Origin of the sequence: Algoriphagus mannitolivorans DSM 15301 (assembly GCF_000429425.1) — a bacterium.
GTDB classification, from domain to species: domain Bacteria; phylum Bacteroidota; class Bacteroidia; order Cytophagales; family Cyclobacteriaceae; genus Algoriphagus; species Algoriphagus mannitolivorans.
In genome coordinates this window covers 288,358-334,314 of the sequence record NZ_AUBV01000007.1, presented here as the reverse complement: position 1 = coordinate 334,314, position 45,957 = coordinate 288,358, and the positions used below count along the sequence as shown (strand labels likewise).

The window sequence follows — 45,957 nt, the reverse complement described above, 5'->3', positions numbered from 1 at the left end:
GATCTGGCTTTCGGTAAATCTTGACTTCTTCATACAGTTTAAAGTTAGTGACTTTGTCGTCTTTTAAACTGTCCAGTTTTTGGGGAAGCTTACAGTTCGGGCGGGTTTCGGAGCACAAAACGGTCAACCAGCACTGAACTTGAATAGAAGCACAAAGCTCCATGTTTGCACGTCACCCCGCCTGACGCAAAACCCGTGTTAGGTGCTGCCCTTCTTTTCTGTCGTGTTGTTGTCTATCCATTTTACTGCTGTCTTGGTGCGTTGGCTTGGTGGCTCTTTTGCAAAACTTGGCTTTAGCGTGGGCTTGTGTGGTTTTGCAAATGTGCCACCAAATGTCTTGGCTATTTTACAACAAAAATTATATCTGTCAATGCAGTAAATGTTTGGGGTTTACCTTTGAAATTGAAACTTACCTTTAAGTCGTCAATTTTCTTAGTTCCAAAATTATCTAAGTATGAAATAATCGTTGGTTTTAAAAGGTCGAGATTTCTTTTTAGTTTCCAAGAACTATTGAAGTCGTCCGTGTCCACAAGCACAAGAAACAAGCGGTTTTCAGAACCAAATCGCATCTCACCTTGATTTTCGTATAGCCAAGTCGCAAGAACTTTTGGATTAGCTTGAACTTCGTTAAGAATTTCAAGTTTCTCTTTTTTTAGAGTATTCAAAACATCATTACAGAAAGCGTCATTTCTGTCTTTCATCTTTTCAACTATTTCATAAAAGATGTCAGCAGGTTTCGCTTTTTTATCAAAAACAATTTTAGCTTCTTCTGCTTTCTTTTTCAGAAAAGTTAATTCAACAGGGTAACCTTTTTCTTTGCGTTTATCTTTTATGTATTCAGCGGGTAAATAAGTTACTTTCAAGTCGAAAGGAACATTGTTGATGAAAAAATCAACGCTCTTTATTTGTCCTACTGTTGGTAAAACTGTTGGGTGTGATTTAAAAATATGTTCGATTAAAATGCTACTCCAGTGATTATACCAACTGTTCAAAACATAACCTTGAACGGCAATATTAATTTCGGTTTCAAACTTTGAAATAAGCGTGTCATAAGATTTGTGAACTTTGACGTAATGACTCACTAAATATTTGTCCAAAGAGTTTTGATAATCGCCACCCCAATCAAAGTTTTTCAGCTTATAGAGTTCAGAAACTAATTGAACTGTATCAAGTTTACCAACTTGTTTTCCGTTTTCTTCTCTGATGAAGTTATCTAAAATTTTATGGGAATTAACTGGGTCTTTTGAAAGTAGCTCAAATAACTCAACAAATTGCTTGGCTAAAGCTGTTTCCTTTAAAGTGATTGAATTACTTTTCAAAAACTCAGCAATAAGTTCTTTACGAACTATTGATTTTGTTTTGAGCCAAAGCAATCCGATTGTATCGTTACTAAACTCTTCAAGTTTTTCACTTTCGTGTTGTTTCTTCCAGTAATTAAAGTCCTTCATTTACTAATTCCTGTTAATGATTGGTTTTTACAAAATGTTTCTTTTTTGGTTTGCAGACAAACAAAACTTCTTGACTACCTGCAACGCTTCCTTTTCCACCCCTGCCATTGTGATAGGTTTTTGTTTCAACCCTAACATCTCTATATTTTGAAATTAGTTTTTCAAATTCTTCAATTCCCGGATAACTACGATTGTTGTAACTGATTAACCAATTTGGGATTTCTTCTGAAAGTTCAAATAGTTTTACAAACGAATTTATAACATCACGTTTTTTGTCAAACCCACTTATACGCTGTGGCTCATATCGTTTGATGCCATTAATAAATTTTTTGTCTTTCCAATATTCGGTATACGTTTCAAGCAGATGGTAAAATCCTTGATAATCTGCGTGACTATCGCAATATGGCGGGTCAAAATATGCTAAATCAACATTCTCAACTGTCGGCAATAACTCTAAAATGTTTTTGTGGAAACTTTGATTATCTTGTTTATTGTCAAACACTGCATTGTTGTATTTAGGCAACAGTTCTTCAAAAATTTCTTTTATTGGTCTTACTAAACTGCGATTTCGTTTAATTCTTTCAGGATCATTTGCATAAACCAATGCTTGCGTATGACCAAAATGCCCCATTGTGATTTTCCTTGTCATACTGCGATTTATTACTGCAAATGCAATTGCTTGCTTTATTGGATTGTCAAGCAAGGAGATGTTTGCCCTGAAATTATCTAAAAAAGCGGCTTCTTCTTTTTCAAAGAACACATTAGTAAAAGTGCTTTCAATCAATTCAAAATCCTTCTTGTTATTTGCTGAAGCAAATAAAATTTTCAAATCATCTTCATTGAGTTTTGTGTCTTTGTTTTGAATTAAAGCTAATCCTATTTGGTTGTTGAAGTTCAAAAAATCGTTTGTAATTGTCTTGTATCCAAGTTGTTTAAACAGAAACGCAACCGACTGTGAACCTGCAAATGCGTCAATTGCTGTTTTTACATTGTCAGGTATAAACTTTTTTATCCAAGCCAAATGAGTGTGTTTAGCACCCAAATATTGTGGCTCTGGAAACTGGTAAGTGAAATATGTGTATTCTTCAAAAAGCATTTTTATCTATTTGTTTTTCAAGTCGGCAAGTTACGATTTTTGGCTCTTTAATTGACGATTACCGTGTCCAAATTATCAACCGTCCCACTTGTCGGGTGGTTGGTGGGCTTGGGTGCGATTGGGCAAAATAAAATGTGCTGCAAGTGTTGGCTTGTGTATCGGGTTGCAGCTCTTTTTATTTTGCGAAGCGTTGGCATTTTGTCTGTCTTTTACTGTCTGTTTCAATGTTGTTGTGCTGTCAAATAGGGTTGCACCTAACTTGTTTATTTGTGCACCTTTGGTATACATATTGCCCATATTTGGATGTGTATGTGCACCATTTGGGCTTTTTATCTTTGAAAAAAATTCAAAAAATCTTTTCCTTAAATCCTTCTGAAGATAGGATTTAGTTCAAATATTCAAAAGAGAAATTATTTAGAAAAGAAAAAATAGTTTGTTTTCTGGTTTTTTTGGGGATTGGGCTTAGATCCTGTCCAAGGTTCTACGATTGGCCTGCCCGTTTTTTTTGAATTCACTGGGGGTCATGCCGGTTTCTTTTTTGAACTGGGCGCTGAGATAGGCCACAGAGCTGTAGTTCATCCTGTAGGCGATTTCGGAAAGGCTCAGTTCATCGTAAAAAAGGTATTCCTTGACTTTCTCAATCTTTTGCAGGGTATAGAAGCGTTCGATAGTCATGCCCTCCACGGAAGAAAACAACTTGCTCAGCCCGGTATATTCTTGGTGGAGTTGTTCGGATAAGTAGGAGGAGAGGTTTTCGTGAAGGGTTTCACTTTTGTGATGCACCAGTTCGATGATCAGGGTTTTGATCCGGGAGATCAGCGCGGATTTTCCGGGTTCCAGGAGTTCAAAACCCCGCTTTCTTAGGGATTCGGAAATCTTTTCCTTTTGAGGCGTAGTGATTTCCTGAGCCAAACTGACTTTTCCCAGTTCCACCTGGGCATCCAGATTTTCTTCGGCAAAAATTTCCGCCACTGCTTCGATGCAGCGGGGACAGACCATGTTTTTGATAAGTAGGGTGTTGTTCATTTTATTTGTCAACGGTCCACAGTTTGCAGTCAACAGTCCACAGACCACAGTCGACCGATTCTAGACCTTTAGTATGAATGTAATAAAAAGCGACATTTTTTAGACGAATTTCCTACCTGAGAAACTCAGAAAACCGACAACATACAACCCACAACCGACAACCCACAACCGACATCAGAAATCCTAAAACTCCTTTTCTCCAAACTCAGACTTCACAAATTTCGCCCGGTTTTTAGAACGGTTCAAAGTATAGGATAAGTTCAGGACAATCACATCCACTTCATAGATATAATTCGTCGTGGTGTAAAATTCACCATCTCTCCAAGTAGTAATTCGTTGTTCATTGGATTTCAACAAGCCTAAATCCATATTTTGCCAGAGCAGGTTGAGCGCCAATTGCCCTTCCATAAAAGTCTTTCGAATATTCAAAGAAGGTTGATAGAATCGGCTGTCTTCTCCCTGTGCCGTCACTCGCTTGGAAAGGTAATTCAAGGTAAACTGTGAACTCAGGGTCTTGGTGAAATTGTAGGTGGTGTTGAAGTTATAGGAATAGACCCATGAGGCTTGGTCAACGGGGCGATTGTCAAATTTCCCGAGAATAGAGTAGTGGTACACATTTCCGCCCAAATATCCTTTCCACTTTTTAGAGAAAAAGATCTCAGTTCCCAGCTCAATTCCGGCCGATTCAGCCCTACCCACGTTGGAGTAGATTCGGTTGAGAATCGTGTCATTATAGACAGTATTCACCCGGTTGACCAGGTTGTTGATTTGGGTGAAATAGGCCGTGGCAAAAAAGCTATTGTCCTTCCAAGTCTTAATAATTCCGGTTTCCAGGGTATTGATGAATTCTGGGAGGACATTGGGATCGCCCTGTTCCAAGGTTTCGGAATGCTCTCTCTCCGGAAATGGGTTCATTTTGAAGGTTGTCTCCCGTTCCACGCGCTGGGTAAAGTTGAGTTTCCAGCTTAGATTCTCTTTTGCCTGATAGCTGATATTGCCACTGAAAAAAGGCCGGATATAATCATAGCGATAGGTGGTATCTACCAAACCGGTCTTATCCTGAAGGAGGAATTTCCGATCCATGATTTCGGTTCGGACACCTGCTCCGAAGGACCATTTTTCTTGTTTTTTATCCCACTGGAGATATCCTGCATGAATCACCCGTTTTAAATCTACAGAACTGGAAAATTCAGGGACCATCTCGAAAATCCCAGTTTCATTGTTTTTCCGCTCGTAGAGAAAGTCTCCAAAATGATCCAAAAACCGATATTGATAGCCTATTTGGAATTTTCCCCAAGGACTTGGCTTGAAGGAATAATCCAGATTGTACCGGAATCCTTTGAGCGGGTTATCATTGGTATTGTACTCATCTTGGTAAATAAAATCTAGGTCTGGGAAACCCAAGTTCCGGTTGATGGTCGGCCCGCCAAGCATGCTGTATTCGTAGAGGATAGAGGTGCTGAGCTTGGATGAGTTGGGGAAAATATGAGAAAAGTCCAAGCTCCCCAGGGCAAAGTCACCCCGGCGATTTTGATCGTTGGCATTAAAGTATTGGAAAGAGGTGCTTTTCCCACCAGAAAATTCCCGGCGATTGTCAAAGTACAAAATGTCCGCTGTTCTCACCCGATCCCGAACTCCCGCATATACCCCAAAACTGAAGGAATTGGCGGCATTTGGATTGTATCCCAATGTAAATCTCCCGGAATAATTGAGTTCATCGATGCTTCTTTCTCCTTCCGATGGGAAAAAGGTCGTCGTGTCCCCGTCAATTGTGTACACATTCCCGACACGGCGACCGGATTGATCATTTCTTTGGTAGCTCGCTCCAAAGGAAAAGTCCCATTTTCCTTTGAGGTAATTCAGGTTGATATCGCCCCCAAAGCGTTTTTGTGTGTCTTTGTTGTCATAATTCTCAATAGAGGGAAAACCAAAGCGGCTGTTGATTTGCAAGTAAAGGCCATCTGTTGCCCCTTTTTTGGTCACGATATTGATTATTCCAGCTTTTCCTTCCGAATCGTACTGAGCCCCCGGTGTGGAAAGCCATTCCACCTTTTCAATGCTGTTGGCGGGCAATTGACCCAAAAGAGCCATAGGATCTCCTTGGGTTGGCCGCCCGTTAATCATGACCACAAATCCAGTATTTCCCCGGATTGCCAAGGCTCCCTCGCCATTAATGCTCACTCCGGGAAGGTTTTTTAAAACATCGGCAGCGGTTCCACCTCTGGAAGCTTCAAAGTTTTCGGCAGAGAAGCTCTGCTTTTCAGGACGGAAATCCGTGGAAATCCGCTGTCCTTGTACGTCTATTCCCTGAAGATTTTGGGCATTGATTTCCAGGAAAATTACCCCTAGGTCCAATTTTTGATTTTTTTCCAGTTTGATCCCTGAGATAGTTTCGGTGCCATATCCCAAAAAACTAGCGGTCAGGTAGTAGGTTCCCGGCGGGAGTTTTTCTATTGAAAAGTTACCTTCCAAATCCGTAATGCCACCATCAGCCAAAGTGCTATCTTGGGCCTTAAATACTGCCACAGAGGCAAATTCCAAAGGTAATCCTTGGGTTTTATCCTGGATTTTCCCCCTGATCTGAGTTTGGGAAAAAGCCATAGCCGAACTAAAGCAGAGAATGAAAAAAATGACGACAGTTTTCATGGACTAAAAATATTGCCTTTGAAAGGCTATCAGGAGTTTATTTGATCAGTGGTTATTTTTTTGAAAATCCTGAAGCTTTTTGCCGCCTAGGTAACCCGCTAAGGGCATGAGTAAGGGGTAGAGTAAGTAAATAAATCCGGAGTACATGAAGGTGTAAGATCCCGCCAACTCGAAATAGGCAAATAAACCTGAAAGCATGGGAATCCCCCCGGCTATACTATTCATGAGGATGCTGTTTTTGGTAAGGGCGACTTCCAAAGGGCTAAGACTTAAGTCCTGACTTTTTTTCAGTGCTCGGTAATTGAGCCATACGAATACGAAAAAGATGGCCGATGCTCCCAATCCATAAATAACCATCAATTCGGGAGCGTCTTGTAGTGGTAATTTTTCCTGAAACAATTGACTCATCAGCTCCCGATCGTTCATAATAAGTGATCTATAGATTTGAATCAAAACCTGAAAAAGAAATTTGAGCGGGTAGGTATAAAAAAGGACCAAAAACAACAAAATGGTATTGATTGCGGTAGTGCTGGCATCCCGAAGCCCAAAACGGATAAAGAACAAATAATGCTGGTACCAAATCGTCATCAGGATGGAAATCGTCCCGGCAAAAGGAATAAAGTCCTGAATAAAAATTTTCAGTTCGGCAAAAGTTTCGGGAGGGGAACTTGATAACAACAGGAGACCGATGGCTATCGCAAAAACCCCGTCGCTAAGGGATTCTATCCGGGTATTTTCCAATCCCCGAAGGCTAAAGCCGAGATTAGATTGAGTATTTGAAATTTTTGATTTCATGTTAAGAAAGTCGGCGTAATTAGAAAATATAAAATAAAGAAGCCTAGATTTCAAAAATTTGTAGAGAAGAAATACATCGATTATTTTAAGCAGTAAGCATCCAAAAAATTACCTTTCACTTGAGCGGAAACCTTCATATAGATTTTACCTAATGCTTCAGGCAGATCAACTTAAACCCTTATTTGATGTTTTCAATCTGATTCAACCGCTTTCCTTCCAGGTTACAGAGGCACTTAAACCTCTTTGTCAGCTCAGGTATTTTAAGAAGCATGAGGAAATTCAAGCAATCGGAGCCACCTGTAAGACTGTATATTTTGTCTTTTCGGGAGCGGCAAGGATTTTCTATTTGAAAGATGGACATGAAGTAACCGAGTATTTCGCATTTGAAAATGATCTGATTATAAGGGCAGAAAGTTTATTCACCGGCAATCCCAGTAAAAAGGCAATTCAAGCTTTGGAGAACTCCAATGTAGTCGCAATTTCCTCCGAAGCTTTATTTAGGCTCTTTGATCAATATCCTGATTTAGAAAAGCTTTTCAATAAATTGGTACAAAGGTCTTATGTTGAGACGCTTAAACGCTTGGAAAACCTTCAGTTTTTGACTGCAGAGGAACGGTACCGAAAGTTGCTCACGGATCATCCGGAAATCATTCAAAAAATCCCCCTTAAATACATTGCATCCTATTTGGGAATTACTCAGGTCAGTTTGAGCCGTATCCGTTCCAGTCTTCGGTGATTTTTTTAACATATGTAAAAGGAATCTATTCCAGTTTACAGGAGCTTTGAAATCAAATCAAAATGGATGATGCAGATTTCAGGACTTAGGGCCAACTGGAAGCAGTTTACTTTGTTGGTGGTGATTAATGCCTTTGTAGGAGGGATCATCGGGATGGAGCGAACAGTGTTTCCCAAGTTTGCTGTAGAGGTTTTTGGGATTGAGTCTCATTTAGCGATGCTTTCTTTCATTGCTGCCTTTGGTTTGAGCAAGGCCATGATGAATTACTTTTCGGGACGATTTGCGGCTGATTTTGGAAGGAAAAATCTACTCTTGTTGGGATGGCTGGTCGTTTTGCCGGTACCTCTGATTTTAAACTTCACAGAATCCTGGATTTGGGTCATATTTTCCAATATTCTTTTGGGTTTTAGTCAGGGATTGACCTGGACCAGTACGGTGGTGATGAAGATTGATTTGGTCGGAGAAAAAGACCGGGGGCTGGCCATGGGACTTAATGAATTTTCGGGGTATTTGGCTTTGGGACTAACAGCGATCCTTAGTGCAAGTTTGGCTGCAAAATTCGGAATTAGGCCGATTCCCTTCTGGGTCATGGAAGGGATAGGAGTTTTAGGTTTGATTTTTTCATTTTTTGCAAGAGATACCCAAAAGTTTGTGGACCAAGAATCCGCTCAGGCCCCAAGTCCTGAAAAAACTCATGTGTTTTGGGATACAACCTGGAGAGACCGAAGCCTGAGTGCTGTGACTCAGGCAGGATTGGTCAATAATCTGAATGATGGAATGATCTGGGGTTTGTTTCCGGTATTTCTAATCGCAAAGGGCATTGGACTACAAGGAGTCGGGGAGATAGCAGGGATTTACCCAGTAGTTTGGGGAGTGGGACAATTATTTACAGGGAAAATGGCCGATCATTTTTCCCATAAAAAATTACTTTTTTGGGGGATGTTGATTCAGGGCTTGGGAATTATGAGTTTGGTATGGTTTGATTCTGCTTGGTCTTTTAAGATAATATTAGGCTTTCTAGGACTAGGGACTGCTTTAGTTTATCCCACATTTATGACAGCAATAGCCGCCAGAACGCATCCTCAGCAAAGGGCAGAAAGCTTGGGTGTATTCCGACTTTGGAGGGATTTGGGATATGCTTTTGGGGCTTTGCTTTCCGGCATAATTGCGGATAAATTGGGAGTTGAAACGGCTATTATGTCGGTTGGGGGAATAACTTTGTTGTCCTCTATAATTTTAAAAGTTAGGATGCCAAATAGGGTTTATTAAAATTTAATTTTCCTTGCTTTATCACAGTTTTTTGTAAATTCAATCAGAAAACCACCTTAAAACATTCAAATTATGAAGAAAATCAGAACATCCTTGTCTCTTATGGCAGCAGCCGCTTTCTTATCTGTAACCCTTTTCACTTCCTGCGGAGGAAAGAAAGATGAAAACACAGAAGAGGCTACAGAACAAATGGAAGGTGAGCATCCTACAGAAGGTGAACATCCGGAAGGAGAGCATCCGATGGAGGATTCCACCGCTACTGACAGCACTGCATCTGCTTAAGGAGATCAGCTTAAAAGAATAAGGGTTGCCATTTCGGCAACCCTTTTTTTGTTTTAGGATTTTCGCTGGAAGGTAAATCGGGTAGGGGCTTTCACTTCCTTCCCTGCAATCTCCAGATAAGGATAGGCCAGAAAATTGATCGGACCAGATGCCGGAGAAGGGCTGACTTGTAAATCCCGACCCCGGGTTAATTCGATCCGGTTGGCAGGATGTCTTCCGAAATAATAGGTGGCCAAGGCGGTGTATTTATTTGCCTCACTGATGTCCACAGGCCACCATTTTCCATCGGCATAGAATTCCGCCCAGCAATGGTATCCATCGATTCCCCCTTCATTTCGGTCGGATGGGATGGATGCACCAATGGCAAATCGGGATGGAATTCCCACCGATCTAGCCAAGGAAATAAAGAAGGAATGGAATTCAGAGCAATTACCGGTTTTGGAGTCGCAGGCATAATTGGAATCTCCCCGGCCAAAATCCCCAAACTTCATGTAGCGCATGTTATCAATGATGTAATCGTACAAGGCACGGGCTTGAATCAGATGGGATTCTCTGATTTTAGGTCCCAAAGCTTCTTTGGCAATTTCTTCAAATCGTCCTCCTTTCGGCATCAGGATGTTTGAAGCTAGGTCAATCTCAGGATTTGGGGCAGGAGCTTCGTAAGGGCCTTTTTCCTTTCGCTGTACCGCATAGGAAATCTGAATTTCTGTGCCGCTTTGTTCGGGACCCAACTCCATAAAAAGCAGCGTATTTTTATTCACAGGATCATTTAGACGCTGAGCTTTCACCGGAGTGGAGATTTCCAGGACTTTCACTTCCTGAAAAGGATCTGATTCCGCCAAGGGAATCCAGATTTTGGCCTTTTCTTTCAAATGAGGAACCGTTACGGTATAGTAAAATTCGAAATTGTCCTTTCCTTCAATGACTCCCAAAAGGGTATTGTCTGTCTGTTCCATAGGTACTCGATACCAGGTTTTATCTTTCTTTTGTTTCCAACTGTAAAAAGGCTTGCCATTCAGTTTGTGCACGGTAGTCTGGGTCACCTTCATCTCTCCGGGCTTCCCTTCCATGAAAAAATCCACATCAAAGACTTCTCCAGATTCATCCACCAAATCCACACAAGCGAAATGACTTTCAGGGCCCAAATTGGATAGGTATTCGGTATGTACTCGAACAAGCTTCATTTTCAGGTCATGGTTTTCATCTTTGACCGGAAAAATACCTCCGTTTTCGGCGGAAGTTTTGTCGATATAAGCCTTGATTCCTTCTTCAATTTCAGCGATAGAAATCCTTGGTTTTTGGGGCTCAGAGGCAATTTTTTCTTCCTTTTTGGCACAAGAAGCCAGTAATAAACAGGCTATGGTCAGGAGGATAACTGAAAGAAGTAAAGGAGATTTTTTCATGATTGGTTTTCAATTTCTTCAGCCCACAATCGCTGAAAGTATCAGGTAAAATAAGGATGGACAGACCAAACATCCAATTCCGGTGTAGAAAGTGGCAGTGACTGCACCATAGGGAACCAGCTTAGGATCGGTAGCTGCCAAGCCTGCCGCAACTCCGCTGGAAGTTCCCATAATTCCTCCAAACGCCATAGCCGAACCGGGACTTTTGAGGCCGATCTTCGGAGCCAAAATGGGGGTGAAAATGGTCACGGCAATGGTTTTGACTACGCCTGTGCCTATGCTTAAGGCGATTACTTCCGAGCTTGCACCCAAAGCTCCTCCCGTGACCGGACCTACGATGTAGGTGCAGGCACCCGCAGCAATGGTACAAATGCTTACCGCATCCCGATAGCCCATGATCCAAGCGAGGGCTGCACCGACTGTAAAGAAGATTCCAATTCCTAAAACCAGAGAGATGAGGCCCAAAAATCCGCTTTTCCGGATCAGCATAAAGCTGGCTCCGATAGCGGTAGCCACGATGGCGAAATCCCGAAACATGGATCCACCGAGCGTTCCTAGTCCCTTAAAAAAAGGAATGTCAGCGATGCCCTTTTCTCCATCGGCCCAAACTCCTCCCAAATATCCAAGGACTAATGCCAGAAATATGGCAATGGCAGAACCCGGAATTCTGGAATTGAGAACTTTTTTGGAAAAAAGGTTGGTCAGCCAAGTCAAAGCCCCAACGATGAGGAAGGCGACAACGAGCCCATTCTTATCCAAAACCAGATTGAACTCATTCATGATTTAGGGAGGGAAAAGCCTTGATCAAATATTTGAATACCCAGAAAGCCGCCAGGACCGGAATGATCCCCGCCAAAATTGCCAAAGTGCCAGAAGACAGGGCCGCTTTTACATTCAGACTGGCTGCCATAGCGATGACTACGGGTATGTAGAGTTTGTTCCAAAACTCGATTCCAAAACCCATATCGGTATTCCACCAACCTTTTTGCTGGAAATATTCCTTGATCAGCAAAAGGAAAATCATGGCAAAACCAACTCCACCTACATTGGCATCGATACCCAGCCAGGTGCCGAGCAATTCGCCACACCACATGCCCAATAAAAAAGAGAAAGAAAGTACCGCAAGCCCTTGGATCATGAAAAGAGTTTTTTCAGGTCATTTTTGACGACTTTTCCCATGGCATTTCTGGGGAGATCTTCCAAAATGATATATTTTCTAGGAGTTTTATAGGCAGGCATTTGCTCCCGCATCCAATGATTTAAAGCTTTTATATCCACCTCTTCCAGGGTGACCAAAGCAGCCGACACCAATTCACCCCATTCCTCATCGGGAATTCCGACTACCCCGCAATCTTTGATCGCAGGATGCTTTCGCAATATTTCCTCGATTTCCAAGGCTGAAATTTTATACCCTCCGGATTTGATGATATCCACGGAATCACGGCCAAGAATTCGGTAGTATTCGTCCTCTACTTTCGCAATATCGCCGGTTTTGAACCAGCCATCTTTGGTGAATGATTTGACAGTTGCCTCGGGTTTTCCCCAATATTCTTTGAAAACAGAGTCTCCCTTGATTTGGATTTCTCCAGCTTGGCCTGAGTCAATAAGGTTATTTTGCTCATCGACCAGTCTTACTGAAACCCCGGGAAGTGGTTTTCCTATGTATCCGGCTTTTCTTGGGCCTTCGTAAGGATTGCTGATTGCCATTCCGATCTCGGTCATTCCATAGCGCTCCAAGAGGTAGTGACCGGAGATTTCTTTCCATTTTTCCATCACCGAAACCGGCAAGGCGGCAGAACCTGAAACCATCAGGCGGAATTGTTTCATGCATTCCCGCAATTGATTTTGGGCTTCCTTTGAATAAGATTCAAATTCTGAAATCAGCTTGAAATAAATCGTGGGAACAGCCATAAAGACATTGACTTTACTTTCTTGAAATACTTCAAAAACCTCCTTTGCACTAAATGGATGAAGGAATTGAACACTTGCCCCAGACCAAAGCGCAGAGGAGACGACATTGATAATCCCGTGAACATGATGGAGTGGGAGCAGGCAGATGGTGTGATCATCAGAACTCCATTTCCAGGCTTCCACCAAGGTGGAAATCTGGGATTCTATGTTTGAGTGGGTGGTCAAAACTCCTTTGGGAAGGCTTGTCGTTCCAGAGGTGTACAGGATCATCGCACCTCTGTCCTTGGAAATCTTGGGAAAGGAATTCTTGGAAATGGATTGCTTCAAATCTTGCAGAGTAAGCATCCGAATCCCTTTTTCCACAGCATATTCCTTTAGGATTTCTTCGTATTCCGGCCCTACAATCAGGATTTCTGCCTTAGTGTCTTCCAAGACATAGGTCAAAGAGGGCAGGGGGTAAGTGATGCAAAGCGGGACAGCTATTCCACCGGCCTTCCAGATTCCCCATTGGGTTTTGACATAATCAAAGCCAGGACTGACCATGAAAGCCACTCGACTTTGGTTCAAGTCTGATTTACCTTGAAGTAAAACAGAGGCTACTTGATCGGAGCTTTCGGTGAGTTGTTGAAAAGTAAAAGAACCCGAAGGGTCTATAATGGCGGTTTTGTTTGGAAGAGAGTGAGCTTGGGTAAATAGGTTGAGCATTTTGGGTAATTTTTTGAAATATAACCAATGAGGCTCACCAAAAAAAAGCCTTCCGGTTTGGAAGGCTTTTGAAATTTAAACTTGATCCGTAATGAGGAGTGCATTTTCCTGACTGACTTTCCCGGCGGGAATATTGGGATCCTTGGAAATCAATCTCTGAACCATTTCCTTTTTCTCTTCGCCCGTTATCACCCAAAGGATTTCTTTGGCTTTATTGATAACAGGATAGGTCAAAGTCATGCGATTTCTCCCTTGATAGGGACTAGCGGTCATGGCGACATCTTTGTCATAGACCTCACAAACTTGGTCACCAGGAATTAAAGAAGCCGTATGTCCATCAGCTCCCATTCCTAAATGCACCAAGTCCAAAATTCCATCTCCTGTGATTTCCTTGATCGTATTGGCATAGTCGGCACAAGCCTCTTCGAGGTTTTCGGCGACGACCGGCATCGGGAAAATATTCACTTTGGTGATGATCCCAGTGCCTTCCAAGGTTTTGAAAAGCTGGGTGAGATTTCGGTCAGGATGTCCATCGGCGGCTTCCCGCTCATCGACTTGGAAAATATTAACTCTACTCCAAGGTAAAGGTGCTTTGGCCAGCAACTTCAGCATTTGCCAAGGGGTTTTCCCTCCGCTGATTGCCATAGAGAACGAACCTTTCTCCTTGATGGAGTCTCTGATTTTTTGTTCCAGGTATTTTGCAGCGCTTTCGGCTACCTGTAATGAGTCGGGATGGCTTTCTATTTTCACGCTTTATTTTTTTTAACGACCGGGTTGCTCCAACCTCCGGGAGGAACGATCAATTCATCTACATTTTCAGGGCCCCAAGTTCCGGGCTCATACTCAAATACCGGACAATCCGAGGCCAAGTAATCGTCAATGATTTTCCAAGCATCCTCCACATAGTCTTGACGGGCAAATTGGGTAGGATCTCCTGCCATGGCGTCAGTCAATACGCGCTCATAAGCATCCTTTTCATTCGGGAAAGGAGTTGGATTTCCCTGCACCTCCGACATTACGGATTGCATGTCCTCTTCCGGTGCCATAATTAACATACCAACTGCCACAATCACATCCGGACTTATGCGAAAACGGATATAATTCGGTTCAGTGGCAATAGTGGAATAGGCAGAAGGGAGGTGACGAAATCTCACCACAATTTCTGTACAGGTGACGGGAAGATTTTTTCCTGCTCTTATGTAGAAGGGAACACCTTCCCATCTAGGAGAATTGATATGAAGTCGAATCGCTGCAAAGGTCTCTGTCTTGGAATTTTCTTTGACAGCTTTCTCTTGCAAATAGCCCTTGTATTGCCCTTTCACTACATCCTGCCCTCTGAGAGGAGCGATGGACTGCAATACCTTGACCTTTTCATCCCGGATAGATTCATAGTCCAAAGCCTTTGGAGGCTCCATGGTCAAATTGCAGAGAATTTGAAACAAGTGGTTTTGAATTACATCACGAATGGCTCCAGTTACATCGTAGAATGCACCTCTTCCTTGGATCCCAAAATCTTCCGCCATGGTGATTTGCATGGACTCGATATGATCTTTATTCCAAATCGGTTCAAAAAGTGAGTTTACAAATCGGAAAAAAGACAGATTATTCACCGGTCTTTTGCCCAAATAATGGTCAATTCTGTAAATGGAACTTTCCGAGAATTTGGAGAGCAGTACCTTATTCAATTCTCTGGCAGAATTAAAATCTGTCCCAAAAGGCTTTTCTACGATTACTCTGGCTCCTTTGGCACAACCGGAGAGGTCAAGTTGCTGGATAATCTTGGAAAATAAAACCGGAGGAATTGCCAGGTAGTGGGTAGGGTTTTTTGCGTCTCCCAAGGCTTTTCTGATTCTTGAAAAGGTCTCAGGATCAGTATAATCGCCTCCTACAAACTGAAGATGGCTGCAGAATTTTTCAAAAGTCTCTTCATCGTATTTTCCGTGCTGCTGAATACTCTGACGAGCTCTTTCCTGAAGTTTTTCCAAATCATAATCTCCTCGAGCCACACCAATGATCGGAACAGAGAGATTACCTCTCTTGATCATCATGTTGAGAGCTGGGAATATTTTTTTGAAGGCTAGATCACCTGTGGCACCATAAAATACCAAGGCGTCTGATTTTACTTGAGCCATAAAGCTGGTTTGTATGCGAATTTTAGGCTGAATTCTGCCTGATTTGATGAGTTGGGCCTATTAAACTTTATAAGTCTTTTCCCATAAGCGGAAACCTCCAGTGAAGGCATTTTTGTTCGATCCTAGGCGACATTTTTCAGGAATTTGCTCTAATAGCTTTGAATTTCCACCGCCAAGGACGATTTCGTCAGGTTGAAAGCAATGGCGAAAGTGCTCAATGGTCTTATAAACCATCTCTTTCCATTTCGTCTTGCCCAGTTTTTTCATGGCTGCATTCCCGACATGGCTTTCAAATGTTCCGAGTTTGAAAGGGAGGTGTCCCCCTTCCAAGGGAAGAATAAGATCTTCATAGACCATGGCAGTCCCCAAACCAGTACCGAAACCCATGAAGAGAAGTTTTCCTCCTTCATAGCTACCTAAGGCCTGCATGGCTGCATCATTGATGATTTTCACAGGGCATCCAAATGCTTTGGCGAAGTCAAAACCTTTCCATCCGCCTCCCATATTTACCGGATCTGCGACGATGACTCCGTGTTTTACGACTCCGGGAAATCCAATTGAAATGACTTCATAAGGCCAGTCTTTGGCTGCTTCCTTGACCAAGGGCACTAAATCTTCGGGCTTAAAGTCACTTCCAGAAGGGATTTTGATACGTTCAGGCTGATTGGTTGCCAAAATTTTGATGTTGGATCCTCCTATGTCGATGACTAGTACGTTCATTGAGATTTAAGTTCTGGTTTTTAGGGTAAGCAGTTCAAAATTAGAACCAATCACTCATTTTTTGTAATTAATCAGAATTTTTTATCAATCCAATTAGGTAAATACTTGAATTGCAATATATAATCTACTTAATCTGAATATTATTGAAATAAAATTTTAAAATTTTAATAATTTCTATGGATTGGTGTTTTTTATCCTGCCTCAGGAATAAAAAAGGCGGAGAAATTTCTCCGCCAAAAAGGGTGATTTTCAAAAAAATGAAAGACCTACTAAGCTGCGGAATTGACCTTACGCGCAGAGGATTTACTGGTTTTCCCGGATAATTTGGCGTTGGGAAGACAAAACTGCTCCGTCAATTCTTCATTTTGCTTGTTGGTAATATCAATGGCTTTAAACCCGATCAATTCTATGAGCCTTTTTACTCTGATTTTGTCAGGAATATCTTCACCACAGTAGTAAGTTTCCTTGATTTTCCTGAGTGGATCATGAAGGGGATAATCGATTCCGAGATTATTAAATGCGCCGAATAGATGTGCTTTTGGAGCGGCTTTCTTGATCATTCTGGTGTTAGAGACGGCCAGTTTATCATCGTGATGAGACTCCGTGCAATCAATCAGTAGCTTTCCATGGGTATCCACATTCTCCAAGGCCGCACAGATTTCCTGCAGGCTCGAATTTTCACAGCAGATTAAAATAATTTCTGCTTGGATTATAGCAGACTCATAAGGACAGATCCGATTTCGAAGCCGATTGAGCATTTTCCATTCTTCATTTTCGGTATCAAAATCATGCCTTACTCCAAAAACCACGGTTAGTCCTGCGTGGATATATTTTTTTCCCAATGTATTCGCGAGAGTAGTCCCGCCTAAAATTCCCAGCTTCATAATCAATGAAATGGTTAGAGTGACAATAATTCTTTGGTTTTTATGGGAGGAAATTTGTCTTATCCCGCATAAACCATTGAAAACTAGGATAAAAGAATAATATATCAAAATAAAATTTTGAAAAAAATTAAAAAACAATATATTATTCATTTTAGGAATTATGAAATACAAAAAACAACTTTCCAAATAAATTAGCTTGAAAAAGAAAAAATTTCTGGTTGTAAGTCTTTGATAATAAGTGATTCAATTTCATCTGAGAAGGCATAGAATTTTTGGAGGGCTGCTACACTACTTTTTACTTCAGTAAAATGATCTTTATTGGGGATATGGGTTTAAAAAAAATACCTTTCAGAATAAAAAATAAAGTTTTCTAAAAAATAGGTTTAAAAAGTGATCAAAAAATTTACATATTGTGTCAAATTTTAAAAATCAGGTTTAAAATCTGATTTAGCCCAAAGTAACCTGGTCGAATTCTGCTTTACCCTAGTAAAGTTTGAGTTCATGCTTTTTCCAGAAGAATATAACCAAACCTGCATAACTCATGTCCAAATCATTTTCTCGTCGAGATTAGCTCAAATCTACCATTCTCGCATCTTCAGGCTTTATGGCTGCACCGGCCTTTGCCTCCATTCCAGAAAAAAACCTAATTCAGTATAGCCCAAATAGTACTTCTAAATAAATTGCAATAGGTTTGATTGACTGGAAACGCCCGATGAATTTCATTGGGCTTTTTTTATGGATTTCTGGTTTAGGAAAAAGGCTCCTGATTGCTTTGGGTTTCAGTTAATTCAAGTTCAGGAGGTTTTATGCATGATTTCTCGCTGGATATTGGTAATTTTTTAATGATTTAAAGTATATCCACCTATGAAAAAAAATAATGCTCTCTTTTTTGCAATCGGGTTATCGGTTTTGGTCTCTAATGTTTTTGGCCTTTCATTTCCTTTGAAAGAGGGGAGATTTGATATAGAAAAGGACTTATTGCTTGTTCAAATGGACTGCAAAACAGACGTGGATGATATTCATACCGCAGCGGCATTTTTTACTTTGATGTCTCATCCAGATTTTTCAAAAATCAATTATTACCCGGTGGCGGGTACTTATGGAATTCAGGAAGGGCTTTACGTGTCTCCCAACGAGGTTCTTAATCTAGCTTTTGGAAGCAAATGGGCGGATGCACATGAGGATGCGGATAGAGCCCTGAAAGTGGTATTGAAAAAGGCCATGAAGACCCTCAAATCAGGGGGAGATGTCTGGATAGCAGAGGCTGGACAGTCGGATTTTACTGCGAGGCTGGTCAGGGAATTGCAAATAGCCAGACCTGATTTGAATCTACGTGAAAGAATTCACGTAGTGCAGCACAGCAATTGGAACGAAGAAGTTACTTCCAAAAGCAGCCTTGAATTCATCAAAGCCACTATAGACTACCATAAAATCCCGGATGGAAATGCTGTAGGAAATGGCACACCAGGATTCCGTACTCCTGGATATTCTCAGTGGAAAAGTGAGATTTCTAATTCTAAACTGAGATCAGTTTGGGATTTAGCAGTAGAAATTGGGCTAAAATACAATGGAGTAGAAGGCAGATACAACAACAATGCGATAGAAGAAAATGGCTTGGACTTTTCAGATTTAAGCGAAGTCTGCTGGATTTTGGGATTGGAAGAAATTAAAGACACAGAGGAATTTTTTCGGAGGTATGCGTATTGAGTTCGGCTGATAAGTAGAAATTCTTACTTCCCGATACAAAACTTCGAAAAGATATTCGCTAGCAAGTCATCAGTAGTCACTTGCCCGGTAATTTCTCCGAGATAGTGCAAGGCTCTGCGGATATCCATCGCCAAGAAATCATTGGTCACTTCATTGTCCAGTCCAGTTAAAACTTCTAGGAGGGATTCTCTGGTTTTAGTCAAGGAATCGTAATGTCGGATATTGGTGACAATGGTGTTACCGGTTCTGAATTTGTCCAAGTTTACCAGCTCCAGAATCTTCGCTTTTAGGCCTTCCAGGTTTTCTTTTTTACCCGCTGAGATAAAAATAGTGTCCGGATGCTTTTCGTTTAACTCTTTGATAATATTCTCCTTAGCCTTATCTGTTTTATTCGCTACTTTCAAGAAAGGGACTCCCAAATTTTCCAGTTTATTGATGTCCCGGTTGATCTCGACAAGGTCTGTATCACTCAAGTCAAACAGATAAAGGATCAGGGAAGCGGTCTTCATTTTTTCCTGAGTTCTGCTCACGCCAATCGCTTCAATGGTATCTGTCGTTTCCCGAAGTCCTGCGGTATCAATAAATCGGAAGATCACGCCACCAAGAGAAATTTCGTCTTCGATAAAGTCTCGAGTTGTGCCTGCGATATCGGAAACGATAGCTTTTTCTTCATTGAGCAGGGCATTGAGTAGGGTGGATTTTCCTGCATTGGGCTTTCCGGCAATCACTGTTGGAATCCCGTTTTTGATCACATTTCCTAAATCGAAACTGAGAATTAACTCTTCCACAATTCTCAGGATCCTTTCCACCAATAAGCGCAGATCATCTCGGCTGGCGAATTCTACGTCCTCCTCGACAAAGTCCAGTTCCAATTCGATCATGGAAGCAAAGTGAATCAGTTGATTTCTCAATTCCTGAATTTCAGAGGAAAAACCACCTCTCATTTGGTTGAGAGCAGCCTGATGGCTGGTTTCAGAATCGGCGTGAATCAAATCTGCTACTGCTTCTGCCTGAGCAAGGTCAAATTGTCCATTGAGGAATGCCCGCTGAGTAAATTCACCTGGTTTTGCCAGACGGATCCCTTTTCGGACAAATAGTTTGATGACTTGATTGATGATGTAGGAAGAGCCATGGGTGGAGATTTCCACCACATTTTCCTTGGTAAATGATTTGGGAGTTTTAAATATGGAAACTAAAACTTCGTCGATGATTTTTTCCCCATCTCGTATGGTTCCAAAATGAATGGTGTGCGAGGGCTGCTCTTCCAGATTTTTCCCCAAAAAGACCTCATTGGTGACTTTTATGGCGTCTTTTCCGGAAAGTCTGATGACTGCAATGGCACCAACTCCCTGTGGAGTGGCTAAGGCGATGATGGTGTCTTCTCGCTCAGAAAGGTTGAAACTCATGGTTTGATTCTAAATGCTTTTTCCAGCAATTCATTCAGTCCGGAGATAAATTGTTCCGGCTGTCGGTATCCGGGCAATTGGGCGATGTTTTGAAGTTTGGGCTCTATCAGAACGAAATTAGGGTAGGAGTTTACCCGCATCGCTGCAGCCATTTGAGCTTCGTTATAAGTTTTGCCCATGAATTCAAAGGTACGTTGGGTATCCTCCGCATTCATTTTGACAGCATAAAAGTTTTTTGAGATGTAATCGACCACCTTCGGATCGGTGAAAGTTTCGGCATCCATTTTTTTGCACCAGCCACACCAATCGGTATAAACGTCCACTAGGATCATTTTGGGGTTTTTAGCATTCATCGCCACAGCTTCTTCAAACTTCATCCATTTGATTTGAGCCTGAGTAGTTAGGCTTAATGTTAATCCCAAGAATACCAGGGCTATAAATTTCATCTTCTTCATGTTCAAATTCCTAACGGTTTACTCTCTTTGGGAGTTCCTTTAAACCAGGATGGTTTTTTACCTTTAATCAAAGCGCTTGCCAAGAAAAATCCTCCTGCTACTGTCACCATCATTCCAGCGATGGAGCTGTCCATCCAAAAAGCAAGGTAATATCCCAAAACCGAAATCAAAATGGCTAGAGCAGCAGTGAGTTTAAGAAGAGAATTCAAACTTTTTGTCCAAAGGAAAGCGGTAGCTGGCGGAACTGCGAGCAGTGCTACTACCAAGATGGCTCCCACAGATTCAAAGCTGCTCACTGTGGTGTAGGAGACCATACTCATCAAAGCTAAGTTGACACCCTTAGCAGGAATGCCCATTACAGAGCTAAAGTTTTCATCGAAGCTAGTTAATACCAACTCCTTAAATAACAGATAGATAAAAACGCCTACAAAAAGAAGATTCAGGCCTGCCAACCAAGTGATTCTAGGACCTAAATTCAAACCGCTTTTGGTGATCCAAAGGTCAATGGGTAAATAAGCTATTTCCCCATAGAGTACACATTCCTGATCCAAGTCAACCTTATAGGCAAACATGTTGATCAAGATAATCCCGATGGCAAATAGAAGGGTGAAGGTGATTCCAATGGAAGCATCCAGTTGGACTTTGGCTTTTTTTCGGAGGCCTTCAATCATAAGGGTAGCCAAAATCCCCAATAAACCTGCACCGATAATCACTTCTAGGCTTCGTTGGCTTCCAGAGACAAAATACCCAATGACGATTCCCGGAAGAACTGCATGGGAAATAGCGTCTCCGGTCATAGACATTTTGCGGAGCATCATAAATACTCCCAAAAACCCACAGGAAATAGCGATCAGGGTTCCTGTCAGAATGATAAGAAAAGCATTGCTATCGAAGGTCATTTTTTTCTCGGGGGATAGTTTCTTGATGTGGATCCAGGCTAGGGAAGTTGAGTCGCTTCTCCAGCAATTCTTCCAGTTCCGGCGTAAGCAAGTGTTCCATTTGTTCAGCGGATTCGTGAACATGATCCGGCGCGATTTTTAGGGATTCATTGAGGTAAAGTTCCCAAAGTCTATGTAATCGAACCACTCTCATTGCTTCTGTAACCCCTGAATCAGTTAGAATTATAATTCCTTGATTATTATATATATAGCCAACTTTATTTAAATCGATGATAGACTGGTGAATTTCCTTTTTCTGGAAAGGGTAGAGCTCATAGATTTTATCAATGAGCAGACCTTTTTGTCCTTCTTCCAATGCCTTGTAAAGAGACTTCAAAAGATGGTCTCGATGTGTTTTTCTCAAGTAATTTTTCCGTTTGAGATACCGGAAAATAATTCCGCTTTTGGGAGAAACCAGAAAAGAAATCAAAGCAAAGAGGGATAGGAAAACCACCACCCAAGGGCCGGTAGGCATTTGAGGAATGACAAAGGAAATGTAGGTGCCCAATATGCCTGACAAAATCGAAAATAAGGCCGCCAAGATCAAAAGCGAGTTTAGACGGTCAGTCCAAAATCTTGCAGCAGCTCCGGGGGTGATCAGCAAAGCTGCCATCAAGACTACTCCGATTGCCTGAATTCCTATCACTACTGCCAAAATCATCAGGACATTGAATAAGAATCTGATTCCATTTATTGGAAAACCAATCGCTCTGCCAAAAGCAGGATCGAAAACCATCAGTCTAAATTCTTTTAGAAAGACTGTAAGCACTAGAATTATGGTCAGGGAGAGTCCTCCATAAATCATCAAATCGAATTCTGAGATTCCGATGGCATTTCCAAAAATGAAGGAATTCAAACCTGCAATTTCTGGATTTCCGGACTTTTGCAAGGCCGTCAGCATCACAATTCCAAATCCAAAAAAGACGGACAGTATTGTAGCTATGATTGAATCCTCGGATAGTTTGGTGTTCTTTTTCAGCCAGGAACTCAAAAACGTAGCCAAGCCCCCAGCAAGGAAAGCTCCGGTTACGATGTAAAGAGGGTTCTTTTCTCCAGCCAAAATGAACCCCAAACAAATACCGGGAAGTACGGAATGAGAGATGGCATCTCCCAAAAGGGCCTTTTTATCCAAAAAGGAAAAAGTTCCCACATAGGCCGAACCAATCCCCAGAAGCGTTATACCAATGACCACCCAAGCGATGGAGGGATCCTGAAATGTGAAGAAATAAACAAAGTCTTCCATGTCAGCTTTTCAGTGGGTTAAATTCCTTTTTACTGATCAGGTCGGTGACTTTAGTCAGAAGATTCAACTTCCCTCCATAGGTTTTTCGAAGCAATTCCTCGGTCATTACCTCACTTTTAGGGCCTGATGCTACCAAATGAAGGTTGAGCATGATGACCCAATCAAAGAAATTCATGGCCGAGTGAATGTCATGATGGACTACCAAAACTGTTTTTCCTGAACTTGCCATGTCTCTTAAAAGCTGGAAAATGGCTGTTTCAGTAGCCATATCCACTCCGGCAAATGGTTCGTCCATCAAATATAAATCCGCCTGCTGGGCTAAAGCTCGTGCAATGAAAACACGCTGTTGCTGTCCTCCGGAAAGCTCAGAGATTTGGCGGTTTACAAAGCCCGTCATTCCGACTTGCTCTAAACATTCCATGGCCAGTTCCTTTTCCTTTCGCCCTGGTCGCTTGAAAAGCCCTAGTTTGCCATAGGTACCCATCAACACCACATCCAGCACCGAGGCAGGAAAATTCCAATCCACAGATTCCCTTTGTGGTACGTATGAAATTCGTGCTCTCACATCATTGATGGGTTTATCGAAAATTTTCACATAACCGGAAGTAGGAGGGATGAGTCCCATGATAGCTTTGATCAAAGTGGACTTTCCTGCTCCGTTTGGACCTAGAATGCCAATGAGTTTGCCGGCAGGAAGGCTGAAGTCAACATTCCATAGTACTGGAGTTTGGTCATAGCTGACTGTCAGATCATGAATCTCCAAAACAGGGTTTTCTATTTGAGTGACCATGGCAATAGGTTTTCGTAAATGGTGAATAGGTTGGTCTGAAACATCCCGATATACGTGCCGGCAGGGGTATTCGGAGCATCTAAGCTGTCGGTAAAAAGAGGTCCGGCAAGCTCTACATTTTGGTTTCGCTCAGCGGCTGCATTTGCCACAGCACGAATGGCTTTTGGGGAAATGGTCTGTTCTGCGAAAATGGCCTTTACCTGATGCTCTTGGATAATTTTAACTAGCTCGGTTAAATCTCTCAATCCCGGTTCACTCAAGGTGGAAAGTCCTTGAAGTGAATAAACCTGAATTCCATATGATTTTCCAAAATAGGCAAATGCATCGTGTGCAGTAACCAAAACCTGATTTTTTGACTTCAATTCATTGACTTTGGTTTGAGCCAAAAGGTCCAATTCCTCAAGCTGTTGGAGGTATCGGGTTGAATTGGATTTAAGGCTTGACTCCCATTCAGGTCTCCATTTTTGGATTTCTTCGGCGCTGTAGGCTAATGCTTTTGACCAAAGTTTAATGTCAAACCAGACGTGTGGATCCACGCTATGTGCCTCCGGTCCTGAACGGATAAGTAATTGATTGGGAATGCCTTTGGATACATTGATGAGAGATTGACTCAAAGCCAGTTTTTCGAAGATTTCTGTCATTTTGCCTTCCAAGTAAAGCCCATGGTAGATCACCAAATCGGCTTCGGTCAACAGATCCAAGTCTCTGACTGAGGCTTTGTAAAGGTGTGGATCTACTCCCGCGGGCATCAGCGCCTTTACATCGGCCAAATCGCCCACCAAATTTTTGATCCCATCTGCCAAAATACTGGTTGTGGCCACGATCAGAGGCTTGCTCCGGGTTTCTTTTTCAACGGGTTTACACCCCCATAGGGAGAGAAGCATCAAAAGTGCAAGAATGAACTTGGTTCTCATGATTGTATCACCAATATGTTACAAGCTACATCCTTGGACATAAAGATGGTTTTCTTTTGGTCCACGAGGATTTCCACAGAGCCGTCAAACTCCACTTTGTCTAGGATTTTGATTCTTGCGCCGATATACGCCCCAACCTTGTCTAGGTACCTGAGGAAAGCTGGAGTGCTGTCTTCCACAGCGACGATTTGTCCGGTTTGGTTGACTTCCATTTCATTGAGCTGAACTCGAGGTCGTGATCTTACATCACCAAATTCATCTGGAATCGGGTCTCCGTGAGGATCAAATTTGGGATAATTGAGGTATGCATCCAGTCTCTGGATCAATAGGGGAGAGTGGATGTGCTCCAATTGTTCTGCCACTTCATGCACTTCGTCCCAGGCAAAATTTAGCTTTTCAACCAGAAATACTTCCCATAATCGATGCTTTCGAATCGTCTGTAGGGCATATCTTTTTCCGGTTTCGGTGATCTGTAGCCCATAATATTTCCGGTATTCTATAACCTCTTTTTCTCCCAGTTTACGAAGCATATCGCTTACCGATGCAGGCTTATTCTTCATTTCGGCGGCAATATCATTCGTGGATACACTCTTTTTCCCGCCCTCTGATAGGTGATAGATGGCTTTCAGGTAATTCTCTTCAGATACAGTCAGTTCCATGGGTAGGATTAATAATAAGCCAAATATAAAAAATATATTAGGCAATCCTAAAAATAAATTTACTCTAATCTAAATCACTTGTGGAAAACCTTAAAATACCTGTGTTTTGGATATTAGGCATGTCTAAAAAATATTTTAGTCTAGCGCTAAAAATATTATAAAATACTGTAATACAGTATATTAAAATCGAGCTTAGCTGGCGGATTATTGATTTTTGAGCAAGAAAATCCAGTTTCCATTCTTGGAAAATGAGTGTCTGAAAAGGGCGTAAAGTGGATAAGTATTCACACTTTTCCACCAAAAGCGAAGGAACTGGATTGAGTTAGGCGAGGAGATTTTGGATAGCTTCTTGGAAATGAAGCTTTTCACTTGTCCACAATACTTCTTTTGGAACCGGTGTGGAAAAGTAGGATAAGGTCAAAGCCTGTTGAAAAGTGGCTAGTGCATTTTCCTGATTGGTAAAATCCAATCCGAAACCTCCCTGGAAAGTTTGGAAGAACTTTTCCCAGATAGGATTACCTGTAAAGAGTAAGGGGATGCCCAAGGCCGCGCATTCAAAAAATTTGGTTGGATATTTATTCAGTATTGCCGGATGAAGCTGATAGGGAGCTAGCGCGAAATCCGCAGCCTGCATGGATTCAAGAATCTCCGAATGCGGAATAGGTTCAGTGCTAATTCTTAGTTGTATTCCCGAGATTCTTTTTGAAAATTCTTCTAATTGGACTTTAAAATCTAGCAAAGGCACATGACCAACAATCCAAAGTTCACTTTCTGGATAGGCTTTTTTTATCAGAGAAAACCACTGAACAGCATCCAATATGCCATAAGCTGGAGTCAAGGTGCCCGCTACTACAAACTTGAATTTTCTTTTCCCTTTAAAGGATTTTGGGGAGGTGGGAATGATTTCTCCTGAGAATTTATTTTCAAGAATCAGATAGGGGGACTTCTCCGGCATTTCCTGTACGTAACATCTTTCTGCCAATAGGTATAAGTCAATTCCCGGGACGGATTCAGCTTTTTGGATGAGTAATATCCGCTTGTTTTTTTGACTGGCGTTAAGGTTTGGATTCAGGTCAAGATTTGCAACGTAGTTCTCCTGAACGTCATACACTAGTTTGTAGCCAAAAATTCTTTTGCAAAAAGAGGCGATCCATAAATACTCGTAACTGCAGCAAATAAGAACAGATGGGCGGATTTGGAACAAGCGCTTAATCAGTCTCCATTGAGCTGCGATTCGATCCCATCTGGAATGATAATCACTCATAGCCAAAAAGAATCGGATTTGATGGTCAGATTTGGGCTTTTTCGAAGAAAACCCTATGATGTTTAGGCGGTATTTATTTGTTTCGCCTAGCGAAAGGGCTAGCTTTTCATAGGCACGCGTATCCTTAACCGGTTTCAGTGTAGATGCGATTAAAATGGAAATTCCTTTTGCCTCAAAAAGACTCATAAACGAAACTAAAATAAAATAATGGAACTCAGAACCATCATTGAAAAAGCTTGGGATAACCGAGAATTGCTGAAAGAAAAAGAAACCGAAATTGCCATAAAAACTATAATTGCTGACTTGGATGCCGGAAAAATCCGAGTTGCCGAGCCAGCTGAAGACGGTTCTTGGTTGGTAAATGATTGGGTGAAAAAGGCAGTAATCCTGTATTTCCCAATTCAGAAGATGCAAACCATAGAAGTGGGACCCTTTGAATTCCATGATAAGATGGCTCTCAAAACGAATTATGCCAAGCAGGGCGTAAGGGTGGTTCCTCATGCTGTGGCCCGATACGGTGCTTTTTTGGCTTCAGGAGTAGTGATGATGCCAAGTTATGTTAATATCGGTGCATATGTGGACAGTGGCACGATGGTTGATACTTGGGCCACAGTCGGTTCCTGTGCGCAGATCGGCAAAAATGTTCATTTGAGTGGTGGAGTCGGAATAGGTGGTGTTTTGGAGCCGGTTCAGGCAGCTCCTGTGATAGTAGAAGACGGTGCTTTCATCGGGTCTCGTGCTATTATTGTTGAGGGAGTGAGAATCGGAAAAGAAGCTGTGATCGGAGCAGGAGTGACCTTGACGGCAAGTTCCAAAATCATTGATGTGACTGGGGCGGAACCTGTGGAATATAAAGGTTATGTGCCGCCAAGATCCGTGGTAATTCCAGGTTCAATTTCCAAAAACTTCCCTGCAGGAACTTTCCAAGTTCCCTGTGCTTTGATTATTGGTCAAAGAAAGGCTTCTACCGATCTCAAGACATCCTTAAATGATGCGCTCCGAGAAAATAACGTAGCAGTCTAAACCAACTAGTATGAAATATTGGAGTAAAATAATTTTGGTCCCGGCTCTGGTCGGGACTTTGTTTTCGTGTTCGGAACAACAAAAAGATCCGGCAGATCGGTATTTTGAAAACGGGCAGTTTGAAGAGGCCGTTCAGACTTATACTAATAACCTGAAAAATAATCCCACGGATGTCATTATGCTTTACAACAGAGGTAGAGCTTATCAGGAAATGGGAGATTATGCCAAGGCACAAGCCGATTTTGAAAGTGCATTAGCTCAGGACCCCAACAATTTTCAAGTACTGCTGAGCTTATCGAATGTACAGATCCAACAAAAAAATTATGGTTCTGCCTTATTATATGCTTCTAAAGCCGAAGAAATTCCGGGAGCTCCAGCCATGGCTTCTTTTTTGAAAGGGAGGGCATTACATCATATGGGAATGACTGGGGAAGCTTTAAATGCTTATGGAAATGCCATTAAATTGGACGATGAATTTGGCCAGGCCTATTTCAATAGAGGAATGTTAAAAATTGCCCTGGAAATGAAAAAACAGGCCTGTGAGGATTTCAAACTCGCCTCTGTTTTGGAATATCCAGGGGCAGATGAGGCACTGAAGAAATATTGCAAATGATACTAGATCCCGCTTCGGCGGGATTTTTATTTTGATTCACCTACGTGAACATGGGGCTTGTGATCGCAAAGTTGGTCGGAAGTCAATTTACCGGATCCCTTGCAGGTTTTGCAGTCACTTACCTCTTTTCCCGTTCCATTGCATTCGGGGCAGGTGAGTCTTCCCTTTCCCGAACATCTTTCACATTCGTAGAATTCAACGATGTTAAAGACATTGACTTTCTTGATCATTCCTGTGGCTCCACATCTGCTGCAGCCGACGACATTTTTACCTTTACAATAATTACACACCTGTTCTATTTCTTTGGCTCCTTCACAGGTGAAACAGGTTTGAAATTCATATCCTCGCAGGTCACATAATGGACAGGCCTTGATTTCGGACAGAGGCTTTTCCAGTCTTTTCTTAAGCTCAGAAGCTCCTTGATAGTTTTTACCGTTAAACCCGGTCAACTCCAGGTATTTGTTCAGGAAGTTTTGGCTATTGTCATATTGGCCCAACTCAAAAAGCGTCTCAGAGAAATAGTAAGGCATTTCTTCTGGAAGCGGAAGCCCTGAATCGATCAAATTTCTGAAAATGGAGTTGGCCGTCTGATAATCCTTTCGCTCCATTGCTGCCAAGGCACCTGTCATCCAGCGATCTGTTTGTCCCAGATTTACCTGAGCATAACTGAAACTGGAAAATGAAGCTAAAATAAAGAAAAGCGATACTAGGAATTTGTGAGTCAAGGGAATACTGTTGATAGGACTTTTCGAAATTAAGAAACAGGTAGATGACCACAAAGTTAAATTTCCTTTTCAGGTGATAGATAAAATTCATTTTCATTTTGTATACAAAAAATTGTAGCTATTTTAAGATCAAATAAGGAAAATAACTTTCAGATTCCTTATCCAAATTTTAAACACTTAATCACTAAACAATGGGAAAAACAATCACGATGATCGAAGGTATCGGGGAAGTTTACAAAGGTAAATTAGCCGAGGCAGGAGTAACTACAGTAGAAAATCTTCTTGAAAAAGGCGCCAGCAAATCAGGAAGAAAAGCTATCGCTGAAGCCTCTGGTATCGACGAGGGCAAAATTCTGGATTGGGTAAATATGGCGGATCTTTTCAGAATTAATGGAGTAGCAAGCCAATTTGCTGAACTGTTAAAAGCGGCCGGTGTGGATACCGTCAAGGAATTGAGAAATCGAAATCCTGAAAATCTCCACGCAGCATTGGTGAAAACCCAAGAAGAAAAAGGCCTGACGAAAGCGGTGCCAGCTTTATCTAAGGTAGAAGATTTTATCGCCCAAGCTAAATCTTTAGACCCTGTGGTGACTCATTAAGCGAGTTCCAAAGTTCTTTTGAAACTAAAAACCTTGAGTTGCCTCAAGGTTTTTTTGTAGATTAAAATCCTCAAATTATAAACCATGAGTTCAACCGAAAAATTTATTCAGCATCTCGCTGATGGTCAAGTTTATAAAAAAGATTATATCATCATGGGTACAGGGATATTGGACGGAAGTCCAGTAACCGGCGCCCAGATCAAGATACCCTTGAAGACCATGAACCGCCATGGATTAATTGCAGGGGCCACAGGTACAGGAAAAACCAAAACCTTGCAAGTCATTGCCGAACAACTTTCACTCAAAGGTGTTCCGTCGGTTTTAATGGACCTTAAAGGAGACTTGTCGGGATTAGCGATGCCTGGTACAGCCAATGATTTCATTCTAAAAAGATCTGAAACGATTGGGGTGGACTATGAACCTCAAGGCTTGCCGGTAGAGTTAATGTCCATTTCTGATGAGAAGGGAGTTCGCTTAAAAGCCACTGTTTCTGAATTCGGTCCGGTTTTGATTTCTCAAATCCTGGAACTAAATGATACTCAAAGGGGAGTAGTGGCTCTGATTTTTAGATATTGTGATCTGCATCATTTGCCTTTGCTGGATCTAAAAGACTTTAAGCGTGTTCTTCAATTTGTCACCAATGAGGGTAAGGCAGAAATCGAAAAGGAATTTGGTCGTGTATCCACTGCTTCGGTGAGTACCATTATGCGAAAAATCATTGAGTTAGAGCAACAGGGAGCAGATAAGTTTTTTGGAGAATTGAGTTTTGAGGTGGATGACTTTGTCCGAACCAAAAACGGTAGAGGAGTGATATCTATTATCCGCTTGACAGACATTCAAAACAAACCCAAGCTTTTCTCAACCTTTATGCTCAGCTTGCTATCTGAGATTTATGAGACTTTTCCAGAGCAAGGAGACTCCGATCAGCCTAAACTTTGTCTCTTTATAGACGAGGCACACCTGGTTTTTGACAATGCTTCCAAAGACTTATTGGAAAAAATTGAGGCAATTATCAAGTTGATCCGTTCTAAGGGTGTTGGAGTTTATTTCTGTACTCAGACACCAACAGACGTTCCTGATAGTGTTTTGGGTCAGCTAGGTCTGAAAGTCCAGCATGCCTTGAGAGCTTTTACAGCCAAAGACAGAAAAGCCATTACTAAAACAGCTGAAAACTATCCGGATTCACCTTTCTATAAAACCTCAGAGGTATTGACCTCTATGGGCATCGGTGAAGCTTTGGTCACAGCTTTGAATGAAAAGGGGATTCCTACTCCATTGGCGAGAACCCTAGTGCGAGCACCGATTACCCGAATGGATATTCTCACCGATTCTGAAATTGAAAAAGTAGTCAGAGATTCTGATTTGGTTACAAAATATAACCAGGATATCGACCGTGATTCAGCTTTTGAAATGCTGGATAGAAAAATGAATGAAATTCAAAAAGAACAGGAAAAGGCTGAATTGCCTGGTCCGGCTCCAAAGACTACGAAGAGGACGGAGAAGGACGAATCTTTCCTGGAAGAATTGAGCAAAAATACCATGGTCAGACAGGTGGGAAGAACCTTATTCCGCGAATTGGCCAGGGGTATCTTGGGTTCATTTACTGGTAGAAAGCGATAGTCCCAATCAATTGAATATAAATTAGTTGGATCTTGAAGATTGCTGTAATAGGAGGAGGGGCTGCAGGCTTTTTTGCAGCCATTCATGCGAGCGGACCAGGAAGGGAGATTACTCTTTTTGAAAAGACACCCAAGCTGCTTTCCAAGGTGAAAGTTTCCGGCGGTGGGAGATGTAATGTCACCCATCGTCCAATGGAAATTTCAAAACTTGTCAAAAATTATCCCAGAGGGGAAAAATTTCTAAAGAAGGTCTTTCGTCATTTTTCGATAGAGGATACTTTTGCCTGGTTTGAATCCCGGGGAGTTCGCTTGAAAACCGAAGAGGATGGTCGGGTTTTCCCGATTACGGATTCCTCGCAAACCATCATTGATGCCCTCCTTAAGGCAGCCGAAAAAAGCGGGATAAATCTCAAAATAAGCACCGGTGTAAAAGAAATTAATCCTGCCACCACTTACTACGAATTGATAACGGAGAAGGGTGTTTTCAGAGCAGATCAAGTCATAGTTTGTACTGGCGGAAATCCTAAAACAGATAATTACTCTTTTCTTAACTCTTTAAAACACACTATAAAAGACCCTATTCCTTCCCTTTTCACTTTCAATACTCCCGGTGAGCCTATTCGTTCCTTGATGGGGCTTTCGGTTGGAGATGCTAATGTAAGAATTGAAGGAACGAAGCTCTCTTACAGAGGACCGGTGCTAATCACTCATTGGGGTATCAGTGGTCCAGCAGTGTTAAAGTTATCGGCCTTTGGTGCACAATGGCTCCATGACCACCAATATCAAGGGAGGGCAATTATCAATTGGTGCGGGAGCTTGAGTGAAGGTGATTATTCAAATCAATTGCAGCAATACATTCAGGTTCACCCGAATAGAAAAGTTTGTGGGCATGCCTTGTTTTCGATACCCGCACGGTTGTGGGAGCACCTTTGTCATAGATCGGGCATAGAAGAAGGCAAATTGTACCGAAATTTGTCAAAAAAGGAACTTAACCGCCTTGTCCAAAACCTTTTTTGCTGTATTTTGGAGGTGAAAGGAAAAACTACGTTCAAAGAAGAGTTTGTCACCGCAGGAGGGATTCCATTGAACGAAGTCAATCCCGAAAATATGGAAAGTATATATCACCCTAATTTATACTTTGCAGGAGAAGTCTTGGATATTGATGGAATTACAGGAGGCTTTAATTTTCAAGCCGCTTGGTCTACAGGGTTTCTTGCTGGAAAGTCTTCGAAAGAAAATATTTTATGACCCAAATTTACACCGAATTGCCAAAGCGCATCTCGGAAATGGCTGAGGGGGATGAGGAATTTAGATCAGAACTTACTCAAGCCATTTTCAATGGTCTTTTGGAATTGAAAGAAAAATATGCCGAAGGGCTCAAGGATCAGGACATGGTAATGATCCAGCAAATCCGTCATAAAGTGAAGCCTACTTTGCTGATGTTCGATTTGGAACCCCTGACAATTTCCTTGCAGGAAGGAAAAGAAATCCTGGAAACCGAGGGATTTTCTTCCAAGTTCCAAGATCACTTTCATGACTTTTTTAACAAAGTAGAACAGGCAATTGCCGAAGTAGGCACTCTCGTGAAAGTCAATTAAGTGATTTGTCTATTTTGTTAAGAGCTAGAATATTAGAATTTTAGCCTTTCCTTTTTTAAGTAAAATATAAATTATGCCTCTTTTGCCTTCTTTTTATGGAGGTCCTCCAAAGTATCTTTTCAATGGTCATTTGGAGACAATTGTTCCAAGCCTTTTTCGAAAGGTAGAGGGCGTTCATTATTCCAGGGAAAGAATAAATACTCCAGATGAGGATTTTTTGCTTTTGGATTGGGCTAAAGTAGCTTCGAAGCAGCTCCTGATCGTTTCCCATGGGCTGGAAGGGGATTCTCATCGACATTATGCCAAAGGCTTGGCCAAGCTATTTAATTCCCGAGGGGTGGATGTGTTGGTTTGGAACAATAGGACTTGTGGTGGAGAGATGAACCGTCAGCCTATTTTGTATCATCATGGGGCATCTTATGATTTGGATACCGTGGTAAGGCATGTCATTTCCTTAGGGGCCTATGAAGAAATTTTTCTTTCGGGAATCAGCATGGGTGGCGCCCAAACTCTGAAATACCTTGGAGAAAAGGGACTTGACCTTTCACCGCTTATTACCAAAGCAGCCGTATATTCTGTGCCATGTAATCTTCCCTCCAGCGCTGCTACTTTGAAAATACCCGAAAATAGTTTTTATAGAAAGAGGTTTTTGGGAAAGCTGAAAAAGAAAATGGAAGCCAAGGCAATTCAGTTTCCGGATTTGATTGATTTGGATCTTTTGAGACGTGTTCAAGATTTTGATGAGTTTGACACCCACTTTACAGCCAAGATCCATGGATTTAAAAATGCGGAAGATTTCTACTCAGGAGTGAGTCCAGACAATTGGATGAAGGACATCCAAATCCCCACCTTGATTATCAATGCGAAAAATGACCCGCTACTTGGACAGGCATGTTATCCATACGAATTGGCATCTAATAAGGCTGAGATTTTTCTCGAAACTCCTTTGAGAGGAGGACATACAGGTTTTATGCTTAAAGGCCAAGAATTTACCTGGGCAGAAACTAGGTTATTTCAATTTTTGATTGGTACTTAAATACACCAATTCTTGGTGAATTTACTGAACCCAAAATAAGCCTAAGACTATGAGAAGGTTTTTCCTATCCTCCCTGATTGCCCTATTTGTCTTTACCAGTTTTTTGATGTGGCTGTATGATATTGTTTCCATCAGATTCGGGCATTTGATTCTATCTGTTATTGGGATTCTAGGATTGATTGGAATCTATGATGTCCTCCAAAAAAAACATGCGATTCTCAGAAATTTCCCCGTTGTAGGCCATTTTAGATACATACTGGAGTCTTTTAGCCCAGAGATCCAGCAATATTTCATTGAGTCCAATACGAGCGGAAGACCTTTTACCAGAAACTTACGGGCGCTGGCTTATCGTAGGGCCAAAAATGTGAATGATACGCATCCTTTTGGCACTCAAAGAGATCTTCACCAAGAGGACTATGTAGCGCTCCGGCACAGCGTCTATGCAATCACTCCCTTGGAAGAAGATCCGCGTGTGTTAATTGGTGGGCCTGAATGTACCCAGCCTTATCTCGCATCTATTTTGAATATCTCTGCCATGAGCTTTGGTTCTTTGAGCTCGAATGCCATTATGGCCTTAAACCGTGGAGCCAAAAAAGGCAATTTCTTCCATAATACCGGGGAAGGAGGAATCTCTCCTTATCATTTGGAAGGAGGGGGAGATCTGTGTTGGCAAATCGGTACCGGGTATTTTGGGTGTCGGGATGAGAATGGACTTTTTTCTCCGGAGAAATTCAGAGAAAAAGCGAGTATTCCCCAAGTGAAACTGATTGAGCTCAAGCTTTCCCAAGGAGCAAAACCCGGACACGGGGGTGTATTGCCAGGTGTGAAAAACACAAAGGAAATCGCTGAAATCAGAGGTGTAAAGGCAGGAACAACTGTTTTATCACCTCCTTCTCATTCTACATTTTCAGGGCCGATTGAACTGGTTCATTTTATCCAAAGACTCCGTGAGCTAGCCAATGGGAAACCGATTGGTTTCAAGCTTTGTATAGGAAGAACAGAGGAGTTTGAAGAGATCTGTTCTGCAATGAAATCCGAGAACATATTTCCGGATTTCATCACTATTGACGGAGCGGAAGGAGGGACCGGAGCTGCACCGCTGGAGTTTTCTGACAGCGTGGGTCTTCCTTTGGAGCCGGCTTTGATTTTTGCCAGAATCACTTTAGAGAAATATGGAATAAAGGACCGAATCAAATTGATGGCTTCAGGAAAAGCCCTAAGTGCTTTTTCCATCATCAAAAACATAGCGCTCGGTGCAGATATGATCAATTCTGCGAGAGCATTTATGTTTAGCATAGGATGTATTCAGGCCCTACGATGCAATTCTAATAGTTGTCCTACAGGTGTAGCGACCCAGGATAAGCATTTAGCAAAAGGATTGGTCGTTTCCGATAAAGCCGAGAGGGTTTACAATTTTCACAAAAACACCATAGATGCAGTAAAAGAGCTTCTGGGAGCCTGTGGTTATTACCACACTTCCCAAGTAACTATCAAGGATTTAGTCCGTGGAGATGAAATGGTAGAGTTTGCCAACCACTTTTTCCCGGATTCGGTTTTTCCGCATTTAAAGTGATTATTGAAATCTTTTGACCGCCATATCCGCCACAGTTCCTCCGATCGAGAGGGAGCTGGTTGCAGCAGGAGAAGGTGCATTTAAAACGTTGATCGCAAACGCAGATTCACGGATAGCAAAATCATCCAACAAACCGCCAGTTCGATCGCAGGCTTGTGCACGAACACCTGCGCCACCTTCGACCAAATCAGATTCCTGAATTTCTGGAATTAATTCCTGCAGAGCTTTAGTGAAAGCGGATTTGGAAAAAGATCTGTAAAGTTCTCCAAATCCCGTTCTCCAATATTTACCAGCTACTTTTTGAAAACCAGGCCATGCCAAAGTTTCGGCAAGCTCACTAAGGTTAATTTGAGATTTTTTATATCCTTCTCTTCGGAAGGCCAAAACTGCATTGGGGCCTGCTTCCACACCACCTTTTTTCATTCGAGTAAAATGAACTCCCAAAAAAGGAAAATTGGGATCAGGAACTGGGTAAATCAGATTTTTGACGAGGTATTCACGATCCTCTTTCAACTTGTAATATTCCCCACGGAAAGGAATGATTTTTACATCATCGATGGACTCATCATTCATTCTTGCCACCTTATCAGAATACAAACCTGCACAATTGATCACCAGCTTGGCTTCAAAGGTTTTATTGAAAGTTTCAATATAATTGATATTATTCTTCTGGTTTATTTTCAGTACTTTATGATTTAAAAAAATCTGACCTCCGTTTTGAATAATTTTCCGGCCATAGGCCAAAGCAACCTGGTAATAATCAACAATTCCAGTTTGGGGAACATGAATGGCTGCCACTCCCGCGCAATAAGGTTCATATTCCTTAAGCTCCTCTAATGTTATTTTGCGAGTGCCTTTTAAGCCATTTTGAAGACCTCTTTCCAGTAAGATGTCTAGCAAAGGCTTTTGCTCTTCTCGAGTTGCGACAACCACCTTTCCCGTAATCTCAAAAGGGATTTTTTCAGTTTGGCAGAACTGCACTAATTCATGGTATCCGTTGATGCAGTTGGTAGCTTTTAAGGATCCTGGCTTATAGTAAAGTCCGGAGTGAATCACTCCTGAATTGTTTCCGGTTTGATGTTTAGCCAATTGATCCTCTTTTTCCAAGACTGCAATTTTCAAGGAAGGATTCTTCTGTTGAATTTTCAATCCAGTGGCTAAGCCGACAATTCCACCACCAACAATTACAATATCGTAAACCATTCTTTATTCAATTTGAGCTCAAATATACTAGGCCTTCTGAGTTTCCTGAAGCCTTTTTTTAATTCTCAATTGAATGGAATTTTCACAAATATGAAGAGGAAAATAAAGGATAAGCCCGACATTGAATTTAACTTGCGCCATCTTTGAATTCTCTGAAAGATAGATTAAATGCTTCGAACCGCTTTTTTTTGGATTTTCCTTCTTTTTTCAAATTTGGCTTTGGCCCAATATTCGATAAAAGGCCGGGTCACGGACGCAGAGACAGGGGATCCCATAGCTTTTGCCAATGTAATTTTGAGAGGCACGACCGTGGGAATTACCACCGATTTCGAAGGCTATTTTTCCATTCAATCCAAGATTCTGTCAGACAGCCTTGCTGTTAGCTATTTAGGTTATATCCCACAGAAGAAAAAACTCCAAGACACGCCCGAGCAAACCATCAATTTTCAACTGCGGGCTGCTGCATTTGACTTGGAAGCTTTTGTTTTTCAAGCCGGAGAAAATCCTGCTTTTGAGATTATCCGGAGAGCTTCTGAAAAAAGAAAAGAGTTCGATAAAAGAAGTCTTAAGGCTTACGAATCAAAGAATTACACCAAGATAGAGCTAGATGTGGACAATCTTTCGGAGGATTTTCGACAAAGAAAATCTGTCAGGGCAGTCACGTCTGTATTAGATAGTATCAAGCAACTAACTGACGACGAAGGAGAGAAAATCCTTCCCGTTTTCTTTTCGGAGACAGTTTCCAGATTTTATTACAGGGACGAACCCATTTTGCAAAAAGAGATCATCGAAAAAACAAAGGTAACCGGTGTGGGGATTACGGATGGCTCAACCACCTCCCAGATCACAGGCTCGGTTTTTCAGGAATACAATTTTTACCGGAATTGGTTATCGATTTTGAACAAGGATTTTATCTCACCCATCGCCGACGGATGGAAGACTTTTTATGATTATGATTTGCTGGATTCTGTCTTGATTGGAGCTGATGTCTGTTACAAAATTCAGGTTTATCCAAGAAGAGAGCAGGATTTGGCTTTTTCGGGGATGATTTGGATCAAAAAGGAGGATTACTCTCTGAAACAGGTGGATTTGACTATTCCAAAATCCGCCAATCTCAATTTTGTGGAACGAGTGAAAATCCAGCAAGAACTCGTTCAAACTTCTGCCGGGCCTCTTATGCCTAGCAAAACCCGGGTTTTGGTCAAAATTTCTCAGATTTCTGATAAGACCGCCGGGCTCTTGGCAAAGTTTTACACTGCTACTGATAGTATTGTAGTGAACCAACCCAAGCCCACTGCTTTTTTCAACAAGGCTGTAGAGCTAAGGCCTGATTTCAGCGATTATGAGGAAGAATATTGGAGAAAAAGCAGGCCTGACCCCTTAAGTGAGGAAGAGCTCGCTGTGCTTCAGATGGTGGATACGCTAAAGAGAATCCCGATTATCCGCTTTTATTCAGAAGGACTGAAGTTTTTTGCCACAGGCTATAAACCTATCGGCAAACTTGATTTTGGGCCTTGGCCTAATTTCTTCAATTATAATAATCTGGAGGGGATCAGGCTGGGTTTTGGTATGAGGACCAATTTTAAATTCAGCAATAAGTGGGTGATTCAAGGAAATTTGGGCTATGGATTCCGGGATCAGGAATTTAAATATTTCGCCTCTTTGACCCGGATTTTAGATCGAAATCATTGGACGACCCTTAAAGCGTACACTTCTAGGGAAATCGATCAAGTCGGCTTGGAAATTGCCAATCTACAGTCCAACAGCGTATTCTTGGCAGCAAGTAGATTTGGAACCCTCAGGAGTCCTTATTTTAGTAAAAACCAAGGTTTAACTTTTCAGCGGGAGTTTTTCAAAGGGTTTTTAGTTGAATCTGGATTAAATTTCAGTCAATTCGATCCACTTTTCAATTTTTACTATTTGGAAAAAGGTACTGGGGAATTCCGGTCTGATTTTGAGACGACTGAACTCAGGGCTGCAATCAGGTACGGTAGAGACGAAATCATCATCATCAATGACAACGAAAGAGCTTCATTGGGCTCTGTGAAGTGGCCTATTGTTCAGGTAAATTATACCAAAGGACTGCAATGGATGGGAGGGGATTTGGATTACGATAAGTGGAGTTTTTACCTCTATCATCGAATCAATTTGGGGTTGTTTGGTGTAGGCCGATATGAAATGGATGCAGGAAAGGTATTTGGCGAAGTCCCGTACCCGATTCTGAAGAATCATTTGGGGAATGAAACCTTATTCTATACCACGGCTGCTTTCAATACGATGAACTTTACCGAGTTTGCCTCAGATCAATATTTCAGCATTCGATACAGGCAATCTTTTGAAGGCTTTTTGCTGAATTCCCTGCCCTTACTTAAAAAGTTGAAATGGAGAATGGTAGGCAATGCGAATATCCTTTGGGGATCGGTAAGGGATGAGAATATTCAAAACTCCCCGCAATTTGATCCCTTTGGAAATCCCCTGAAAAGTTTTGGGAGGCTGAGTATGGATACTCCCTATGTCGAATTGGGCTACGGATTCGAGAATATATTTAAATTTTTCCGAGTGGATTTTATCCACCGGATGACCTATCTGGACAATCCGGGAGCGAAGCCCTTTCATGTGAAGGTGAGTGCGCAGATAATACTCTAAAGGAATCTTTTCAAGATTCATATCCCCTAAATTTTTCCATTGAATTCCACTTGTGCATATTTGCAGCTTAAATCCTTTGCCTGTTTGTATGGGCAGAAAAACAAAAACACATGTCACAACCAATTAAAATTACCCTGCCGGATGGTTCGGTGAGGGAGTATGAAAAAGGAACAACCGGACTACAGATTGCTGCCAGTATCAGCGAGGGTCTAGCCCGGAATGTCCTAGCCGCCAAAGTCAACGGTCAGGTATGGGATGCAACTCGTCCTATTGAGGAAGATTCTTCACTTCAATTGCTTACCTGGAATGACGGAGAGGGAAAAAACACCTTTTGGCATTCCTCTGCACACTTGATGGCAGAAGCTTTGGAAGCGCTTTATCCAGGGATCAAGTTTGGGATCGGACCGCCAATTGAGACGGGATTCTATTACGATGTCGATTTTGGCGACCATAAACTAGAAGGGGATGAGCTCGAAAAAATCGAGCAAAAGATGATTGAACTTGCCAAGGAAAAGAATGAATATATCCGGAAACAAGTCGCTAAGAAGGATGCCATAGCCTATTTCTCCGAAAAGGGAGACGAGTACAAATTGGATTTGCTGGAAGGTTTGGAGGATGGTTCCATCACCTTCTACGAGCAGGGAAATTTTGTAGATCTCTGCCGAGGTCCTCATATTCCGAATACCGGATTTATCAAAGCTGTTAAGCTGACCAATATCGCTGGAGCATATTGGAGAGGAGACGAAAAGCGTAAAATGCTGACCCGTATTTATGGAGTGACTTTTCCGAAAGCCCAAGAGCTGAAGGATTATTTGACCTTGTTGGAAGAAGCCAAAAAACGTGATCACCGTAAGATTGGCCGTGAATTGGAGCTTTTCACCTTCTCTGAAAAGGTGGGAATGGGGCTTCCGCTTTGGTTGCCTAAAGGAACCCTGCTTCGGGAGCGTTTGATCAGCTTTATGAAAAAAGCCCAAGATAAATCCGGGTACCAGCAGGTAACAACTCCTCATATTGGTAGTAAGGTATTGTATGAAACTTCCGGCCACTATGAGAAGTACGGCAAGGATTCTTTCCAGCCAATTACCACTCCACACGAAGGAGAGGCGTTTTTGCTCAAGCCGATGAATTGTCCGCATCACTGCGAGATTTATAAGCACAAGCCTAGATCATACAAGGATCTTCCGATTCGATATGCTGAGTTTGGAACTGTTTACCGCTACGAACAAAGCGGAGAATTGCATGGTTTGACCCGAGTTCGAGGCTTTACTCAGGATGATGCTCACATTTTCTGCCGACCAGATCAGGTGAAGGAGGAGTTCATCAAGGTGATTGACTTGGTACTTTATGTATTCAAAGCGCTGGGCTTTAAGGATTACACGGCTCAGATTTCCCTTCGTGATCCGGAGAATCCGTCCAAGTATATCGGCGGTGATGAGGCTTGGAACAAGGCTGAGTCAGCGATTATCGAAGCCGCGGCGGAGAAAGGTTTGGAGACAGTTACTGAACTTGGGGAAGCTGCATTCTATGGCCCTAAGCTTGACTTTATGGTTAAAGATGCTTTGGGAAGAAAGTGGCAGCTAGGAACTATCCAAGTGGACTATCAGTTGCCGGATAGATTCCAACTCGAATACATCGGTTCTGACAATCAAAAGCACAGACCTGTCATGATTCACCGGGCACCTTTTGGTTCCTTAGAGCGCTTCGTAGCAGTATTGATTGAGCATTGTGCAGGTGATTTCCCTCTCTGGTTGTCACCTGAACAAATAAATATTCTACCTATTTCAGAAAAATATATTTCCTACGCAGAGGAACTAAAAGGTATTCTTGATGAAGAAGGGATCACCGGAAATATTGACAACCGAGACGAAAAGATCGGACGTAAAATCCGCGATGCAGAAGTGAAAAAGGTACCATTTATGCTTATAGTGGGAGAAAAAGAGCAGGAAGAAAGAAAAATCTCCGTACGGAAAAGGGGAGAAGGCGACTTGGGAAGTTTCTCGATTGAGGACTTTATCAAGTATTTTCAAGGGATAATTTCAGAATCATTAAGTAAAGAAGAATAAGGTAAAATTTTATTCTGGTTTTCTGAATTAGAAATTATTCCGATATTTGCAGGCAATTTCATTAAAACAACAGAAGCTAACTTGAGCCAAAGACCACAACAGCATCAAAGAGGAAGACAAGAGGAACCATACCGGGTAAATGAAAAAATCAGAGTCCGTGAAGTCCGAGTAGTAGGAGATTTTGTAGAAGGAGGGAACGCAGTTCTTCCTACCGACAAAGCACTAAAACTCGCAGCAGAAAACGAGCTGGATCTTGTCGAAATTTCCCCTAACGCATCTCCACCAGTATGTAAAATCATCGATTACGCGAAGTTTAAGTACGAGCAAAAGAAGAAGCAGAAGGAGATCAAGGCCAATGCAGCCAAGGTAGTTTTAAAGGAAATTAGGTTTGGACCTAATACAGATGATCACGATTTCAATTTCAAGCTGAAGCATGCCATCAATTTCCTAAAGGAAGGGGCAAAAGTGAAAGCTTACGTGCATTTTGTGGGTCGTTCCATTGTATTCAAAGAAAGAGGGGAAATGCTTCTATTGAAGTTTGCCCAGGCTCTTGAAGATTATGGTGCGGTAGAACAAATGCCTAAGTTGGAAGGAAAGCGAATGAACATCTTTATAGCTCCAAAAGCTCAGAAGAAATAATTTCAACCAACTAAATACAGCAAAATGCCAAAAGTAAAAACCAAATCAAGTGCAAAGAAGCGGTTCACTTTAACAGGAACCGGCAAAATCAAAAGGAAACATGCTTTCAAAAGCCACATCCTGACGAAAAAATCTACTAAAAGAAAGCATAACTTGACTAAAACCGGTCTTGTACATGCTTCCGATGAGGGTAGAGTAAGAGACATGTTGAAAATCTGATTTTTGACAGAATCTCTAAAAAATTAAGGTTTATTTATTCACCAGATACTTTGGTAAAAAAGATCCTAAACATTCGGGACACCAAGTGTCAAAAAACAAAAAACTATGCCTAGATCAGTAAACGCGGTAGCGTCAAGAGCAAGAAGAAAAAAAGTGCTAAAGGCCACTAGAGGTTATTTCGGAAGAGGTAGCAACGTATGGACTGTAGCCAAAAACAAGTACGAGAAAGGTCTTCAGTACGCTTACAGAGACAGAAAAGCTAAGAAAAGAGAATTCAGAGCTTTGTGGATCCAGCGTATCAATGCCGGTGCTAGAGAGCACGGCGTATCTTATTCTCAATTGATGGGTCTTTTGAAGAAAGCAGAAATCGAACTTAACCGTAAGGTTTTGGCTGATCTTGCAATGAACCATCCTGAGGCATTCAAAGCTGTTGTTGAAAGAGTAAAATAAGGTAGGCACACCTTATTTTGCGGAAAGCCTTCCCGATCGGGAAGGCTTTTTTTATTTACCCTGCTCAGTTATTATCCTTGATGATAGTCGTATCAGGTTTTGCCGGAGCTTTGGGCAGTATCCCTTTGAGTAGCTTTTTAGCCTCTCCAGCAGCTTTCTCTTTGACTACATTACTTTGCTTTACAACTTCCTTTTTGAGGCTGTCCTGAACGACAGTTGCTTTAGCTTTTAACTCCTGTTTCAAACTGTCCTGAGCTGCTGCAAATCGTTCTTTTGCTTCATCCTGAAGGGCTTTTGTTTCTCCCTGCACTCTGGATTTTAAAGCATCAGCAAGGATTGTTTCGATGCTGTTTCCTCCCGCCAGACTAACTTTTGGGCTCTTGTACGTACCTGAAAGGTTAAATGCAAGAGGAATTGGAGTGTTTTGGTCTACCGTATTGTCTGTTATTTTGGACAAAAGAGAGGTGGCCTGAGCTCCGAATTTCCTGGCAGGAACCTCCAATTGAATCAGGTAATTCATGGATCCGTCAAACCCCGCAGAACCCTGAATTTGAGTTTGGTAATCCCAAAGTTTCAGATTGAATGGCTTCACATCCATAACCCCATTTTCAATAGTAACCGGAATGGCAAGGTTTTTTAATTCGATCGAATTGGTATCCTGTAGCTTGGTCAGCGTGGTGATCCCTTGCAAGATTTTACTGTCCTTAAGAGCTGTTTGAGCCACTTGAAGCAAACCAATAGCATTCATCGTCGAAAGGATTGGCATCATATCTTGACCAAGGTTTCCAGAAAAACGAAGATTGGTATTGAATTTTCCAGTTAGGTTTTCGGCAATTGGAGCGAAGGCCTTGATTGTATTGAATTTGCTGAATGCCTCCGCAATACTCAAATCAATCACCTGGAGGTTAAAATTGAACTTGGGGGCCACCAAATCCCTAGGATCGTAATTTCCATTTAGACCGATTGTTCCGCCTAGGGTTTTCATGGAAGCATCAGAAAAACTCAGAACTCCTTCTCTGAGAACCAATTGACCTTTTACCTCCTTTAGGTTTAAATTATCGTAAAGAACTTCATTGGCATTTACAGCCATGGTAAAATCAATGTTCTTTGGAAGTTCAATGACGGTTAAACTTGCGGAGGTAGAAGAATTAGAAGATTCCGTCATCCATTCATTCACATTGAATTTTGTACTGCTTAGCGAGAGCTGCCCTTTCAGAATCCCGTTTTGGTTGAGGAAATAGTCCATGTAATTAGAAAGTGTCCCTGTAGCTTGCAATGGACTTTGCCCGAGTATGGCATCGAATTCTGATAGGGTAATTCTTTCCGGAGAAAATTCCGCTTTAGCTTTTTCGATTTGGACTCCTTGAGGAACTTCTTCTGATAGGTATTTGAAGCCGCTTAGCTCCAAAGTCCCCTGATTGGTCAATTGATCATACTTTTTGGATTCAACCGCCGCGTAGGATCCTTTGGTACTCAAGTCTGTTTTGATTTTACCTTCCAAAGTCAGGCCTTCCATCGGGAAAATCGCCATGACTTTTTTGAGATCCACTGCACCCTTGATTTCCCCGTCCCAAACCAATTTGTCCAAATCTCTGAGATTAATTTTTCCTTGAATCGCTTCACCTTCCAAATTGAAGCCGAATTGAGGGATATCAACCAAAAAATCTTGCATGGTTCCTTTCTGATTTTTGATAGATGCTTTTGCGTAAATCTTTTCAATAGGGGCAGGATATTCTTGGTTTTTTGCGTATCCATCCCGGAGTTCAAGCAGGATATCCATGGCCGGAAATTCCTTTTTCAAGGAATCATATCGCCCTTTTGCTGTCGCATTGATGTCCAAAATTCCTTTTAAATCCATTCCATCTATTGGAAAAATAGAGGTCAATTCGTCAAGGTTTAGCTTCCCTTTCAAACCTGCGTCAATGGGATAATTGATTAGGTTTGCCAATAGGAACCTACCGGAGATAGGGTTTGAACCAAAGTCAAGATTGAATTTTGGAATTGATACAGAGGTGTTTTCCAGTAGTGCGGTTTCATTTTTCACTACAAGGTCCATATTGACATTTTTGACAGGCCTTGGTAGGTCTGGATATTTAAACATCCCTCCGGAGATGTTTAAGGCAAGTTCAAATGCCGGAAATTCAGTATCACTGTAAATACCTTTTACAAATCCTTTCATATCCATTTGGCCGGAGGTTTCAAGCTTGGAAAAGGAATCTGAGTACATCCCTGGGACAAGAGAAAGGATGCTTTTGAAGTCGTGGTCTTTACTCTGAAAAGCCAAATCGAATTCAATATCTTCTTCAGGCATGGCTATAAATCCCGATAAGCCAAAACCAAAGTCGTTCAATCTGAAATCGCCTTCAGTTAGCCCAAACTTCATTTTAGGCAAATCAATGTCTAAAAGGGTTTTACCTTCAAAATCTTTGTTAGAGATATAGCTAATCCCTTCATAGTTTATCTCGGCTATTTTTGCCGTCAAATCTACCGGCAACTCAAATTTTTCCGTGGTGAACTCACCTTTACCTTGCCCTTGAACATTTGTCAAGACCATCAAATAGGCCAGTGAACGATCTTCATAAATCAGGTTCACATCTTTCAATGAAATTTTGTTCACCGAAATCGTAAGAATTTCTTCCTCTTCCTGTTCCGGTTTTTCTTCTTCTGGATAAAAAATATCATAGTTTGCGGTACCATCTTCTAAAACTTTGATGAAAAAATCCCCGCCATTTAGCTCAATTCCAGTCAAGGAGGGATTCTCCTGAAATAAGACCGACATAAGGTTAAAGTCAATTCCAAGTTCTTTCAGGTTCAATAAGGTGTCTTGTTGAAATGGAGGATTACCCACAATACCAAAGTCTTCAATAGTAACAGAGACATTGGGGAAGCTTCGCCAAAGACTGATGCTGATTTTATTTAGATCATAGATAACGTTGGCATTGACTGAATTGGAAATCTCTCGATCCAATCTGGCAATGATCTTATCTTTGAACAGAAATGGGAGAAGGGTGATTAGAATTAAGAGAAATGCAAAAATTCCAGAACCGATAAGCAGAGTCCTTTTCATAAGTGATTTGGTTGATTTAATAGAGTTGCCCATTTCAAAGAAGACAAACTCCATCTATAGGTACGTGATTCCAGAATAAAAACACAAGATTTTTGCCTGAAGTTTATTGTTTTAAGGAGAATTAAGGTCACAAGCCTGAAAAGCAGGCAAAGAAAAAGAATGGATAATATGGAATCATTAGTAAGGAAAAATATATCAGCTCTAAATGAATTCCATTAATCTATTGGGTAGATAAAATAAAAAAGACTTCCGTTTCCAGAAGCCTTAGTAGTCCGGAAAGGATTCGGGAGGAGTTGAACCCGTGTCCGCCACGGCGGATATTAATCCTGCGCTTTCTTGAGGTAAAATGGTAGGACTTCATTTTTAATCCATTGTCTTCCGACTCCGGTTTTCAATTCCTTTTCACGCTGTAGCGTTAAAGATTTATCTTCAAAAAACTCCACCCAAATTACTGT

41 protein-coding genes are annotated in these 45,957 nt (G+C 41.7%); 17 read left to right on the top strand and 24 right to left on the bottom strand.

What is annotated here, in order from left to right; all coding sequences use genetic code 11:
• Window positions 1–341 precede the first annotated feature (341 nt).
• The 5 genes from G458_RS0109810 to G458_RS0109785 all read right to left on the bottom strand — a co-directional run bounded on the left by G458_RS0109810 (window position 342) and on the right by G458_RS0109785 (window position 7,011).
• Window positions 342–1,448: a hypothetical protein gene (locus G458_RS0109810; RefSeq protein WP_026951754.1), complete on the bottom strand. Its 1,107-nt coding sequence runs from the start codon at window positions 1,446–1,448 to the stop codon at window positions 342–344.
• A gap of 13 nt (window positions 1,449–1,461) precedes the next feature.
• Complete coding sequence (locus G458_RS0109805; protein ID WP_026951753.1) at window positions 1,462–2,544, bottom strand: DNA adenine methylase; 1,083 nt, start codon at window positions 2,542–2,544, stop codon at window positions 1,462–1,464.
• 462 nt (window positions 2,545–3,006) lie between these two features.
• On the bottom strand, window positions 3,007–3,570 hold the full coding sequence (locus tag G458_RS0109795; RefSeq protein WP_026951751.1) for a helix-turn-helix domain-containing protein: 564 nt from the start codon (window positions 3,568–3,570) through the stop codon (window positions 3,007–3,009).
• A 183-nt stretch (window positions 3,571–3,753) separates the two neighbouring features.
• Entirely contained in the window at window positions 3,754–6,216 is a 2,463-nt protein-coding gene (locus tag G458_RS0109790; RefSeq protein ID WP_026951750.1) for a TonB-dependent receptor domain-containing protein, read from the bottom strand.
• Window positions 6,217–6,261: 45 nt separating this feature from the next.
• Window positions 6,262–7,011, bottom strand: a complete 750-nt coding sequence (locus tag G458_RS0109785) for a TMEM175 family protein (protein ID WP_026951749.1) — start codon at window positions 7,009–7,011, stop codon at window positions 6,262–6,264.
• Between the two features lie 151 nt (window positions 7,012–7,162).
• On the opposite strand from G458_RS0109785, the gene G458_RS0109780 reads away from it, so the two are divergent.
• The 3 genes from G458_RS0109780 to G458_RS0109770 all read left to right on the top strand — a co-directional run bounded on the left by G458_RS0109780 (window position 7,163) and on the right by G458_RS0109770 (window position 9,298).
• A complete protein-coding gene (locus G458_RS0109780) occupies window positions 7,163–7,747 on the top strand; it encodes a Crp/Fnr family transcriptional regulator (RefSeq protein WP_026951748.1) in 585 nt (194 codons plus the stop codon).
• A gap of 66 nt (window positions 7,748–7,813) precedes the next feature.
• Complete coding sequence (locus tag G458_RS0109775; RefSeq protein ID WP_026951747.1) at window positions 7,814–9,016, top strand: MFS transporter; 1,203 nt, start codon at window positions 7,814–7,816, stop codon at window positions 9,014–9,016.
• Window positions 9,017–9,088: 72 nt separating this feature from the next.
• Window positions 9,089–9,298, top strand: coding sequence for a hypothetical protein (locus G458_RS0109770; RefSeq protein WP_026951746.1), 210 nt, complete (start codon window positions 9,089–9,091; stop codon window positions 9,296–9,298).
• Window positions 9,299–9,351: 53 nt separating this feature from the next.
• Here the strand turns inward: G458_RS0109770 and G458_RS0109765 are convergent, their stop codons facing one another.
• The 8 genes from G458_RS0109765 to G458_RS0109725 all read right to left on the bottom strand — a co-directional run bounded on the left by G458_RS0109765 (window position 9,352) and on the right by G458_RS0109725 (window position 17,053).
• A complete protein-coding gene (locus G458_RS0109765) occupies window positions 9,352–10,701 on the bottom strand; it encodes a transglutaminase-like domain-containing protein (RefSeq protein WP_026951745.1) in 1,350 nt (449 codons plus the stop codon).
• An 18-nt stretch (window positions 10,702–10,719) separates the two neighbouring features.
• Window positions 10,720–11,481, bottom strand: a complete 762-nt coding sequence (gene madM, locus G458_RS0109760) for a malonate transporter subunit MadM (RefSeq protein ID WP_026951744.1) — start codon at window positions 11,479–11,481, stop codon at window positions 10,720–10,722.
• Window positions 11,474–11,839 (bottom strand): malonate transporter subunit MadL, encoded by a 366-nt coding sequence (locus G458_RS0109755; protein WP_026951743.1) that lies wholly within the window; start codon window positions 11,837–11,839, stop codon window positions 11,474–11,476. The genes madM and G458_RS0109755 overlap by 8 nt, the downstream gene beginning before the upstream one ends.
• A complete protein-coding gene (locus tag G458_RS0109750; protein ID WP_026951742.1) occupies window positions 11,836–13,317 on the bottom strand; it encodes an acyl-CoA synthetase in 1,482 nt (493 codons plus the stop codon). The genes G458_RS0109755 and G458_RS0109750 overlap by 4 nt, the downstream gene beginning before the upstream one ends.
• Window positions 13,318–13,392: 75 nt before the next feature.
• Window positions 13,393–14,067 carry a 6-phosphogluconolactonase gene (gene pgl / locus G458_RS0109745; RefSeq protein WP_026951741.1) on the bottom strand — a complete coding sequence of 225 codons (675 nt, stop codon included), beginning with the start codon at window positions 14,065–14,067 and terminating at the stop codon, window positions 13,393–13,395.
• Entirely contained in the window at window positions 14,064–15,449 is a 1,386-nt protein-coding gene (gene zwf, locus G458_RS0109740; protein WP_026951740.1) for a glucose-6-phosphate dehydrogenase, read from the bottom strand. Before zwf ends, pgl begins: the two co-directional genes overlap by 4 nt.
• Before the next feature lie 60 nt (window positions 15,450–15,509).
• Window positions 15,510–16,169, bottom strand: a complete 660-nt coding sequence (locus tag G458_RS0109735) for an ROK family protein (RefSeq protein WP_026951739.1) — start codon at window positions 16,167–16,169, stop codon at window positions 15,510–15,512.
• A gap of 269 nt (window positions 16,170–16,438) precedes the next feature.
• Window positions 16,439–17,053, bottom strand: a complete 615-nt coding sequence (locus G458_RS0109725; RefSeq protein ID WP_026951738.1) for an NAD(P)-binding domain-containing protein — start codon at window positions 17,051–17,053, stop codon at window positions 16,439–16,441.
• An 864-nt stretch (window positions 17,054–17,917) separates the two neighbouring features.
• Between G458_RS0109725 and G458_RS0109715 the strand changes: the two genes are divergently transcribed.
• The gene (locus G458_RS0109715; RefSeq protein ID WP_026951737.1) at window positions 17,918–18,760 is read left to right on the top strand and encodes a hypothetical protein; all 843 of its coding nucleotides are present in this window, start codon (window positions 17,918–17,920) and stop codon (window positions 18,758–18,760) included.
• Window positions 18,761–18,783: 23 nt separating this feature from the next.
• Here the strand turns inward: G458_RS0109715 and mnmE are convergent, their stop codons facing one another.
• From mnmE to G458_RS0109675, 8 genes are all read right to left on the bottom strand, one after another.
• Window positions 18,784–20,166: a tRNA uridine-5-carboxymethylaminomethyl(34) synthesis GTPase MnmE gene (gene mnmE, locus G458_RS0109710; protein WP_026951736.1), complete on the bottom strand. Its 1,383-nt coding sequence runs from the start codon at window positions 20,164–20,166 to the stop codon at window positions 18,784–18,786.
• Window positions 20,163–20,621 carry a thioredoxin family protein gene (locus G458_RS0109705; RefSeq protein WP_026951735.1) on the bottom strand — a complete coding sequence of 153 codons (459 nt, stop codon included), beginning with the start codon at window positions 20,619–20,621 and terminating at the stop codon, window positions 20,163–20,165. Before G458_RS0109705 ends, mnmE begins: the two co-directional genes overlap by 4 nt.
• A 2-nt stretch (window positions 20,622–20,623) precedes the next feature.
• Complete coding sequence (locus tag G458_RS20525) at window positions 20,624–21,520, bottom strand: metal ABC transporter permease (protein WP_051287169.1); 897 nt, start codon at window positions 21,518–21,520, stop codon at window positions 20,624–20,626.
• The gene (locus G458_RS0109695) at window positions 21,507–22,802 is read right to left on the bottom strand and encodes a metal ABC transporter permease (RefSeq protein WP_026951734.1); all 1,296 of its coding nucleotides are present in this window, start codon (window positions 22,800–22,802) and stop codon (window positions 21,507–21,509) included. Before G458_RS0109695 ends, G458_RS20525 begins: the two co-directional genes overlap by 14 nt.
• Before the next feature lies 1 nt (window position 22,803).
• The gene (locus G458_RS0109690; protein ID WP_026951733.1) at window positions 22,804–23,592 is read right to left on the bottom strand and encodes a metal ABC transporter ATP-binding protein; all 789 of its coding nucleotides are present in this window, start codon (window positions 23,590–23,592) and stop codon (window positions 22,804–22,806) included.
• Window positions 23,577–24,506: a metal ABC transporter solute-binding protein, Zn/Mn family gene (locus G458_RS0109685; RefSeq protein ID WP_026951732.1), complete on the bottom strand. Its 930-nt coding sequence runs from the start codon at window positions 24,504–24,506 to the stop codon at window positions 23,577–23,579. The genes G458_RS0109690 and G458_RS0109685 overlap by 16 nt, the downstream gene beginning before the upstream one ends.
• The gene (locus G458_RS0109680; protein ID WP_026951731.1) at window positions 24,503–25,165 is read right to left on the bottom strand and encodes a metal-dependent transcriptional regulator; all 663 of its coding nucleotides are present in this window, start codon (window positions 25,163–25,165) and stop codon (window positions 24,503–24,505) included. The genes G458_RS0109685 and G458_RS0109680 overlap by 4 nt, the downstream gene beginning before the upstream one ends.
• Before the next feature lie 322 nt (window positions 25,166–25,487).
• On the bottom strand, window positions 25,488–26,615 hold the full coding sequence (locus G458_RS0109675) for a glycosyltransferase family protein (protein ID WP_026951730.1): 1,128 nt from the start codon (window positions 26,613–26,615) through the stop codon (window positions 25,488–25,490).
• 21 nt (window positions 26,616–26,636) lie between these two features.
• On the opposite strand from G458_RS0109675, the gene G458_RS0109670 reads away from it, so the two are divergent.
• Entirely contained in the window at window positions 26,637–27,452 is an 816-nt protein-coding gene (locus tag G458_RS0109670; RefSeq protein WP_026951729.1) for a 2,3,4,5-tetrahydropyridine-2,6-dicarboxylate N-succinyltransferase, read from the top strand.
• A 10-nt stretch (window positions 27,453–27,462) separates the two neighbouring features.
• Window positions 27,463–28,065: a tetratricopeptide repeat protein gene (locus G458_RS0109665; protein WP_026951728.1), complete on the top strand. Its 603-nt coding sequence runs from the start codon at window positions 27,463–27,465 to the stop codon at window positions 28,063–28,065.
• A gap of 26 nt (window positions 28,066–28,091) precedes the next feature.
• On the opposite strand, the gene G458_RS0109660 is transcribed toward G458_RS0109665, so the two are convergent.
• The gene (locus tag G458_RS0109660; protein WP_245579259.1) at window positions 28,092–28,790 is read right to left on the bottom strand and encodes an outer membrane protein assembly factor BamD; all 699 of its coding nucleotides are present in this window, start codon (window positions 28,788–28,790) and stop codon (window positions 28,092–28,094) included.
• Window positions 28,791–28,981: 191 nt separating this feature from the next.
• Between G458_RS0109660 and G458_RS0109655 the strand changes: the two genes are divergently transcribed.
• The 6 genes from G458_RS0109655 to G458_RS0109625 all read left to right on the top strand — a co-directional run bounded on the left by G458_RS0109655 (window position 28,982) and on the right by G458_RS0109625 (window position 35,215).
• The gene (locus G458_RS0109655) at window positions 28,982–29,389 is read left to right on the top strand and encodes a DUF4332 domain-containing protein (RefSeq protein WP_026951726.1); all 408 of its coding nucleotides are present in this window, start codon (window positions 28,982–28,984) and stop codon (window positions 29,387–29,389) included.
• Between the two features lie 84 nt (window positions 29,390–29,473).
• On the top strand, window positions 29,474–31,009 hold the full coding sequence (locus G458_RS0109645; protein ID WP_026951725.1) for a helicase HerA-like domain-containing protein: 1,536 nt from the start codon (window positions 29,474–29,476) through the stop codon (window positions 31,007–31,009).
• A 32-nt stretch (window positions 31,010–31,041) separates the two neighbouring features.
• On the top strand, window positions 31,042–32,256 hold the full coding sequence (locus tag G458_RS0109640; protein ID WP_026951724.1) for a BaiN/RdsA family NAD(P)/FAD-dependent oxidoreductase: 1,215 nt from the start codon (window positions 31,042–31,044) through the stop codon (window positions 32,254–32,256).
• Window positions 32,253–32,606 (top strand): hypothetical protein, encoded by a 354-nt coding sequence (locus G458_RS0109635; RefSeq protein WP_026951723.1) that lies wholly within the window; start codon window positions 32,253–32,255, stop codon window positions 32,604–32,606. The genes G458_RS0109640 and G458_RS0109635 overlap by 4 nt, the downstream gene beginning before the upstream one ends.
• Before the next feature lie 73 nt (window positions 32,607–32,679).
• A complete protein-coding gene (locus G458_RS0109630; RefSeq protein WP_026951722.1) occupies window positions 32,680–33,642 on the top strand; it encodes a YheT family hydrolase in 963 nt (320 codons plus the stop codon).
• A 49-nt stretch (window positions 33,643–33,691) separates the two neighbouring features.
• Window positions 33,692–35,215, top strand: coding sequence for an FMN-binding glutamate synthase family protein (locus tag G458_RS0109625; RefSeq protein ID WP_026951721.1), 1,524 nt, complete (start codon window positions 33,692–33,694; stop codon window positions 35,213–35,215).
• Here G458_RS0109625 and lhgO read toward each other — a convergent pair whose 3' ends face one another.
• Complete coding sequence (gene lhgO, locus G458_RS0109620) at window positions 35,216–36,418, bottom strand: L-2-hydroxyglutarate oxidase (protein ID WP_026951720.1); 1,203 nt, start codon at window positions 36,416–36,418, stop codon at window positions 35,216–35,218.
• Window positions 36,419–36,637: 219 nt separating this feature from the next.
• On the opposite strand from lhgO, the gene G458_RS0109610 reads away from it, so the two are divergent.
• The 5 genes from G458_RS0109610 (at window position 36,638) to rplT (ending at window position 42,435) form a co-directional block, all read left to right on the top strand.
• Entirely contained in the window at window positions 36,638–39,064 is a 2,427-nt protein-coding gene (locus G458_RS0109610; RefSeq protein WP_245579258.1) for a DUF5686 and carboxypeptidase-like regulatory domain-containing protein, read from the top strand.
• 110 nt (window positions 39,065–39,174) lie between these two features.
• The gene (thrS, locus tag G458_RS0109605; RefSeq protein WP_026951718.1) at window positions 39,175–41,127 is read left to right on the top strand and encodes a threonine--tRNA ligase; all 1,953 of its coding nucleotides are present in this window, start codon (window positions 39,175–39,177) and stop codon (window positions 41,125–41,127) included.
• An 81-nt stretch (window positions 41,128–41,208) separates the two neighbouring features.
• Window positions 41,209–41,766, top strand: a complete 558-nt coding sequence (gene infC / locus G458_RS20520; protein ID WP_084438848.1) for a translation initiation factor IF-3 — start codon at window positions 41,209–41,211, stop codon at window positions 41,764–41,766.
• A 24-nt stretch (window positions 41,767–41,790) separates the two neighbouring features.
• On the top strand, window positions 41,791–41,985 hold the full coding sequence (rpmI, locus tag G458_RS0109595) for a 50S ribosomal protein L35 (RefSeq protein WP_026951717.1): 195 nt from the start codon (window positions 41,791–41,793) through the stop codon (window positions 41,983–41,985).
• A gap of 105 nt (window positions 41,986–42,090) precedes the next feature.
• The gene (rplT, locus tag G458_RS0109590) at window positions 42,091–42,435 is read left to right on the top strand and encodes a 50S ribosomal protein L20 (protein WP_026951716.1); all 345 of its coding nucleotides are present in this window, start codon (window positions 42,091–42,093) and stop codon (window positions 42,433–42,435) included.
• 64 nt (window positions 42,436–42,499) lie between these two features.
• Here the strand turns inward: rplT and G458_RS0109585 are convergent, their stop codons facing one another.
• Window positions 42,500–45,502, bottom strand: coding sequence for an AsmA-like C-terminal region-containing protein (locus G458_RS0109585; RefSeq protein WP_026951715.1), 3,003 nt, complete (start codon window positions 45,500–45,502; stop codon window positions 42,500–42,502).
• Window positions 45,503–45,957: the final 455 nt, after the last annotated feature.

Bases quoted from the DNA above. Each gene is read 5' to 3' on its own strand.
- G458_RS0109810 (WP_026951754.1), bottom strand. From the start codon at position 1,448: ATGAAGGACTTTAATTACTGGAAGAAACAACACGAAAGTGAAAAACTT.
- G458_RS0109805 (WP_026951753.1), bottom strand. From the start codon at position 2,544: ATGCTTTTTGAAGAATACACATATTTCACTTACCAGTTTCCAGAGCCA.
- G458_RS0109795 (WP_026951751.1), bottom strand. From the start codon at position 3,570: ATGAACAACACCCTACTTATCAAAAACATGGTCTGTCCCCGCTGCATC.
- G458_RS0109790 (WP_026951750.1), bottom strand. From the start codon at position 6,216: ATGAAAACTGTCGTCATTTTTTTCATTCTCTGCTTTAGTTCGGCTATG.
- G458_RS0109785 (WP_026951749.1), bottom strand. From the start codon at position 7,011: ATGAAATCAAAAATTTCAAATACTCAATCTAATCTCGGCTTTAGCCTT.
- G458_RS0109780 (WP_026951748.1), top strand. From the start codon at position 7,163: ATGCTTCAGGCAGATCAACTTAAACCCTTATTTGATGTTTTCAATCTG.
- G458_RS0109775 (WP_026951747.1), top strand. From the start codon at position 7,814: ATGATGCAGATTTCAGGACTTAGGGCCAACTGGAAGCAGTTTACTTTG.
- G458_RS0109770 (WP_026951746.1), top strand. From the start codon at position 9,089: ATGAAGAAAATCAGAACATCCTTGTCTCTTATGGCAGCAGCCGCTTTC.
- G458_RS0109765 (WP_026951745.1), bottom strand. From the start codon at position 10,701: ATGAAAAAATCTCCTTTACTTCTTTCAGTTATCCTCCTGACCATAGCC.
- madM (WP_026951744.1), bottom strand. From the start codon at position 11,481: ATGAATGAGTTCAATCTGGTTTTGGATAAGAATGGGCTCGTTGTCGCC.
- G458_RS0109755 (WP_026951743.1), bottom strand. From the start codon at position 11,839: ATGATCCAAGGGCTTGCGGTACTTTCTTTCTCTTTTTTATTGGGCATG.
- G458_RS0109750 (WP_026951742.1), bottom strand. From the start codon at position 13,317: ATGCTCAACCTATTTACCCAAGCTCACTCTCTTCCAAACAAAACCGCC.
- zwf (WP_026951740.1), bottom strand. From the start codon at position 15,449: ATGGCTCAAGTAAAATCAGACGCCTTGGTATTTTATGGTGCCACAGGT.
- G458_RS0109735 (WP_026951739.1), bottom strand. From the start codon at position 16,169: ATGAACGTACTAGTCATCGACATAGGAGGATCCAACATCAAAATTTTG.
- G458_RS0109725 (WP_026951738.1), bottom strand. From the start codon at position 17,053: ATGAAGCTGGGAATTTTAGGCGGGACTACTCTCGCGAATACATTGGGA.
- G458_RS0109715 (WP_026951737.1), top strand. From the start codon at position 17,918: ATGAAAAAAAATAATGCTCTCTTTTTTGCAATCGGGTTATCGGTTTTG.
- mnmE (WP_026951736.1), bottom strand. From the start codon at position 20,166: ATGAGTTTCAACCTTTCTGAGCGAGAAGACACCATCATCGCCTTAGCC.
- G458_RS0109705 (WP_026951735.1), bottom strand. From the start codon at position 20,621: ATGAAGAAGATGAAATTTATAGCCCTGGTATTCTTGGGATTAACATTA.
- G458_RS20525 (WP_051287169.1), bottom strand. From the start codon at position 21,520: ATGACCTTCGATAGCAATGCTTTTCTTATCATTCTGACAGGAACCCTG.
- G458_RS0109695 (WP_026951734.1), bottom strand. From the start codon at position 22,802: ATGGAAGACTTTGTTTATTTCTTCACATTTCAGGATCCCTCCATCGCT.
- G458_RS0109690 (WP_026951733.1), bottom strand. From the start codon at position 23,592: ATGGTCACTCAAATAGAAAACCCTGTTTTGGAGATTCATGATCTGACA.
- G458_RS0109685 (WP_026951732.1), bottom strand. From the start codon at position 24,506: ATGAGAACCAAGTTCATTCTTGCACTTTTGATGCTTCTCTCCCTATGG.
- G458_RS0109680 (WP_026951731.1), bottom strand. From the start codon at position 25,165: ATGGAACTGACTGTATCTGAAGAGAATTACCTGAAAGCCATCTATCAC.
- G458_RS0109675 (WP_026951730.1), bottom strand. From the start codon at position 26,615: ATGAGTCTTTTTGAGGCAAAAGGAATTTCCATTTTAATCGCATCTACA.
- G458_RS0109670 (WP_026951729.1), top strand. From the start codon at position 26,637: ATGGAACTCAGAACCATCATTGAAAAAGCTTGGGATAACCGAGAATTG.
- G458_RS0109665 (WP_026951728.1), top strand. From the start codon at position 27,463: ATGAAATATTGGAGTAAAATAATTTTGGTCCCGGCTCTGGTCGGGACT.
- G458_RS0109655 (WP_026951726.1), top strand. From the start codon at position 28,982: ATGGGAAAAACAATCACGATGATCGAAGGTATCGGGGAAGTTTACAAA.
- G458_RS0109645 (WP_026951725.1), top strand. From the start codon at position 29,474: ATGAGTTCAACCGAAAAATTTATTCAGCATCTCGCTGATGGTCAAGTT.
- G458_RS0109635 (WP_026951723.1), top strand. From the start codon at position 32,253: ATGACCCAAATTTACACCGAATTGCCAAAGCGCATCTCGGAAATGGCT.
- G458_RS0109630 (WP_026951722.1), top strand. From the start codon at position 32,680: ATGCCTCTTTTGCCTTCTTTTTATGGAGGTCCTCCAAAGTATCTTTTC.
- G458_RS0109625 (WP_026951721.1), top strand. From the start codon at position 33,692: ATGAGAAGGTTTTTCCTATCCTCCCTGATTGCCCTATTTGTCTTTACC.
- lhgO (WP_026951720.1), bottom strand. From the start codon at position 36,418: ATGGTTTACGATATTGTAATTGTTGGTGGTGGAATTGTCGGCTTAGCC.
- thrS (WP_026951718.1), top strand. From the start codon at position 39,175: ATGTCACAACCAATTAAAATTACCCTGCCGGATGGTTCGGTGAGGGAG.
- rpmI (WP_026951717.1), top strand. From the start codon at position 41,791: ATGCCAAAAGTAAAAACCAAATCAAGTGCAAAGAAGCGGTTCACTTTA.
- rplT (WP_026951716.1), top strand. From the start codon at position 42,091: ATGCCTAGATCAGTAAACGCGGTAGCGTCAAGAGCAAGAAGAAAAAAA.
- G458_RS0109585 (WP_026951715.1), bottom strand. From the start codon at position 45,502: ATGAAAAGGACTCTGCTTATCGGTTCTGGAATTTTTGCATTTCTCTTA.